The sequence below is a fragment of the Pseudaeromonas sp. HNCC25DJ180 genome (assembly GCF_055413345.1).
In genome coordinates this window covers 1-40,477 of sequence record NZ_JBVAYF010000022.1, presented here as the reverse complement: position 1 = coordinate 40,477, position 40,477 = coordinate 1, and the positions used below count along the sequence as shown (strand labels likewise).

39 protein-coding genes are annotated in these 40,477 nt (G+C 57.9%); 18 read left to right on the top strand and 21 right to left on the bottom strand.

Annotation, left to right across the window (positions count from 1 at the left end; genetic code table 11):
- Positions 1-304: 304 nt before the first annotated feature.
- The 3 genes from clpB to rluD form a co-directional block, all read right to left on the bottom strand.
- Entirely contained in the window at positions 305-2,875 is a 2,571-nt protein-coding gene (clpB, locus tag ACZYTD_RS16675) for an ATP-dependent chaperone ClpB (RefSeq protein WP_463893762.1), read from the bottom strand.
- Between the two features lie 100 nt (positions 2,876-2,975).
- Positions 2,976-3,731 (bottom strand): peptidoglycan editing factor PgeF, encoded by a 756-nt coding sequence (gene pgeF, locus ACZYTD_RS16670; protein ID WP_463893760.1) that lies wholly within the window; start codon positions 3,729-3,731, stop codon positions 2,976-2,978.
- On the bottom strand, positions 3,722-4,702 hold the full coding sequence (gene rluD, locus ACZYTD_RS16665) for a 23S rRNA pseudouridine(1911/1915/1917) synthase RluD (protein ID WP_463893759.1): 981 nt from the start codon (positions 4,700-4,702) through the stop codon (positions 3,722-3,724). Before rluD ends, pgeF begins: the two co-directional genes overlap by 10 nt.
- Positions 4,703-4,804: 102 nt before the next feature.
- On the opposite strand from rluD, the gene ACZYTD_RS16660 reads away from it, so the two are divergent.
- Complete coding sequence (locus tag ACZYTD_RS16660; protein ID WP_463893758.1) at positions 4,805-5,563, top strand: outer membrane protein assembly factor BamD; 759 nt, start codon at positions 4,805-4,807, stop codon at positions 5,561-5,563.
- Between the two features lie 63 nt (positions 5,564-5,626).
- On the opposite strand, the gene gshA is transcribed toward ACZYTD_RS16660, so the two are convergent.
- From gshA to rnr, 9 genes are all read right to left on the bottom strand, one after another.
- Positions 5,627-7,204, bottom strand: a complete 1,578-nt coding sequence (gene gshA / locus ACZYTD_RS16655) for a glutamate--cysteine ligase (RefSeq protein WP_463893757.1) — start codon at positions 7,202-7,204, stop codon at positions 5,627-5,629.
- 33 nt (positions 7,205-7,237) lie between these two features.
- Positions 7,238-10,081, bottom strand: a complete 2,844-nt coding sequence (locus ACZYTD_RS16650) for a M16 family metallopeptidase (RefSeq protein WP_463893756.1) — start codon at positions 10,079-10,081, stop codon at positions 7,238-7,240.
- A gap of 22 nt (positions 10,082-10,103) precedes the next feature.
- The gene (locus ACZYTD_RS16645) at positions 10,104-10,532 is read right to left on the bottom strand and encodes a YqaA family protein (RefSeq protein WP_463893754.1); all 429 of its coding nucleotides are present in this window, start codon (positions 10,530-10,532) and stop codon (positions 10,104-10,106) included.
- 197 nt (positions 10,533-10,729) lie between these two features.
- On the bottom strand, positions 10,730-11,494 hold the full coding sequence (locus tag ACZYTD_RS16640) for a ferredoxin--NADP reductase (RefSeq protein WP_463893751.1): 765 nt from the start codon (positions 11,492-11,494) through the stop codon (positions 10,730-10,732).
- Between the two features lie 99 nt (positions 11,495-11,593).
- On the bottom strand, positions 11,594-12,046 hold the full coding sequence (gene rplI / locus ACZYTD_RS16635) for a 50S ribosomal protein L9 (RefSeq protein ID WP_463893750.1): 453 nt from the start codon (positions 12,044-12,046) through the stop codon (positions 11,594-11,596).
- 41 nt (positions 12,047-12,087) lie between these two features.
- On the bottom strand, positions 12,088-12,318 hold the full coding sequence (rpsR, locus tag ACZYTD_RS16630) for a 30S ribosomal protein S18 (protein ID WP_460882936.1): 231 nt from the start codon (positions 12,316-12,318) through the stop codon (positions 12,088-12,090).
- 30 nt (positions 12,319-12,348) lie between these two features.
- Positions 12,349-12,732, bottom strand: a complete 384-nt coding sequence (rpsF, locus tag ACZYTD_RS16625) for a 30S ribosomal protein S6 (RefSeq protein WP_463893747.1) — start codon at positions 12,730-12,732, stop codon at positions 12,349-12,351.
- A gap of 155 nt (positions 12,733-12,887) precedes the next feature.
- Positions 12,888-13,625: a 23S rRNA (guanosine(2251)-2'-O)-methyltransferase RlmB gene (rlmB, locus tag ACZYTD_RS16620; protein ID WP_463893746.1), complete on the bottom strand. Its 738-nt coding sequence runs from the start codon at positions 13,623-13,625 to the stop codon at positions 12,888-12,890.
- 161 nt (positions 13,626-13,786) lie between these two features.
- Entirely contained in the window at positions 13,787-16,237 is a 2,451-nt protein-coding gene (rnr, locus tag ACZYTD_RS16615; protein WP_463893745.1) for a ribonuclease R, read from the bottom strand.
- Positions 16,238-16,378: 141 nt separating this feature from the next.
- On the opposite strand from rnr, the gene ACZYTD_RS16610 reads away from it, so the two are divergent.
- On the top strand, positions 16,379-17,401 hold the full coding sequence (locus tag ACZYTD_RS16610) for a GGDEF domain-containing protein (RefSeq protein ID WP_463893743.1): 1,023 nt from the start codon (positions 16,379-16,381) through the stop codon (positions 17,399-17,401).
- A gap of 118 nt (positions 17,402-17,519) precedes the next feature.
- Here ACZYTD_RS16610 and oxyR read toward each other — a convergent pair whose 3' ends face one another.
- Positions 17,520-18,437 (bottom strand): DNA-binding transcriptional regulator OxyR, encoded by a 918-nt coding sequence (oxyR, locus tag ACZYTD_RS16605; protein ID WP_463893741.1) that lies wholly within the window; start codon positions 18,435-18,437, stop codon positions 17,520-17,522.
- A gap of 177 nt (positions 18,438-18,614) precedes the next feature.
- Between oxyR and ACZYTD_RS16600 the strand changes: the two genes are divergently transcribed.
- From ACZYTD_RS16600 to ACZYTD_RS16590, 3 genes are all read left to right on the top strand, one after another.
- The gene (locus tag ACZYTD_RS16600; RefSeq protein WP_463893738.1) at positions 18,615-19,349 is read left to right on the top strand and encodes a glutathione peroxidase; all 735 of its coding nucleotides are present in this window, start codon (positions 18,615-18,617) and stop codon (positions 19,347-19,349) included.
- Between the two features lie 170 nt (positions 19,350-19,519).
- A complete protein-coding gene (locus ACZYTD_RS16595; RefSeq protein ID WP_463893737.1) occupies positions 19,520-20,971 on the top strand; it encodes a dihydrolipoyl dehydrogenase in 1,452 nt (483 codons plus the stop codon).
- A gap of 64 nt (positions 20,972-21,035) precedes the next feature.
- Positions 21,036-21,272 (top strand): hypothetical protein, encoded by a 237-nt coding sequence (locus tag ACZYTD_RS16590; RefSeq protein ID WP_463893735.1) that lies wholly within the window; start codon positions 21,036-21,038, stop codon positions 21,270-21,272.
- A gap of 203 nt (positions 21,273-21,475) precedes the next feature.
- Here the strand turns inward: ACZYTD_RS16590 and ACZYTD_RS16585 are convergent, their stop codons facing one another.
- The 5 genes from ACZYTD_RS16585 to ACZYTD_RS16565 form a co-directional block, all read right to left on the bottom strand.
- Entirely contained in the window at positions 21,476-22,078 is a 603-nt protein-coding gene (locus ACZYTD_RS16585) for a hypothetical protein (RefSeq protein WP_463893733.1), read from the bottom strand.
- A 77-nt stretch (positions 22,079-22,155) separates the two neighbouring features.
- The gene (locus tag ACZYTD_RS16580; RefSeq protein WP_463893732.1) at positions 22,156-22,431 is read right to left on the bottom strand and encodes a hypothetical protein; all 276 of its coding nucleotides are present in this window, start codon (positions 22,429-22,431) and stop codon (positions 22,156-22,158) included.
- Between the two features lie 101 nt (positions 22,432-22,532).
- Positions 22,533-23,522 (bottom strand): DUF481 domain-containing protein, encoded by a 990-nt coding sequence (locus tag ACZYTD_RS16575; protein WP_463893730.1) that lies wholly within the window; start codon positions 23,520-23,522, stop codon positions 22,533-22,535.
- Positions 23,523-23,596: 74 nt separating this feature from the next.
- The gene (locus ACZYTD_RS16570) at positions 23,597-23,995 is read right to left on the bottom strand and encodes a protease inhibitor I42 family protein (RefSeq protein ID WP_463893728.1); all 399 of its coding nucleotides are present in this window, start codon (positions 23,993-23,995) and stop codon (positions 23,597-23,599) included.
- Positions 23,996-24,030: 35 nt separating this feature from the next.
- Positions 24,031-24,474, bottom strand: a complete 444-nt coding sequence (locus ACZYTD_RS16565; RefSeq protein ID WP_463893726.1) for a protease inhibitor I42 family protein — start codon at positions 24,472-24,474, stop codon at positions 24,031-24,033.
- Positions 24,475-24,756: 282 nt separating this feature from the next.
- Between ACZYTD_RS16565 and rdgB the strand changes: the two genes are divergently transcribed.
- The 3 genes from rdgB (at position 24,757) to ACZYTD_RS16550 (ending at position 27,317) form a co-directional block, all read left to right on the top strand.
- Complete coding sequence (gene rdgB, locus ACZYTD_RS16560; RefSeq protein WP_463893725.1) at positions 24,757-25,353, top strand: RdgB/HAM1 family non-canonical purine NTP pyrophosphatase; 597 nt, start codon at positions 24,757-24,759, stop codon at positions 25,351-25,353.
- Positions 25,354-25,369: 16 nt separating this feature from the next.
- Positions 25,370-26,506 (top strand): radical SAM family heme chaperone HemW, encoded by a 1,137-nt coding sequence (hemW, locus tag ACZYTD_RS16555; protein ID WP_463893723.1) that lies wholly within the window; start codon positions 25,370-25,372, stop codon positions 26,504-26,506.
- Between the two features lie 154 nt (positions 26,507-26,660).
- Positions 26,661-27,317: a peroxiredoxin-like family protein gene (locus ACZYTD_RS16550; RefSeq protein ID WP_463893721.1), complete on the top strand. Its 657-nt coding sequence runs from the start codon at positions 26,661-26,663 to the stop codon at positions 27,315-27,317.
- Positions 27,318-27,486: 169 nt separating this feature from the next.
- Here the strand turns inward: ACZYTD_RS16550 and ACZYTD_RS16545 are convergent, their stop codons facing one another.
- Both ACZYTD_RS16545 and trmB read right to left on the bottom strand, forming a co-directional pair.
- A complete protein-coding gene (locus ACZYTD_RS16545; protein ID WP_463893720.1) occupies positions 27,487-27,819 on the bottom strand; it encodes a 50S ribosome-binding protein YggL in 333 nt (110 codons plus the stop codon).
- A gap of 31 nt (positions 27,820-27,850) precedes the next feature.
- Positions 27,851-28,567: a tRNA (guanosine(46)-N7)-methyltransferase TrmB gene (gene trmB / locus ACZYTD_RS16540; protein ID WP_463893718.1), complete on the bottom strand. Its 717-nt coding sequence runs from the start codon at positions 28,565-28,567 to the stop codon at positions 27,851-27,853.
- A 253-nt stretch (positions 28,568-28,820) separates the two neighbouring features.
- Here trmB and mutY point away from each other — a divergent pair, with 253 nt between their 5' ends.
- From mutY to ACZYTD_RS16495, 9 genes are all read left to right on the top strand, one after another.
- Positions 28,821-29,939, top strand: coding sequence for an A/G-specific adenine glycosylase (gene mutY / locus ACZYTD_RS16535; RefSeq protein ID WP_463893716.1), 1,119 nt, complete (start codon positions 28,821-28,823; stop codon positions 29,937-29,939).
- A complete protein-coding gene (locus ACZYTD_RS16530; protein WP_463893714.1) occupies positions 29,936-30,211 on the top strand; it encodes an oxidative damage protection protein in 276 nt (91 codons plus the stop codon). The genes mutY and ACZYTD_RS16530 overlap by 4 nt, the downstream gene beginning before the upstream one ends.
- Positions 30,212-30,379: 168 nt before the next feature.
- Entirely contained in the window at positions 30,380-30,922 is a 543-nt protein-coding gene (locus ACZYTD_RS16525; RefSeq protein WP_463893711.1) for an STY0301 family protein, read from the top strand.
- A 218-nt stretch (positions 30,923-31,140) separates the two neighbouring features.
- Entirely contained in the window at positions 31,141-33,228 is a 2,088-nt protein-coding gene (gene cstA / locus ACZYTD_RS16520; protein WP_463893710.1) for a pyruvate/proton symporter CstA, read from the top strand.
- 53 nt (positions 33,229-33,281) lie between these two features.
- Entirely contained in the window at positions 33,282-33,479 is a 198-nt protein-coding gene (locus tag ACZYTD_RS16515) for a YbdD/YjiX family protein (protein ID WP_463893708.1), read from the top strand.
- A 19-nt stretch (positions 33,480-33,498) separates the two neighbouring features.
- Positions 33,499-34,515, top strand: a complete 1,017-nt coding sequence (locus tag ACZYTD_RS16510) for a CobW family GTP-binding protein (protein ID WP_463893705.1) — start codon at positions 33,499-33,501, stop codon at positions 34,513-34,515.
- 437 nt (positions 34,516-34,952) lie between these two features.
- Positions 34,953-35,465, top strand: a complete 513-nt coding sequence (locus ACZYTD_RS16505; RefSeq protein WP_463893703.1) for a PAAR domain-containing protein — start codon at positions 34,953-34,955, stop codon at positions 35,463-35,465.
- On the top strand, positions 35,462-36,316 hold the full coding sequence (locus ACZYTD_RS16500) for a DUF6402 family protein (protein WP_463893700.1): 855 nt from the start codon (positions 35,462-35,464) through the stop codon (positions 36,314-36,316). Before ACZYTD_RS16505 ends, ACZYTD_RS16500 begins: the two co-directional genes overlap by 4 nt.
- Entirely contained in the window at positions 36,313-36,660 is a 348-nt protein-coding gene (locus tag ACZYTD_RS16495; RefSeq protein WP_463893698.1) for a hypothetical protein, read from the top strand. Before ACZYTD_RS16500 ends, ACZYTD_RS16495 begins: the two co-directional genes overlap by 4 nt.
- 283 nt (positions 36,661-36,943) lie before the next feature.
- Here ACZYTD_RS16495 and putP read toward each other — a convergent pair whose 3' ends face one another.
- On the bottom strand, positions 36,944-38,461 hold the full coding sequence (putP, locus tag ACZYTD_RS16490) for a sodium/proline symporter PutP (RefSeq protein WP_463893696.1): 1,518 nt from the start codon (positions 38,459-38,461) through the stop codon (positions 36,944-36,946).
- Between the two features lie 409 nt (positions 38,462-38,870).
- On the opposite strand from putP, the gene aspA reads away from it, so the two are divergent.
- On the top strand, positions 38,871-40,292 hold the full coding sequence (gene aspA / locus ACZYTD_RS16485; RefSeq protein ID WP_463893694.1) for an aspartate ammonia-lyase: 1,422 nt from the start codon (positions 38,871-38,873) through the stop codon (positions 40,290-40,292).
- The last annotated feature ends 185 nt before the right edge of the window (positions 40,293-40,477 follow it).

The following is a 40,477-nucleotide window of genomic DNA, read 5'->3' as shown; positions in this document are numbered from 1 at the left end:
CTTCAGAGTCAAGCACATTTTACTGCACTCGCTCCGGGGCGTTTCGGCCCGGTTAACACCGCTTGCATCACCTCCGAAGAGTGCCTGCTTTGCCGTGTCAACGAGGCGGCATTATAGGGAGTTCGATTCGGCACGCAAGTGCCTAGCTAATAAATATAGGATAAAACTGCGCGTTCGCTTGTTTTGCCATCAAAGTGCAGTAAAAAACAACATATCAGCCTAGGCCTTCACCATTACACTCTCAATATCGAGGCGGTTTCCCGCCTCGTTTCTTCCTTTACCCTGTCGATTATGAGTGCGGTGGCTATTCGATGGCAAAACGCCCATCTTGCAACGTCAAAACCATAAGCTTACCTGGCAACACCTTGCCAGAGAGAATAGCTTGGGCCAGTGGGTTCTCCACCTCTTGCTGGATGGCGCGCTTAAGCGGGCGAGCACCAAACACCGGATCGAACCCGACCTCGGCCAAGTGGCCCAACAGGCTGTCGCGTAGCTCGACCTTATAGCCCATCCCATCCAGGCGTTTGAGCAGACTGTCCAACTGGATACGGGCAATCAACTCAATATGGCCACGTCCCAAAGGATGGAACACAACACTCTCATCGATACGATTGAGGAACTCGGGACGGAAACTGTGCGCAAGTACATCCATCAGCATCCGTTTCATCTCATCATAGCTGGCCTCGCCATGCTGCTCCTGGATGAGATCCGATCCCAGGTTGGAGGTCATGATCACCACTGAGTTGCGGAAATCCACTGTGCGCCCCTGACCATCGGTCAGACGACCGTCATCCAGCACCTGCAACAGGATGTTAAAGACATCCGGGTGGGCCTTCTCTACTTCATCCAGCAAGATGACAGAATAAGGTTTACGCCGCACAGCCTCGGTGAGATAGCCCCCCTCTTCATAGCCCACATAACCTGGAGGTGCCCCGACCAAACGCGCCACACTATGCTTTTCCATAAATTCAGACATATCGATGCGAACCATGGCGTCCTGAGTATCAAACAGATACTCGGCCAATGCCTTGCATAGCTCTGTCTTCCCCACCCCGGTTGGCCCCAGAAAGAGAAACGAACCGATTGGCCTCATTGGATCTGCGAGGCCAGCCCGGCTGCGACGGATGGCATTGGCGACGGCTTCCACGGCCTCATCTTGGCCTATCACCCGTTTGTGCAAGTGCTCCTCCATGCGCATCAGCTTCTCTTTCTCGCTCTCCAGCATGCGCGCCACCGGAATACCGGTCCAACGAGCGAGCACCTCGGCGATCTCGGCATCAGTCACCCGGTTGCGCAGCAACTTCTCATCATGCATCTCGGCCTGAGAAGCCAGATCCAGCTGCTTCTCCAACTCGGGGATGCGGCCATAACGCAGCTCGGACATGCGAGCCAAGTCCTGAGCACGACTGGCGACATCAAACTCCTGACGCGCCTTTTCCAATTCAGCCTTGATGTGCTGAGTCCCGGCCAAGGAGGCCTTCTCCGCCTTCCAGAGCTCCTCTAGCTCATTATACTCCCCCTCTTTTTCCCTAATTTCGCCGTTTATGAGCTGCAGTCGCTGGGCGCTGGCCGCATCCTGCTCTTTCATCAGAGCCTGCTGCTCCATTTTCAATTGGATGATGCGCCGTTCCAGACGATCCAGTTGCTCCGGCTTGGAATCCATCTGCAAGCGAATGCTGGCGGCCGCCTCATCAATCAGATCTATGGCCTTGTCTGGCAGTTGACGGCCTGAGATGTAGCGATGCGAGAGGGTGGCCGCCGCGACTATGGCCGGGTCGGTGATCTGCACATGATGATGCAGCTCGTAGCGCCCCTTGAGCCCCCGCAGTATGGCGATGGTGTCCTCCACGCTCGGCTCTTCGATCAGTACCTTCTGGAAACGACGCTCCAGTGCCGCATCCTTCTCTATATATTGTCGATACTCATCCAGCGTGGTGGCACCGACACAGTGGAGTTCACCCCGCGCCAAGGCTGGCTTGAGCATATTGCCCGCATCCATGGCGCCTTCGGCCTTGCCCGCGCCCACCATGGTATGTAGTTCATCGATAAAGAGGATGACATTCCCCTCCTCCTTGGCCAGCTCGTTGAGCACGGCCTTGAGCCGCTCCTCAAACTCGCCCCGATACTTAGCGCCCGCCAACAGGGAGCCCATATCCAGTGACAACACCCGTTTATTCTTCAGCCCCTCGGGCACTTCACCATTGATGATGCGCTGGGCTAGCCCCTCGGCGATGGCTGTCTTACCCACACCAGGTTCGCCAATGAGGACCGGGTTATTCTTGGTCCGGCGCTGTAGCACCTGTATGGTGCGGCGTATCTCTTCATCCCGACCTATGACAGGGTCCAGCTTGCCGCGTTCGGCACGCTCAGTCAGATCTATGGTGTACTTCTCCAATGCCTGCCGCTTCTCTTCGGCCTCGGCATCATCCACCTTGTTGCCTCCCCGCACCTGCTCGATAGCCTTCTCCAGGTTCTCTTTTTTGAGGCCGCTAGCGCGCAGCAGATCCCCCAGTTGCCCTCTATCGTCCAGACCCGCCAGCACAAACATCTCGGAGGAGATGAACTTGTCCTGCCGTTGCTGGGAGAGCTTGTCGCACATATTGAGGACGCGACCCAGCTGGGGGGAAAGTTGTACATCGCCATCCACGCCACTGACTTTCGGCAAGCGATCCAGCTCTTGGCTCAGGCGATTACGCAGCCCACTCACATCGGCCCCGGCCAGGGTCAACAGCGGGCGAATAGAGCCCCCCTGCTGGTCCAGAAGGGCCAGCATCAGGTGAATGGGTTCGATGAATTGGTGATCGCGGCCCAATGCCAACGACTGGGCATCAGAGATGGCGACCTGAAATTTACTGGTGAGACGATCCAAACGCATTTCGCTCTCCCTTCTTGCGTACGGCTTGCAACCAACCGATATGGCTGGCCGCCTTGCTATTGAAGATGGGGGTTATTGCGCCGTATTCAAGTCGGGGTGGTCAATTTTGCGGCATCAACCAGATAACACCGCTCATGCGGCCCGTCTGACCATCGCGGCGATAGGAGTAAAACTGCTCTTGATTGCGGTAAGTGCACTCATCACCACCATAGATTTGCGTTATTCCCAAGCGAGCCAAGCGCAGGCGCGCCAGCAAGAAGAGATCGGCTAGCCATTTCCCCGATACGGAGGAGGCAACAAAAGCCTGCTCGGCGGCAGCATCTTGCGCCAGAAATGCCGCACGCACCTCGCTGCCCACTTCAAACGCCGTGGGGCCGATAGCGGGCCCGAGCCAGACCAGGATCTCAGCAACGGGCACCTGCATAGCCGCCACCGTCTGCTCTATCACCCCGTCACACAAGCCGCGCCAACCGGCATGGGCCGTCGCGATGACACTGCCCGCCTGATCGCACAGCAGCAGAGGCAGGCAGTCGGCCGTCATCACGGTTAGGGGAACACCCTCCCGTTGCGTCACGGCCGCATCTGCAGTCGGCGGCACAGCTGGCTGAGCCTGTTCGGCGCTATCGATGCGATAGACATCCACCCCATGCACTTGCTCCAGCCAGATCGGTTCTTGTGGCAACTGCAATGAGGCAGTGAGCTGGCGCCGATTCTCGGCGACATGGGCCGGATCATCGGCCACATGGGCGCCGAGATTGAGCCCGGCATAGACACCGGTACTCACCCCATCCTGGCGATTAGTGAAGATGGCCCGCACCCGAGAGGGTGCGGGCCACTGGGGATGGATCAGACCCATACCAGATCATCCGGGTTGGCGACCGTATCGGCACGCAAAACCTCAATCAGATCCACCATGTCCTGAGGAATGGGCGAATGCCACTCCATCAGCTCACAGGTGACCGGATGGGCCAGGCGCAACATGGTGGCATGCAAAGCCTGGCGCTGAAAACCGCGTAGGGCCGCGGTAAATTCCGGCGTAGCATTGCGAATGGGGCGCGAACGACCGCCATAGGTTGGATCACCCAACAGCGGGTGTTTAATATAGGCCATATGCACCCGGATCTGGTGCGTACGCCCGGTTTCCAGACGCAGACGCAGACGGGTGTGCGCCCGGAATTTCTCCATCACGCGATAGTGGGTAACAGCAGGCTTACCAGTGGGAGTCACAGCCATATGGGTGCGCAAGTTGGCATGGCGACCTATGGGCTCATCTACCGTACCGCCTGCGGTCATATGGCCCACCGCTATGGCCTCATATTCCCGGGTGATGTCACGACGCTGCAGGGCATCCACCAGATGGGTCTGGGCGGGAATGGACTTGGCGATCACCATCAATCCTGTGGTGTCCTTATCCAGACGGTGCACAATCCCGGCACGCGGTACTTCGGCAATTTCCGGATAGCGATAGAGCAGGGCGTTGAGCACAGTCCCATCCGGGGTTCCCGCCCCAGGGTGCACCACCAGGCCAGCTGGTTTGTCGATCACCAGGATATGGTCATCTTCATAGACTATGTTGAGCGCTATGTCCTGAGCCTTCCAGCGTGTCTCTTCGGCCACTTCGGCCACTATCAAGACTTGTTGACCCGCCATTACCCGCTCACGGGGCACATTGACCACCTTGCCATCCAGGCTGACCTTGTCATCCAGAACCCACTCCTTGATCCGGGTTCTGGAGTAATCGGGAAACAGATCGGACAACGCCTGATCCAGACGTTTGCCATAGTGGCGGTCCTCAAATATCCCGGTTAATTCGATTGCTTGGCTCATGGATGTTCTCTAGTTTGGAAAGGCATTTGGCGCATTCTATCTTTTCTTTTGCCTGAGCTTAACGGATACTTCTGCAATTGTGCGAAACAGGATCCCATGTGCATGTTGAAGAAGTCTCACTTGCTGCTCCCTTTGACCCTTGTCCTGGCCTTGCTGGCCGGTTGTTCCTCCACAGACAAGGAGAAGGTCCCCGATGAGCCGCCGGAAAAATTGTTCCAACAGGCCCAGGAAAAACTCGATAGCGGTAACTACAACAAGGCGGTTGAGTTGCTGGAGGCCCTGGATTCCCGCTATCCATTCGGCCCCTACTCGGCCCAGGTGCAGCTGGATCTGATCTACGCCTATTACAAGGATGGGGATACGGCCCACGCCATCGCCAACATAGACCGCTTCCTGCGTCTAAACCCCACCCATAAAGACGTAGACTATGTCTATTACATGCGCGGCCTGACCAACATGCAGGCAGACTATAACTTCTTCCACCATACCTTTGGCATGGACAGGTCGGATCGTGACCCAAGCTATGCTCGCCAGGCATTCCGTGACTTCAAGGTAGTGCTCAACAACTACCCTCAGAGTCAATATGCGGCCGATTCACACGCCCGCATGGTGAGCCTCAAGGATCGCCTTGCCAAGTATGACCTCTCTGTTGCCGACTACTACTGGCGCCGGGGTGCCTGGATTGCCGCCGCCAATCGCGCCAAGGGCATAGTGGAAAACTTCAGTGATAGCCCCTCGACCGAGGCTGCTCTGGAGATCATGGTCAAATCCTACGACAAGCTGGAGATGAGCGATCTCTCCCGCAATGCCCGCAAGGTGCTGGCGGCGAACTACCCCGATAATGAGCTGCTGACTCGCTAAGCACCACCAGCCGCCAATAAAAACGCCAGCGCTATGCTGGCGTTTTTATTGGGTGCGACGAACTCAGTGTGACAGATAACTGCGCAGAAACTCATCGAAGCCCATATGATCCGTGGCCTCCAGCTCCCCCTGTTTCGCCAAAGAGGCATGGGCCTCATCGGCAAAATAGGCACCATCCCAGAAGGTGAGCTCCTCACCACGCAATTGCTGCCGATACTTCTCCGCTAACTCACGGCCATAGGCGCCATTATCCAGATCATGGCTGACCAGATGATCCAGCAACCGGGCTGACAGGGTCTGGCTCGGATCCAGCAGCTTCTCGCGCTGGGCCTGCAACGCTATCTGATACTGCACTCGGCCATAGGTGCGATCCAGCAATTGGGCCACCTGAGCCAACTCATCAAACAGCTGCTCCCCCCACTCCCGCAGCCCCAACTCGCCCTGCTCACTCTGCAGCTTGATGCCAGGACGACGCCCCTCCAGTACCACCTGAGTCAGGTTGTGCCGATTACGCCGGTTCTCCTCATCACTCAAAGGGGCCGAGGGTTTGAGCAGACACCAGACCAGGAAGAGATCCAGAAAACGTAGTTGCTGAATGTCGACACCGAGCGGCGTGAAGGGATTAAGGTCCAGCGTCCGTAACTCAATATACTCGATGCCACGGTGCTCCAGTGCCGTCAGCGTGCGCTCGCCGGCTCTGGGGCTGCGCTTGGGACGAATGGGCGCATAGAGCTCATTCTCCAGCTGCAACACATTGTCATTGAGCTGACGGTATTCCCCCTCCACCTTGACACCCAGTCGGCTAAACTCTTCGGCCTTGGTGCGCAAGGCGCGACGCACACTCATCAAATAGCTGTCCAAATTGTCATGGTTGATGCCCAAATTCGCCTGAGCACTGTTGGTGTAACCCAGATCGGAGAGGCGCAACGAGGTGGCATAGGGTAGATAGAGCGTCCCCTTGCCCAGCTTCTGGAATGGCAAGCCACTCTCGCGCCCTTGCAAGAATGAGCTGCACAAGGCAGGAGAGGCGCCAAACAGGTAGGGGATCAACCAACCGAAACGGTAGACATTGCGGATAAGGCCCATGTAGCCATCGGAGATAAAGCGCTTGCACTGGCAACGCACCCCTCGCACCTCTTGCCACTCACTCCAGAAACTATCGGGCATGGAGAAGTTATAATGCACACCGGCAATGACCTGCATCAGGCTGCCATACCTGTGGTGTAATCCCTGGCGATAGAGGGTCTTCATGCGCCCCAGATTCGAACTGCCGTACTGGGCCAGGTGGATGCTCTCCTCACCACCGATGAAGCAGGGCATGGACATAGGCCACAACCGCTCCTCCCCCAGATGCTGCACCGCGTAGCGATGAATATCCGCCAACTGGGAGAGCAGGGTATCCATGGAGTCGGACGCCGGGGTGATAAACTCCATCAGGCTCTCAGCATAGTCGGTGGTGATGCTAGGGTGAGTAAGCGCCGCACCCAGTACCGCAGGATGGGCCAGCTGAGAGAGCCGCCCCTCGGGTGTGATGCGCAAACTCTCCCGCTCTATGCCCCGACGAATACCCCGCACCGCACCGATGCGCTCCGGGGTGTTGAGCTGCTCCAGCATATCGGTCAGTGAGACCTCAGATTTCATACCTATCCTTAAGGCACTGCTCCAGTGCCGACATTAACCTTGGGTCGCCCCTGGTGCCATATAGCGATAAATAGGAAGGTGGAGCTCCTTGAGTGGTTTTTCAAGTCGCTTGGCATCACCTACCACCACTATGATCATCTGCTCCTGGTTCAACCAACGTAGCGCCTGCTGTTGTAGCTGTGGCTGACTCACCGCCTCCACCTTGGCCTGTTGGGCCAACACATAACCGGCACTCTGCTTGTTGATAGCCATATTGAGCAGGAAGTTGGCCTTCTGCCCCAGCGTTTCATAGGAGAGGGCATCCTGACGGGAGAAGGCCGACTTCAGGTAGGCCAGCTCCTTGCCATCCGGGCCACTGCGCCGATACTCCCCCATCACTCGCAGTAACTGGCGCAGGGCATCGACCGTTGCCTCGCCACGCACATCACTACTGCAAACAAAATCGCCGGTATCCCGATTGCCACTGAAACCGCAGCTGGCACCATAGGTGTAGCCCTTCTGCTCACGTAGCGTCTGATTCAGACGACTATTGAAGTTGCCGGCAAAGTTAAAATTCATCAGATTGGCCAGCAGATAATCGCCCATCGCATCATAAGGCAGAGCCCGGCGCCCCACCCGCAGCGTGGATTGCATCGCCCCGGGATAATCCACCAGATAAATACCGGGTTTAGCCTCCGGCTCACTCGGCTTGAGATTCGGCAGGTTCTTCGCCTCTCCCTTGCGTGCCGCTAGAAACGCCAACTGAGGCAGCAAGCTCTGCTGATCCATGTCCCCCACGGCCACCACCACACCCCCGGCCGGGAAGTAATAGCGCTGGTAGTACTCCTGCACCTGCTGCAACGTTAGACGTTCCAGCGTAGTCGCATACCCCTCGTCCGGCTGTGACAACGGAGAGGAGGCACCATAGATCTGGCGATAAAACGCATCCTCGGCCTGCTGCCCAGGCTCTTGCTCGCCTTGACGCAAGGACTGCAACATCTGGTTCTTGATGCGAGCAAAATCACTCTCGCGCAAGCCGGGAGTATCGAGCAGCTCCGCCACCAACTTCAGAGTCTGGGGCAGATTCTCGGCCAGGGCGCTGACCGTGATCAGGGTGTTATAGCTAGCGGCACTGATCGAGATGGAGGAACCCAATCGCTGCAACTCTTCACTCAACTGCTCGCCACTCAGGCGCTGTGTCCCCTGCCGCACCAGCATGGCCGTGAGGCTGGCCAATCCCGCCTCCTTAGGTGACTCCACCCGGCGCCCACCCGGTAGGGTAATCGTCAGGGTGACGGCCGGTATCTCGGTATTGCGGCTGCCCCACACCTTAATCTGATCGGTCAGCTTGCTCTGCCACAGAGGGGGCACGGCACGCACCAGGGCGGCACCACTGTGCGGCATCCGGCTGCGATCGAAGTTATCCACCAGGGTACGCAGGGCGGGAGCCGCCTCATGTTGGTAGGGCACCAGCTTCCGCTCACCCGGCTGATAATCGGGTTTGGCCACCTGCCACTGACGCTGCCCCTTGGGGATGACGCTGAGCCAGAGCGCGGGTTTATTGGCTATATGTTGTTGATAAGCTTGTAACACCTGCTCAGCCGTGACCTGGTTCAGCTGCTGCATACTGTGCACGCTGGAATTGGGATCACCAAACAGCACCTGACCTGATGCCAGTTGACCCACCTTATCCTCGACACTCTCGCGCCCCCAGACACTATTGGCCCGCACTATGCCTTTGATCCGAGCCAGATCGGCCGAGGTGATCCCCTGCTGGGCAAACTCGGCCAGCAAGCGCTGCACCTGCTCGGCCAGGGGCTTAAGAGAGGTGAGCTTCTGCGGATTGGGTTGCAGCATCAACTGCAAGTTACAGTTGAGCTCAGCACAATTAAACGAGGCACTCGCCTCCAGAGCCAGGCCAGGCTTAACCAATTGCTGATAGAAAATCGAGTTCTTCGACCCCGCCAGCTTGTCGGCGAAAATATCCAGCGCCGCCTCACTCTGGGAGCCAGGGACGACCGCCGTCGGATAGGTGACCAACAGCAGGGGTAGCTTGATGTTGTCCTCATAGGTCACATGCCGCGGCTTCTCTAGCGCCACGGGCTGCAGTGCCGGTTTGCTCACCTCGGGGCCTGCCGGAATGGGGACAAAGTAACGCTCCACCCAGGCCAGCGCCTGCTCGGGTTGGAAATCCCCCCCTATGGTCAGGGTCGCATTATTGGGGCCATACCAGCGCAGGAAGAAACGCTTGAGGTCATTCACATCGACCCGGTTGAGGTCGTCGATATAGCCAATGGGCTGCCAGGAGTAGGGATGGTCGCGGGGATAAAGCGATTCACCCAAGACCTCGCGCACCCGACCATAGGGTTGGTTATCCATGGTCTGGCCCCGCTCGTTCTTCACCGTATCACGCTGGATCTCGAACTTCTTCTGGCTCACCGCATCCAGCAGGAAGCCCATGCGATCCGCCTCCAGCCAAAGTACCTTCTCCAGCTCATTGGCTGGAACCGTCTGGAAATAACGAGTTACATCCTGACCGGTGGAGCCATTCAATGACCCACCCGCCTCCTCGATCAGCTTGAAGTGCTGTTGATCGGCCACATGCTTGGAGCCCTGGAACATCATGTGTTCGAAGAAGTGAGCAAAGCCGGTCATCCCCTGAACCTCGCGCGCCGACCCCACATGGTAGGTCACATTCACATGCACCAGAGGGTCGGAGTGATCCGGGCTCAGGATCAGGGTCAAGCCATTGGCCAGATGGTATTTTTGATAGGGAATGGCCAGAGAGCCGGGTTCAGCTTTTTGTTCAGCAACCAATTGTACGGCAGACGCCGCCAGAACAGGGGGCACCAGCAGGGAAAACAGGCAGGCACCCAAGGGGACGAGATAACGCTTCACAACCACCTCTCACAACCATCGCTCACCACAGCAAATCCGCTGTCATCGCGATCAATAGATAACGGGCAGCCTTGCCCATCAGGATAAAGAACAAAGAAAGCGACCAGGACCAGCGCAACCAGCCGGCCAGCAGACAGAGCGGATCCCCCACCACAGGCACCCAGGCCAGTAGCAGGGAGTAATAACCGTGTCGCTGCAACCAGGCCAGGGCCCGCTGCTGGGCAGGCTTGACGAGGGGAGTCAAGGGCCGGTAGCGAGCCAGCCAGTACCCCATGCTCCAACTCACCATAGAGCCCAGCGCATTGCCCAGCGTGGCCACCAATACCCACCAGGGCCACTGGTCTGGTGCCTTGAGTAGCAGCGCCCCCAAGGCCAACTCCGAACTGCCCGGCAGCAGAGTAGCCGAGGTAAAGGCGCTGACAAACAGAGCCCAGGCCGCCCAACTTAGCATGACAAGAGCCGCGAACCCCAGGTATGAGTCTGCGCTGACCAAACTGGCGCAATTTCGGCCCATCGCAAGATGGTCGGGTGACCCGAGGCCGTGATCTGAAGTTGCACTATTAGCGAACCCTACCAGGAGAGAACAAAAAATGATGCGCCGAGAATACTAGGCTAGAGGGGGCATGACCAGAGCCTTGACGGCCAGCCTTACCAGTAGTTTTCCATGCTCACTTGTCCAGGAGCCCGCCGCAGATGCTTGCTCAGACCCCGGCTCTGCAGGGCTTGCAGTGTCTCCTTGACCATGGCGGGATTGCCACACAGCATCACCTGACTGAACTCAGGCTGCAGAGATAGGCCGACTGCTTGCTCAAGACGCCCGTCCAGAATGGCCGCCGGGATGCGGCCCGCCAATCCCTCGGGCCAAGACTCGCGGGTGACGAAAGGAACATAGTGCAAGCGACCAGGCCAGCGCGCCATCAGCTCATGGATAAGCGGCTGATAACTCAGCTCCTCACCCAGACGTACCCCGTGCGCCAGCACCAGTTGCTCAAAGCGCTCCGCCACGGCGCCATCAGCCAGGAGGGAGAGAAAGGGGCCAATGGCCGTACCGGTCGCCAGCATCCAGAGATCCCGACCAGCAGGTAACTCATTCAGGGTGAGAAAGCCACTGGCCTGCCGGGCCACTTGAAGGGTATCACCCACCGTCAGGCGGTGCAGATGAGGCGTCAGGCGACCGCCTGGAATGAGAACCACATAAAACTCATGGAAGCCCGCATTGGGCGGGTTGACGAAGGAGTAGGCATGAGCCACACGCTCCACCCCAGATGGTGCCTCGGGGGCAGGTAACAGCAGAGCGAGACGGGTAAACTGACCCGCCTCATAGGGTGCCAGCTCAGCTTCTACCCGTAGCGAGAAGAGCTGTTGATTCCAGCGGATCACCTTAATGACTCGCCCTTCGACCCAATCCGTCATATCCCGCTCCAGATGTGAAACTCTCTCTTCACTCTAGCCGGAAAGCGGGCAATAAAAAACCCGCGACTAGCGCGGGTTTTTCGACCTGAAGCTCAGTAATTACTTAGAAGCAACTACGGCGATCTTCACAGAGGTCTTGACGTCAGCGTGTACTTGTACAGCGATGTCGTATTCGCCAGTGTAGCGCAGAGCGCCTTCTGGCATACGGATTTCGCTCTTAGAAACTGCAACGCCAGCGGCAGTGATGGCATCAGCCACGTCACGGGTACCGATGGAGCCGAACAGCTTGCCTTCGTCACCAGACTTGGACTCAATGGTCACATTTTCCAGGGCAGCGATCTGAGCAGCGCGAGCCTCGGCAGCAGCCAGAACACCAGCCAGCTTGGCTTCGAGTTCGGCGCGACGAGTTTCAAACACTTCCAGGTTTGCCTTGGTGGCCATAACAGCCTTGCCTTGCGGGATCAGGAAGTTACGAGCGAAACCGCTTTTCACTTCAACTGTGTCACCCAAACCGCCCAGACGAGCGATTTTATCGAGCAGAATTACTTGCATTACCTTTCCTCGGTTAATGTTGAGTTAGGCCAGGCGCCAAATCACTTATTGTGCAGATCAGTGTAAGGCAGCAGAGCCAGGTAACGGGCACGCTTGATGGCGCGGGCCAGTTGACGCTGATACTTAGCGCGGGTACCGGTGATGCGGCTCGGTACGATCTTGCCAGATTCAGTAACGTAGTTCTTCAGGGTCAGAGTATCTTTGTAATCGATCTCGGTGACGCCTTCAGCGGTGAAGCGGCAGAACTTGCGACGACGGAAATAACGTGCCATTTGCGGTTATCCTCTTAATAGTCTCTGGAATTACTCAGCGGCTTCAGCAACATCATCGGCTTCGATGCGATCATCGCGACGGCCTTGACGTTCTTCGCGGGCCTTGGCCATCGGAGAGGCTTCGGTCACAGCGTTCTTAGTACGCATGATCAGATTGCGGATAACTGCATCGTTGTAGCGGAAGTTAGACTCCAGCTCGTCGATCACAGCTTGCTCAGCTTCAACGTTCAGCAGAACGTAGTGTGCCTTGTGCAGCTTGTCGATTGGGTAAGCCAGTTGACGACGGCCCCAATCTTCCAGGCGGTGGATCTTGCCGCCAGACTTCTCGATGGCGCCAGTATAGCGCTCGATCATGCCAGCAACTTGTTCGCTCTGGTCCGGGTGAACCATGAAGACGATTTCGTAGTGACGCATGGATTGCTCCTTACGGTTTAGTAGCCCCCGTCTTGGCTCAGTCAGACCATCGAGGGCAAGGAACTTAAAAGTATGTTTTTGACTGACTTTTGAGGCGCGGAATTCTATGCGAGCCCAACCACGATTGCAATTAAAATTTAATCAAGGCAATCCACTCACCCTCGACGTTGACGCACCGCCTCGAACAGACAAACGCCAGTAGCCACAGAGACGTTCAGGCTGGAGACGCCACCGGCCATGGGAATGCTGATGAGTTCATCGCAATTCTCACGGGTCAGCCGGCGCATACCGGAGCCTTCAGCCCCCATCACCAGGGCTAGCGGGCCGGTCAGTTTGCTCTGATAGAGATCATGGTCCGCCTCACCCGCCGTGCCTACCACCCAAACGCCCCGCTCCTGCAGCTCACGCAGCGTGCGCGCCAGGTTGGTGACCTGAATGAAGGGGACAGTCTCGGCGGCGCCACAGGCCACCTTGCGCGCCGTGCCATTGAGGCTCACCGACTTGTCACGGGGCACTATCAGCGCATGGACTCCGGCGGCATCGGCATTACGCAGGCAGGCACCCAGGTTGTGGGGGTCGGTGACCCCATCCAGGATCAACAAGAAGGGCTGTTCGATCCCTTCCAGCAGCGCCCAGAGGTCCTGTTCGTCATACTTTTTACCTTCGCGAATGCGGGCTATGATCCCCTGGTGAATGGCCCCCTCGGCCTTGTCATCCAGGGTCTTGCGAGTCACCAACTGGATGCTGACTCCACACTGTTGCAACTGATTGAGCAGCGGCAGCAGGCGCTCATCATCCCGTCCCTTGAGTACCCAGGCCTCGAGAAAACGCTCCGGCTGACGCTCCAGCAAGGCACTCACCGCATGAATGCCGTAGATCAGTTCATTACTCACTTTCAGATCCTTGTTCTTCTGGAGGCCGACCAGCCTCCCCTTGGGGCGCTATTCTATCTCAGCGCACACCGATCTGCCTGTTATTCACCGGCACAAATACAAACGCCCCGCTGTAAGCCGGGGCGCTTGGGTTAACGACACATCAAACGCGGCTTATTGGCTTAGCGCTTCTTGGCCGTTTTACCAGCATCCGCCTTAGCGGCCTTAGCCTTGCTGCGGCGCCGTTTCTTGCCCGCCCCTTCCTTAGCAGCAGGAGCAGGCCCTTTGCCCTCTCCCTTGACGCCGCCTTTACCGCGCGCCGCTTTATCCTGGGAGTGTTGCTCGGCCTTGTGCTCCCGACGTCGGGCGGCTTTCTGCTTCTCGCCCTTGATCTCTTCCAGACGCAGGCTCTGCTTCTTGGCATCCTTCCCCTTGAAGTTGAAGGGCTCCTCAATCAGCTGGAAGTCGATCTTGCGATCGTCCAGATTGACCCCCATCACCTTGACCCGCACCTTGTCACCCAGGCGATGGACGCGACGGAAATTCTCGCCGATCAGGGTTTGGCGGGCGGCATCAAACTGATAGTAGTCATTGCCTAGGGTGCTGATGTGCACCAGACCATCTATGTGCAAGTCCGCCAAGCGCACGAACATGCCAAAGCCGGTCACCCCGGAGATAACCCCCTCCATCTCCTGACCCACATGATCCTGCATGTATTCGCACTTGAGCCAGTCGGCCACATCGCGGGTGGCATCATCGGCCCGGCGCTCAGTCATGGAGCACTGCAAGCCCATGGGCTGAATTTCGTCATAGAGATAGTTGTAGCCACCGGTCGGCGTCCACTTGTGCTTCGGATTACCCAGCTCCTTGGCCAACTGATACTTGATGGCCCGGTGCAGCAGCAGATCCGGATAGCGACGAATGGGCGAAGTGAAGTGGGCATACTGCTTCAAAGCCAAACCGAAGTGGCCCAGGTTGTCGGCACTGTACTGAGCCTGGGACATGGAGCGCAGCAGCATGGAGTTGATAAGCTCCACATCCGGCCGCTCCCGTACCAGCTCGGCCAGCTCGGCAAAGTCCTTGGACTCAGGCTCCAGACCCCCCTTGAGCTCCAGACCCAGTTCACCCAGGAACTGGCGGAAGGTTTCCAGCTTGAGTTCACCCGGCCGCTCGTGGATACGGAACAGGGTCTCGGCCTCGCACTTCTCGATGTAGCGGGCTGCCGCCACGTTCGCCTGGATCATGCACTCTTCGATGAGCTTGTGGGCATCGTTGCGCACCAGCGGAACTATGCGTTCAATCTTACGCTGAGCGTTGAAGATGAAGCGGGTTTCATCGCTCTCAAACTCCACCGCACCCCGTTCATGGCGCGCATGCTTCAAGGCCAGGTAGAGCTTGTGCAACTCCTCGATATGACCCACCAGCGGCTCATATTGCTGGCGCAGCTTGGGATCGCCCTCCAGGATCGCCGCCACCTTGGTGTAGGTGAAACGGGCATGCGAGTTCATCACCGCCTCGAAGAACTTGTAACCGGACATGCGACCCGTCTCGCTGATGGTCATCTCGCAGACCATGCAGAGGCGGTCCACCTGCGGGTTCAAGGAACAGAGGCCGTTGGAGAGCACCTCGGGCAACATGGGGACCACGTTTTCCGGGAAGTAGACAGAGTTGCCGCGGTTATGGGCCTCGGCATCCAGTGGTTTGCCATGACGCACATAGTAGGAGACATCGGCGATCGCCACCCACAGACGCCAGCCCCCGGAGCGTTTACGCTCACAGTAGACGGCATCATCGAAGTCACGGGCATCCTCGCCATCTATGGTCATCAGAGGCAACTGTCGCAGATCGACCCGCCCCTGCTTGGCGACTTCAGGCACCTCTTCGGTGAGCCCCTTGATCTCCTCCAGCACATCGGCTGGCCAGACATGGGGAATGCCATAGTTACGGATGGCCACTTCGATTTCGAGACCCGGATCCATGTGGTCGCCCAAGACTTCGAGCACCTCACCCACCGCATTCATGCGACCCGAGGGGCGCTGGGTAATGCGCACCACGACCATCTGGCTCTGACGCGCCCCTTTATTCATGCCCGGCGGGATCAGGATATCCTGGCCAAGGCGCGTATCATCTGGCACCACGAAGCCGACGTCGTTCTCGATGAAGTAGCGCCCCACCACATCCAGCTCCCGGGACTTGAGCAGGCGCACCAGGCGCGCCTCACGCCGGCCGCGCGGATCCAGCCCGGTGGGCTGCACCAGCACATAGTCACCATGCATCAGGCGATCCATCTCGCGAGGGGCCAGGAAGAGATCCTCCCCCCCCTCTTCAGGGCGCAGGAAACCGAAACCATCCTTATGGCCCAGCACGGTGCCCTTCACTAAATTCATCTTCTCTGGCAAGGCGTAGGCCTTGGCCCGAGTAAACACCAACTGACCATCGCGCTCCATGGCGCGCAGGCGGCGGCGCAGTGCCTCTTCCGGCTCTTCACCGGACAGGTTCAGCAAGGTCATCAATTCGTCACGGGATACCGGAGTGCGCTGTTTTTCGATCAGCGCCAGAATGGCTTCGCGGCTTGGGATGGGATTTTCATACTTCTCGGCTTCGCGTTCGCGAAAGGGATCCGGGATGGACATAGGCGGGCCTTATTCAAGGAATTTAGGAGTGTCCACAAAAGTATAACGAAAGGGCGAGCCAAATGGCATGGCCAGTTTCACAGCCTGCATTGGCAGTCTATGATAGGAGGAAGAGAATCGTCAGCCGCCGTGAGTGTCGACATGTCCAAAGAGAGTTTTATTCAGGCAAGCGCCTATTTGAAACAGGCCGTCCCCCTGATGATCAAATATCAAATTCCGACGACGCCGACCAACTATGCGCTCTGGTACACCTATGTGGCGCAAACCAACCCCCAGCTCAATGCGGCCGTCGACAGCACCATCAAGGAGTCCGGTCTCTGCAGCCCCCTCTCCAGCGAGTTGCTCTATCAGGAGCATGTGGCCGCCCAGACCGAGCGTGATGTGGAGACCATGAAGCAGAGCCTGGAAGCCATGGTCACCGAGCTCAACACCAATATGCGCGACACCTTGAGCGATACCGATGGTTTTAAGGTCATGCTGGAGAAGAGCTTCAGCAAACTGATGAAGTTCGAGGACGAGGGGCTCTCCATCGAAGAGACGGTGGCGCTGGTGCGCGAACTGGTCAAGAGCTCCCGTGACATCACCCAGACCACCCAGCTATTTCACAACCAGCTGAGCGATGCCGAAAAAGAGATAGCCGAGTTGAAACAGCATCTGGAGAAGAGTCGCGCGGAAGCCTTCCACGATGCCCTGACCGGTATGCTCAACCGCCGCGCCTTCGATCAGGAGTTGCGCCACCGACTGCAGACCCATAGTCAGTTCACCCTGATCATACTGGATGTGGATCGCTTCAAGAAAATCAACGATGAGTTTGGCCACATCTTCGGCGATCAGGTGCTCAAGGCCATAGCACGCCGGGTGACCGATGCCTGCAAGGCGGGGATCAAAGGCTTTCGCATCGGCGGTGAGGAGATGGCGGTGATACTGCCGCAGACGACCCTGCCGGTAGCCCGCCAGTTTGCCGAAGCCCTGCGCCGCGCCGTCGAGAAGATCACCGTCATGGAGAAAAAGAGCGGCCAGCGCCTCAATAGCCTCAGTGCCTCATTTGGCGTCGCCGAATACCTGACGGGAGATGGCTATGAGCAGATCATGCGCCGGGCCGATGACCAGCTCTACCGGGCCAAGGAGCTGGGGCGCAACCGCGTCATGCCCATGTCGCTCTAGTCACCAGATAGCGTAATAGTGGCTAACCTTCACCACGTTAACGCTTGGAATTGCGAGCAGTTTGCCGCGGCATGCCCCCACAACACCAAATAACAGGGGCAGTCATAAGCTGCCGGGATCAATTCACCTCATCCAACCCCTGGCGCATCACGCCCGCCATCTGCTCACTCACCCAAGCGGCCAATTGCTCATAGCGCGCCCGCAGGGGGGAGCCGGGGCGGTAGATGAGCCCGATGGCCCGATTCGGCTGAGGCTGATGACAGGGCAGGTAGCAGACCCCATCCCGACACCGTTCATTGGGTACCGCCAGTTGCGGTAACAGGGTGATGCCGGCGCCGGCTGCCACCATGTTGCGCAGTGTCTCCAGGCTGGTGGCGCGAAAGTGGCTGTCCTCCTTGGCGCCGGCGGCAAAACAGAAGCCCAGGGCTTGATCCCGCAGGCAGTGACCATCCTCGAGCATCAATAGTCGGTGCCCCGCCAACTCAGGCAACGCCACCGACTCCCGTTGCGACCACTCATGATCCATGGGCACGGCTAGGGCCATGGGCTCCACAAACAGCGGCAACTCCACGAAGGGCTCGCTCTCCTTGACCAGCGCCAGAATGGCACAGTCAAGCTGGCCACTCTCTAATTGAGCCACTATCTGGTGGGTCTGCGCCTCATGCAGATAGAACTCCAACTGGGGAAAGGCCTGACGCAGCCCGGGGACTATATGGGGCAAGAGGTAGGGAGCCACAGTGGGGATCAGCCCCAGATGCAGGGGGCCACTCATGGTCTGGCCATGGCTACCCGCCAGCTCGCGAAACAGCTGTGCTTCACTCAACACCCTTCTGGCCTGATCCACCAGTTGCAACCCAGCCTGGGTAAAGAGCACCTTGCGGCTGGTACGCTCGAGAAATTGCACCCCCAACTCCTCTTCCAGCTTCTTGAGCTGCCCGCTCAAGGTCGGCTGGCTGACAAAGCAGCGCTCCGCAGCCCGCCGAAAGTGCCGCTCCTCTGCCAACGCCAGCAGATATTCTAAATCTTTCAGGTTCATTAAGATGCAATTGATAGGTAATACCTATCAAAACAATAGCAGATAACAATTGGAACTATCAATCCAGCTGCATCATTATGAATCCATCGACGGGCCAGAGTGACACCGTCGCCAGCCTCAGGCTGCAGAGTGAATTAAACCCGTGATTGTTTGCACTACCACTTAAGGAGCTACACCATGTCCCAATCCTACGAAGGCAAGAAGGTTCCCAGCGTTACGTTCCATACCCGTCAGGCCGACCAGTGGGTCGATGTCACCACAGAAGAGCTGTTTGCCGGCCGGACTGTTGTGGTCTTCTCCCTGCCAGGTGCCTTTACGCCCACCTGCTCTTCCAGCCACCTGCCACGCTACAACGAGCTGCTGCCAGCATTCAAGAAGCTGGGGGTGGATGAGATCCTCTGCGTCTCGGTCAATGACACCTTTGTCATGAATGCCTGGAAAGAGGATCAGAAGGCAGAAAACATCACCTTCATTCCAGATGGCAACGGTGACTTCACCGCCGGCATGGGGCAGTTGGTCGAGAAGGAAGACCTGGGCTTTGGCAAGCGCTCCTGGCGCTACTCCATGCTGGTGAAGGATGGCGTAGTCGAGAAGATGTTCATCGAGCCGAACGAGCCAGGGGATCCCTTCAAGGTTTCCGATGCCGACACCATTCTCAAGTACCTGGATCCCGCCGCCAAGGTGCAAGAGTCCGTGGCCCTGTTCACCAAACCAGGCTGCCCCTTCTGCGCCAAGGCCAAGAAGCTGCTGGCTGACCGCGGCATCGCCTATGAAGAGCTGGTGCTGGGTAAAGATGCCACCACAGTCGGCTTGCGTGCCGTCACCGGTCGCACCAGTGTGCCGCAAGTCTATATCGGCGGTCAGCACATAGGTGGCAGCGACGAGCTGGAAGCCTACTTCGCCAAGCAGTAACAGTGAGTCACCCGGCGAGGCCGGGTGATCCTATCCCTCAGTGCCGTTTTGGTGGGCCCCCTGTTACCGGGACACCCACCTTTTTTCGGCCATCACTACCAGCCATCTGTCGCGGCTGAGTTGCCCAAGTCGGCTGCTAGTGATGAGCAACCCCCATTTAAGGAGTGAGCATGAACAGAATTGAAGTAGATGTTGCCGTGATAGGGGGGGGTACCGCAGGTTTGGGCGCCTACCGCGCCGCCAAGGCCCATAGTAAGAAGGTGGTGATGATTGAAGGGGGCCCTTACGGCACCACCTGTGCCCGCGTCGGCTGCATGCCCTCCAAGCTGCTGATCGCCGCCGCCGAGGCGGTACACCATATCAAACAGGCACCGGGCTTTGGCGTCCATCCGGAAGGGCACATCCGCATCGATGGCCAAGAGGTGATGGCCCGGGTCAAGCGCGAGCGGGATCGCTTCGTCGGCTTCGTCCTCGAAGGCGTTGACAGCATACCAGCCAGCGACAAGATCCACGGCTACGCCCGTTTTACCGGCCCGCATACCCTGGTAGTGGATGATCACACCGAGATCCATGCCGAACGCATCGTCATCGCCACCGGCTCGCGCCCCAGCTGGCCTGCGGCCTGGAATGAGCTGGGAGACCGACTCATCATCAACGACGATGTGTTTAACTGGGATGATTTGCCCAAGGCCGTGGCCGTATTCGGACCTGGGGTGATAGGGCTGGAGCTGGGCCAAGCCCTGCATCGGCTGGGGGTAGAGGTGCTGATGTTCGGCATGGGGGGACAAGTTGGCCCACTCACAGATGAGAAGGTACGCGACTACGCCGCCAAAACTGTCAACGAGGAGTTCTATCTGGATGCCGACGCCAAGGTGGAGCAGATGTTCCGCGATGGCGACCAGGTGCGCATCCATTACCTCGACAAGCAGGGGCAGCAGCAGGAAGCCAGCGTGGATTATGTGCTCGCCGCCACCGGTCGCCGCGCCAATGTGGACAAGCTCGATATTGAGAAAACCGGTGCAGAGCTCGACAACCGCGGCATACCAGTTGCCGACCGCTTCACCCTGCAGACCAGTGTGCCGCACCTCTTCATCGCCGGGGATGCCAGCAACCAGTTGCCGCTGTTGCATGAAGCGGCGGATCAGGGGCGCATCGCCGGAGATAACGCCGGCCGCTACCCGGATATCCGCGCCGGTCTGCGCCGTTCGACCATCGCCGTGGTCTTCACCGACCCGCAGATCGCCATGATCGGCAGTACCTTGCGGGAGCTGAACCAAACCTATACCCGCTGCGGCTGTTTCGAGATAGGTGAAGTCTCCTTCGAAGATCAGGGCCGCTCCCGGGTCATGCTGCGCAACAAGGGGATATTGCGGGTGTATGGCGAACACGGCACCGGCCGCTTCCTCGGCGCCGAGATGATAGGCCCCAGCGCCGAGCACATAGCTCACCTGTTGGCGTGGGCCCACCAGCAACAGATGACCATCAGCCAGATGCTGGACATGCCCTTCTACCACCCGGTGATCGAAGAGGGGCTGCGCACCGCATTGCGGGATCTCAACGCCAAGCTGCACCTGGGCCCGGAAATGGTCAAACGCTGCCTGGACTGCGGCCCCGGTGCCTAACCCGCCAAAGCAGAAGCGGTGCCATAACGGCACCGCTTTTTGGGTTTCCGCCACAGGAGCCCCCATGAAAATAGCATTACCCTGTTATCTGCTCGGCCTGGCCGTTGTCTGGTGTTCGGCATCCTGGGGCGAGAACCCGGCACCGACAGGGATGTATCAGGCAACCATAGCCGCAGATGGCGTGCAGCATGTCACTATGGATAGTGGGCGTTACTGTTTCAAACCCAACCATGTGATGGTCAAGGTACCGGTTGAATTATCAGTTAAGGCAGAGAGCGGATTGGCCCCCATAACCTGGTGATCCAGGCACCAGAAGCCGGAATCAAGATCGCGCAGAGTCTCTCCAGTGACGCCAAGCGTATCCGCTTCACGCCTAAGGCCGTAGGTAAATACCCCTTCTATTGCAGCAAGGGGCGGCCATTCTTTAAGAGCCACAGAGAGAAGGGAATGGAAGGCCTGCTTGAGGTAGGGAAATAATCCAGCGCATCACAGCAATCACTGGGCTTATTTGGGGCGCGGTACAGAACCTAACCTTGGCTGCTGAGACTTGGCCTCATCATATTGCGCACAGGCTTTATCCCGCTCGGCTTGGCGGGCGGGCTCCTTGCTGATCCAGGCCAGTACGGTCAACCGCCGACACTGGCGCTGCAGGCCTGCCAACTGCTCGGCTGGGCTACTAACCTCGGCCACGTCACCCTGCGCCCTACTCACAGTGGCAACGCTAGCTTTAACGCTGGCGATACTCTGCCGTTGGTCTGGAGTCGTAGGGACATAGTCGTGAGCCGCGGCACAATACATGGCGCGCTGACTGCCCTCCGGGCTGTTTTCACCAGCGGCCTGCTGACGGCTCAAGGCCTCACACTGTTGACGAAACAGCCCCCTGGCGGCCTGCTGGCAGCGGGATAAAGCGTGAGGATCGGCGATCTTGTCGGCACAGACGCTGACAGGATCGATGCGCCAGAGCTGATGGCTGAACTGGACAGCCTCGCCTTGGTAGCTCAGTTGCTGAGTGACCGGCTGGCTGTTCATGCCATCTGCCACCTGGGACTTAAGCTGCTCGGCCATAAAATCGACCACAGAGCCAAACAACAGTGCACTTAACCACATACACCCTCTCCTTAAGGCATCTGCCGTTAGTAGAACCTGAATGAGGAGCTGCAACAACAAATGGGTCAGCATCTATTTTAATGCCAGCGCACAATAGCCCCCAGCTCACTCAGCCGCCAATTCTCATCCGAGTAGTCCACATAACCAGGCAGGAGTTGGTAAGGCGCCACCAGACAAATATCGTTACAACAGGGCTCTATCAGATGATGTGAGCTCAGCCAACCCAAGCAGTTGATAATGTCACGCTCTGTAAACTCCAACATCAGCTGTTCACAGACCAGATCTTCTAAGGAGAGAGGGCCACATTGCTGTAACCAGCGAACCACGGTAAGCGTGCAGGCATCAAGTTTCATCCCTGACCTCCCAAGGTAGAGTAAGGACTCTACCAAATCCTACACGCGACGGACGAACCCGAACCAGTATGGTAAATGTACCAATATCGTAGCTATGCTGCTTACCAGCTATAACCCAGCCCCAAAAAATGCTTCCAATCCTGATGCGCATCCAGCTCGCCCTCCAACGCATCCAGCTCGGTAGAGACGGTCAGACGCATACTCTGGCTCAGGCTATAGCGCACACCCGCCTCGGCCGTGAGGGCATAATCCACCAGATCGAAGAAGGGATAGCTGTAATCTCCGTTGGTATAGAGCTCCAGCTTACTCTTATCGAAGTTACGACGATAATCCCAACTCACCCCCAGAATGCTAAACTCCATATCAGGCTGGCTGTGATACTGATAGCCGCGGCGACCCAGCAGGCTGCCCAGCTCGAAACGCCCCCGTTTGTCTTCATAGAAGCGGTAGCCTGGGCCGCTGCCATAGCGCCACTCCTGATAGAGATCCTCGATAAAGTCGTGCTGATATTTGCCTTCCCCACGCCAGAACCAGTGACTGCTCCAGAAGTAGTCCAGATCGTTGGTCAGGTCATACTCATAGTTGTTGAGCACCCCATCCTGCCGACTGTGATCCAATGAGCCCTTGATGCCATCCCGCCAGAAGCCCTTGGTCAGCTCATTGTCCGTCTTGAGGCGAATGTCGTTGGTGGCGCTCTCCTGGCGCTTGAGGTTTAGGCTCAAATCCAGATTGCCCTTCCAGGCCAGCTCCTTGCTAAATCGCTCCGGTTGGCTGATCTCCTTGATACTCTCTTTGCGCAGATAACGCTTGGTCGGGCCATGGCTTATCTCTACCAGGGTAACGCCAGGCCCCTCGTTGGCACTGGCCGTCAGATCCAGCTCCAGCAACAGGGGCTTATCCGATTCCAATTTGGCCACGTGCGACCAATCCAGCGTCAGCTCACCGGCATAGGGGGAGACAAAGTGCAGCTTTTCTTTATCCAGCGATTTGATCTGGCCGGTCAGGCGATCACCATTTTTCATCACCAACAGATCGGCATGAGCTTCCAGAGCCACCAGCCAGAGCAGAGAGAACCACAGACGCAACCACATGCCAAGTTCCTGTAATGAGCGCAGGGGAGATAAAGAGGAAGGAGCTCAAGCACAACCTGGTGCTCCCAGCGAGGCTAACGCACCGTCACCGGTATGACAAACTCCCGGGCCGCAGGCTGCAACTCCCAGGTTCGAGCATAGAGCAGATGCAACTGACCCGAGCCGGCGACCTTGGCCTTACAGCGCCACTGCACCTGACCGGGCGCGCCGGGACGCACCGCTTTCTTGGCCACCTTGACCGGATCGCCATGCAGCTCCACGCACTGCAACTGCGCCAAGTGGTCTGGCGCCCACTGCCAAGTGAAGCCGGTGGAGGGCGTTGCCGGTAGGGTCAATATAAACTCACTGCCCACGGTCAAGGCGAGTGGCTTACCCGCATCGGACTGGGCCAGTTGCAAGTGCGGAGGCTCAATGTCCTGCTCACAGCCGGTGATCAACCAGGCCAGTGCCAGCAGATAACCATAACGGGACATAGCAACCTCCATTCAATAATGACGCGGCTATCCGCTTAGGGCACGACGCGCAGATAGAGGGTATAAAAGTTGGCCGCATCGGCTACCTGGGCATGGGAACGGTAGGCCAGGGTCAACATGCCTCGTCCCTGCTCGGTGGCGGCAAACTGCAACCGCTGCATCTTGCACACGTTATTAGTAGCGCTGTCCGCCTCAATACGCTGGGCGGCAGGTTTGAGCAAGGAGCCCGGCGTACGCACCACCTCCCAGTTATAACCGGTACTCGGTTCACCGGGCAGAGCCAAATCCAGAGACTCCCCCACCTTTAGGGTCAGGGTATCGCCATTCTCGGCCATGGTGAGCTCTTTGGCATCGGCACGCATGACACCCGAGCTCAAGCCTGCTTCCGCCGTTGCTCGAGGCTCAGGCGCCTGTTGACACCCACATAGCAGCAACAAGCCCAGGGCAGATATCAGGGCAGACATTTTAACGGGCATCATCTTGTTTCCATCGTTCAGAGGGTACAACCAACAGACATGCTACTGTGCTGAAGATCAATTGTCATGAGCTCTGTCACCTAAGCCGCGAGTAAAGGCCCAGAGCCGCGCCAGAAAGGTCGGTCGGGCGCGGACCTCTGGCCGGAAGAACCTAGGCCACCGGGAAAAAAACCCGCGCTGGCTTTGGCTTTGGCCGGGTAGAAAGCTATCATGGCCGCCATTGATGACTGAGCCTGAATGCTGCCCGACAGCAGCAGGTGACAGGCTGCTGCCAAGGAGAGAAAAATGAATCGAATCGTGCTGGCCACGGGTAATAAAAAGAAGGTGGAAGAGCTCAATGCCATGCTGGATGGTATGGCGTTCAAGGTGATGCCCCAGAGCGACTTCCTAGTGGAGAGCGTACCGGAAACCGGCGCTACCTTTGTCGAAAATGCCATCATCAAGGCACGCCATGCCGCCCGCGTGACCGGCCTAGCCGCCATTGCCGATGACTCGGGGCTGGAAGTGGATGCCCTGCGCGGCGCCCCCGGTGTCTACTCTTCCCGTTTTGCCGGTGAAGATGCCAGTGATGAGGACAACCTGACCAAGCTGCTGGAAGAGCTGGCTTTCCTGCCGCCAATCCTGCGCACCGCCCGCTTCTGGTGTGTTCTGGTCTTCATGCGCCATGCCGATGATCCCACCCCCATCATCTGCCAAGCCAGCTGGGAAGGACAGATAGTGACCGAACCCAAGGGCGAGAATGGCTTTGGTTACGACCCTGTCTTCTTCGTGCCAGAGACCGGCTGCACCGCAGCTCAACTGCCCGCAGCCATCAAGAACCAGCAGAGCCATAGAGCCAAGGCGCTCAAACTGCTGATTGAACGCCTGCAGGAAATCTACTGAGGTGGCCAGCCAGGCCATGCTCCCGCCACTGGCGCTCTATATCCACATCCCCTGGTGTGTGCAGAAGTGTCCCTACTGTGACTTCAACTCCCATGCTTTGAAGCAGGAGGTTCCTGAAGCCCAGTACGTGGCGGCGCTACTGGAAGATCTCAGCTGTGACCTGCCGCTGGTGGCCGGACGCACTCTCAACTCCATCTTCATCGGTGGCGGCACCCCCAGCCTCTTCTCGGCCCAAGCCATAGGCCAACTGCTGCAGGGCGTGGCGGCTCGTATCCCCTTTACCCCGGATATCGAGATCACCATGGAAGCCAACCCAGGCACAATCGAGGCCGGGCGCTTCGCCGGGTTTCAGGCCGCCGGGGTCAACCGTATCAGCATAGGGGTGCAGAGCTTCGACCCCCAGCAGTTGCAAAAGCTCGGCCGCATCCACGACCCGGGGCAGGCTAAACGCGCCGCCGAGCAGGCCGCGGGGCTGAGCCTGCGCAGCTTCAACCTGGATCTGATGCATGGCCTGCCGGGTCAGAGCCTGGAGCAGGCGCTGGACGATCTGCGTCAGGCCATCGCCCTGGCGCCCCCCCACCTCTCCTGGTATCAGTTGACCATAGAGCCCAACACCGCCTTTGGTGCCCGCCCCCCTCGACTACCGGAAGATGAGACGCTGTGGGAGATCCAGGAGCAGGGCCACGCCCTGCTGCTCGCCGCCGGTTATCGCCAGTACGAGATCTCCGCCTACGCCAAGCCAGGCTTCGAGTGTCAGCACAATCTCAACTACTGGCGCTTCGGCGACTACCTGGGTATAGGCTGTGGTGCCCATGGCAAACTGACCCTGAGCAGTGGCGAGATCCGCCGCACCGTCAAGATCAAACATCCCAAGGGGTATCTGGATCCGGCACGCCCCTATCTGGATGAGAGCTGGCCCGTCACCACGGCAGATCTGCCCTTTGAGTTCTTCATGAATCGCTTTCGCCTGTTCGAGGCGGTGCCCAAACAGGAGTTCGTCGCGCGCACCGGCCTAGCGTTGGAGAGCGTGGCCCGCCTGATGACCAGGGCACAAGAGCGCGACTTGCTAACGGAGAGTGCAGATGAGTGGCAAGTGACCGAGCTAGGCCACCGCTACCTGAACGTGCTGTTGGAACTCTTCATGGAGGAGTAACCGCAGCCATAAGCCCACCGCGACACCCTTGATGCATCCAGCTTGCCTGATTTCGCGCGGTTCTGCTCTATACTGATATAAGTGGCAGTAATAATCCGGGTGCCGTCTGGACAACTTGGACAAACGGCACTGGATAAACAGAAGGAGTACGCCGATGAAACTGGCTTCTCAGCTGCAAGCAACCCGGGCCATCCGGGAAAAGCGTTATCCCCCCGATCTGGTGGCGGCGCAGAGTGAAGGCTTCCGCCTGATGAAACAGGCACACTTGGCCAAACAGGCCAAGGGCGTGGGCGAGCTGGCCCCCGACTTCGAACTGCCCGACCTCCAGGGGCACCTCTTCTCGCTGCAAGCCCAGCTGGCCCAAGGGGCTGTGGTACTCACCTTCTTCCCCGGCAGTTGGGGCCCCTATAGCGGCCTGCAACTGGACGCCCTGCAACAGATCCAGCCACGGCTACTAGAGCTAGGTGCCACCCTGATAGCGATCACCCCCCAGCAACACAGGCTGAACCTCATGCTGCAGCAACGCCATGGCCTCAGCTTCCCTCTGCTGCGTGATTTTGACAATCAAGTGGCCCGGCGATTCGGTGTGGCCGTGGAACTCCCCAGTGTGATGATTGACTACCTGGAGCAGCTGGGTATGGATGTGCCCGAATTCAATCAGACGCCCCATTGGGTACTGCCCATGCCCGCCACCTATGTGATAGCGCCCGATGGCCAGATCCGCTATGCCTTTGTAGATGAAGACTTCAGCCTGCGGGCCGAACCCAGCGATCTATTGAGCGCGCTGCAGCACCTGGGGTTGGTGCGTTAGCCAGTGGCGATAAGAGCGAGATGGAGTTAACCGGCGCCCAGGCGGAACCGGCTAAGGTGGATGAGAGTTTCCCCCTCCCCGTGAAAGGGCGATCTCGGCCAAAGGATAAAAGCAGAAGACCCCGCACTGGCGGGGTCTTCTGTTTTAGGGTTGGCACGCCGTGAGGCGCTTATTGCAACTCGCCATACCAGATGTCAAACAGGTTGGAGTGCTTGATGTTCTCCATGCCCTGTTGCTTCAACCATTCACAGCAAGCCTGGATCTCTTCCTCGCTGCACTGACCAATCTTCTGAGTACAGATGAGGCCTTCCCAAGCCAGGTGACCATTACCGGCGAAGGCCAGTTGACGAGGCTCGATCACTTCACTGATCAGGCGGTCGATCAGGCTGTCGATAGCCTCTTCACTGCTGCTGGCAGGAAAGTTCCAGCTCACCTCGAAGCCCAGCTCCTGAAACTCTTCAATGCGCAGTTTCTTGCGCAGACGACGACTACGTTGTGCCATTTGAACTCTCCTAATGGAAATGGGCGGAACTTTAGTTGGCGCGCTGGAATACCAGATCCCAGACACCATGGCCCAAACGATGACCTCTCTGTTCGAACTTGGTCAGCGGACGGGCATCAGGACGCGGCACATAATCGCCGAATGCTGAGGTATTGGTAAAGCCTTCGGCGACACTCATCACCTCCAGCATCTGTTCGGCATAATTCTGCCAGTCGGTGGCCATGTGGAACAGGCCCCCCAGCTTGAGTTTGGGGCGCAGCATCTGCACAAACGGCGCCTGCACTATGCGGCGCTTGTGGTGGCGCGACTTGTGCCAAGGATCCGGGAAGAAGAGTTGCAGGGTATCTATGCTCTGATCCGGGATCATCTGCTCCAGCACCTCTACCGCATCGTGGCAGAAAAGACGCAGGTTGGTGACACCCGCCTCTTCGGCAGAGGTAAGACAGGCGCCGACGCCCGGTCTGTGTACCTCGATACCGATAAAGTTTTTCTCCGGCGCCGCCTTGGCCATCTCCACCAGCGACGCGCCCATACCGAAGCCGATTTCCAGCACCACGGGCGCTTCACGACCAAACAGGGTAGCCAAATCCAGCATCTGACCGGAGAACTCGACGCCCATGACGGGCCACAGCTGGGTTAATGCCCGCTCCTGGCCCTTGGTCAAACGGCCTTCACGGCGCACAAAACTGCGGATACGGCGCATAAGCTGGCCGCCCTCTGTCATCTCAGGCTGATTACTCTCGGTCATCGGCTTCTCTCTGGGTCAAATGGGGAGTGCGAATTATGCAAAGATAGGTGGCGGGCGCAAGTAGGCAAGGGCGATTGCGGCAAATTAAACCACGTTACCCGCTCTGAACCCCCCATTCCCACACAGTTTCCGCGGTTTACAGCCTGCGGCCCATGTGATGCAATCGCCCCTCACCACTCTCCCGGACCATATTGACGCGCTACATCATGCGCCTGCAACGGCACCCAGGCTGCGGCGTGTAACAAGGAATCCTGTGAACCAGCCATTGTCACCCACTCACCCCGTGAGCACTCACTCACCTGGCTTCAGTGCCCGCCTGCTCACCTGGTATCACCAGGCGGGGCGCAAACATCTGCCCTGGCAGCAGGATAAGAGCCCCTACCGGGTCTGGGTGTCGGAGATCATGCTGCAGCAGACCCAGGTTGTCACTGTCATCCCCTATTATCAGCGTTTCATGGCCCGTTTTCCTGACCTGCTGAGCCTGGCCGAGGCCCCGCTGGATGAGGTGCTGCACCACTGGACCGGTCTTGGCTACTATGCCCGGGCGCGTAACCTGCATAAGGCCGCGCAAGTGGTACGGGATGAGCATGGCGGCCAGTTTCCGGTCACCTTCGAGCAGGTTGCCGCCCTGCCGGGCATTGGGCGCTCCACCGCCGGAGCCATACTCTCCCTGGCGCTGGGCCAGCATCACGCCATCCTGGATGGCAATGTGAAGCGGGTACTCACTCGCTGGTTGGCCGAGCCAGGTTGGCCTGGCGAAAAAAAGGTAGAAGAGCGGCTCTGGCGCTGGGCCGAGCAGCTGACCCCGCAGCAAGGCGTGAGCGAATACAACCAGGCCATGATGGACTTGGGCGCCTCGCTGTGCAGCCGCAGCAAACCCCAATGCCACCCCTGTCCACTGCAGGAGGATTGCCAGGCCGCGGCCAGCGGCCAGCCAACCACCTTCCCCCATCCCAAACCGCAGAAAAAAGCCCTGCCCCAGAAGAGTGTTTACTTACTGCTGCTGCAGCAAGCCGATGAACTCTGGCTGGAGCAGCGCCCGCCGCAAGGTATTTGGGGTGGACTCTACAGCTTCCCGGAGTTTGCCTCCCTGGAGGCTGCCGAAGCCTGGCTATTGAGCCAAGGGGCCCACGATTGCTCACTCACCCCTCTGGCCTCATTTCGCCACACCTTTAGCCACTATCATCTGGATATCACCCCCCTGCTGGCCCACTGCAGCCACCCCCTGCCACCACGCAGCATGGAGGGCGCCCGCCAACTCTGGTATAACCTGAAACAACCGGCCAACGTGGGGCTCTCCGCCGCCACGGTCAAGCTGTTAGCCACTTTCCCAACTGCAACTTCCGAACTGCAACATGAGAGGACTCCATGAGCCGCACCGTATTCTGTCAGCGTCTGAAAAAAGAAGCCCCCGGCATGCCCTTCCAACTCATTCCTGGGGAACTGGGCAAGCGCATCTTCGACAACATCTCCCAGGAAGCCTGGAGTGAGTGGCAGAAGAAGCAGACCATGCTGATCAACGAGAAGAAGCTCAATATGATGAACGCCGACCACCGCAGCCTGCTGCAGGCCGAGATGGAGAAGTATCTGTTTGAAGAGGGTGAAGTGCAGATCGACGGCTACGTCCCGCCCAGCCAGCCGTAATCCCGTAACTACCGCAACGGGACAGCCACCTGACTCATAAGATGGCTGTCCTTCGTCCCCTTTCCTTTCCAGGGGACACCCACTCTCGCCTTCTGACTCATAAAATGGCTGTCCCTTCTGTCTCGAGCCAATCCACCTCGTGATGGCTGTCGCAGGTAACCGCCTTTCATGGCGACTAAACCCGCCTATTTTTCGCACCGGAACTGTCGGCCAGAAGCAGGTTACGCTAGCCTACCAGGCACGGATAACCACGCCGCTCATTTTCCTCTGCCGGAGTTGCATATGCTGCTTGCCCTGACGACCCTGATCTCGAGCCTGACCTTTAGCTGCCCCCCTGCCATTACGACCCAGCAACAAGTCGCGGAGTCGGTGCCAGCAGGTTGGAAGGCCGTGGCCCGTGATAGCGGGGGAAACCCTGTCTCTTTGGTGCAGAATGCACTGGAACGCCTCTCCCTGTTTGATGGCGAACCCGGCGGGCTGGCTGATTTGAAACCGGATAACGGCGACAGCGAGCATGAAGCCGCTTACTGGAGCCAGCTTGATGGCTCCCAACTCTATCTGGTCTGCCACTATCGCGGGACCGAGGTCACGCTGCAGCAGCCACTTCCTGCCGCCATCGTCTCGTGCCAGGTGAAACAGCGCGACCCCTTCCATATCACCGGCCTTCGTTGCCAACAAACGGCCCCCCATTCCCAGACCCCAAACCGTTAGGCGACGCCTTGACTCGTTGCACACAACACCACTGCCGATTATCCCGAACCATGGGCTTTAGCTTTTATTGCCACGCCGCTCAAACTTCCCTGCTCTGTTACAAAAAAAAGACCGTAAATCAGTGAACTAGCGCATTTTGCGTCGGTTGAGGCCATATGGGGATTCCGCTAGGCTATTTCGGGATTTTTATTTCCATCAACCTTCAGGGAACTTCACTTATGGACAAGCTTGGAAAGCAGTTGGGCTGGGTGCTGATGGCACTGCTGGCATCCTGCGCCCTCGGCTACATAGCCCTCCATCGCGGCGAGCAGATCAACGCCCTCTGGATCGTGGTGGCCGCCGTCTGCGTCTATCTCATCGCCTATCGCTTCTACGGCCGTTTCATTGCCAGCCGGATCCTGGCGGTGGATGCCAGCCGCATGACACCGGCGGTACGGCATAACGACGGACTGGACTATGTACCGACCGACAAGAAGGTGCTGTTCGGCCACCACTTCGCCGCCATTGCCGGCGCTGGCCCGCTGGTTGGCCCTGTGCTGGCCGCCCAGATGGGCTATCTGCCCGGCATGCTGTGGCTGCTGGCCGGTGTGGTCTTTGCCGGTGCGGTTCAGGACTTCATGGTGCTCTTTATCTCCACCCGTCGCGATGGCCGCTCCCTGGGCGAGCTGATCAAGCTGGAGATGGGCAACCTGGCTGGCAACATTGCCCTGGTCGCCACCTTCATGATCATGGTGATCATCCTCGCCGTACTGGCGATGATAGTGGTCAAGGCGCTGACCCACAGCCCCTGGGGTACCTATACGGTGGCCTGTACCATTCCGCTGGCGCTCTTCATGGGGATCTACACCCGCTATCTGCGCCCCGGCCGCATCGGCGAGGTGTCGCTGATCGGGGTGATCTGCCTGATCTTCACCATCATCTCCGGTGGCTGGATCGCCAGCAATCCGGCCATTGCCCCCTACTTCGACTTCAGCGGCATACAGCTCACCGCCCTGCTGGCGGGCTACGGCTTCATTGCCGCCGTGCTGCCGGTCTGGCTGCTGCTGGCACCCCGTGACTACCTCTCCACCTTTCTCAAGATCGGCACCATAGTCGGGCTGGCCATCGGCATAGTGATCATGCGCCCCACCCTGCAGATGCCGGCACTGACTCCATTTATCGACGGCAGCGGCCCGGTATGGGGCGGCAACCTCTTCCCCTTCCTCTTCATCACCATAGCCTGCGGCGCCGTCTCCGGTTTCCACGCCCTGATCGCCTCCGGCACCACCCCCAAGATGCTGGCCAACGAGAACCAGGCCTGCTTCATCGGCTACGGCGGCATGTTGATGGAATCGTTTGTCGCCATCATGGCGCTGGTGGCCGCCTGCGTCATCAATCCGGGCGTCTACTTCGCCATGAACAGTCCGCTGGCCCTGCTGGCTCCGGCGGGCACAGTGGATGTGGTCGCCTCTGCCGCCCAGGTCGTGAGCAGTTGGGGCTTCCAGATCACCCCGGAAACCCTCAACGAGATCGCCCGCACTGTGGGTGAGCAAAGCATCATCTCCCGTGCCGGTGGTGCCCCGACTCTGGCGGTCGGCATGGCCTACATACTGCACAGTGCCCTGGGCGGTCTGATGGGCGTCGCCTTCTGGTACCACTTTGCCATCCTCTTCGAGGCCCTCTTCATCCTCACCGCCGTCGACGCCGGTACCCGCGCCGCCCGCTTCATGCTGCAGGATCTGCTGGGGAACCTGCTCCCGGCCCTGAAGAGAACCGACTCGCTACCGGCCAACCTGCTCGCCACCGCCCTGTGCGTCATGGCGTGGGGGTACTTCCTCTATCAGGGGGTGGTGGATCCGCTCGGGGGCATCAACACCCTCTGGCCGCTGTTCGGCATTGCCAACCAGATGCTGGCGGCGATCGCCCTGATGCTCTGTGCCGTGGTGCTGTTCAAGATGAAGCGTCAGGCCTATGCCTGGGTTGCCCTGGTGCCGACCGCCTGGCTGCTGATCTGCACCCTGACGGCCGGTTGGGAAAAGAGCTTCAGCAGCAATCCGAAGCTGGGCTTTCTGGCCATAGCCAACAAGTTCCAGGCCATGCTGGACAGCGGCAACATACCGGCGCAATACACTCGCTCGCAACTGAGCCAGTTGGTCTTCAACAACCGCCTGGATGCCGGCCTCACCCTCTTCTTCATGGGCGTGGTAGTGGTGCTGGCGTTCTTTGCCATCCAGACGGCGCGCCTCTCCTTGCGTAGCGCGCAACCCACCTCTGGCGAAGTGCGCTACCAGCCCATGTCGGCCCACGCCGACGAGATGGCGATGTAAAAACCGGACGGGCCCCGCCCTGTGCGGCGGTGCCCTCTTATCGAGGAGGCTCCATGTTCGATACCCTGGCCAAGGCGGGAAAATATCTGGGACAGGCCGCCAAGCTGATGGTTGGCGTCCCCGACTATGACAACTATGTGCAGCACATGCGGCTGACCCACCCGGAGCAAACCCCCATGAGCTACGAAGCCTTCTTTCGCGAGCGCCAGGAGGCCCGCTACGGCGGCAAGAGTGGCGGTCGCTGCTGCTGATTATTTACGGGAGTCCATCATGGATCAGGCTGTTGCGGTGACCCTGCTGACCGGTTTTCTCGGGTCTGGCAAGACCACACTGCTCAATCACTACCTGCGTCACCACGCCACGGAGCCGCTGGCCATAGTCGAAAACGAGCTGGGGGCCGCCAACATCGACGGCGCCCTGCTGGCCACAGGCGAACAGCTCAGTGTGGTGGAGCTCAGTAACGGCTGTGTCTGCTGCAGCGTCCGCGGCGAATTCAGCGCCGCCCTCACTGCGCTGCTGGCGCGACGCGCCCGTGGCGAGATCCACTTCCAGCGTCTGATCATCGAGACCACGGGAGTGGCCGACCCGGCCCCCATCATCCAGACCTTCTTCGTGGAGGAGACGCTGCGGGAGGCCCTGCGCCTCGATGCCGTCATCACCCTGGCGGATTGCCAGCATATAGCGCGTCAGCTTGATGAACATCCGGTCGCCGCCGCCCAGATCGCCTTTGCCGACCGCATCCTGCTGACCAAGTGCGACAGGGTCAGCGAGCAGGAGCGGGAGGCGGCCATGGCGCGCCTGCATCACATCAACCGCAAGGCGCAGATCTACGACATAGCCCAGGGCGTCTGTCCGCCCGGACTGTGGCTGGACCTGGATGCCTTTGCCCTGAGCGATGAACTGGAGTTGAGCCTAGGCGTGCAGCAGGTGCGAGAAGGCCGCCTGCACTTCAAGGCCTTTCGCCCCCTCGCCACGCCAGAACCCGCCAGACACGATCTGATAGCCGCGCACCTCTTCGAGGGGCCGTTACTAGATCTGAAGAAGATTGGCGCCTTTATGGAGCAGTGCATAGCGCAATATGGCAATGACATGCTGCGCTACAAGGGGGTACTGGCCATCGCTGGCGAGCCTCGACGCCTGATAGTACAGGGCGTACACAAGGTGGCCGGTTTCGACTACGGCTCTCCCTGGCAAGATGAACCGCCCCGCTCCCAGCTGGTCATCATTGGCCGCTATCTCCCCATAGCGGCACTTAACGAAGCCTTTGCCAATACCGCCAGTCAATAACCCCACCAGAAGAGACCAATAAAAAAGGACAGCCACCTGATTCATAAGATGGCTGTCCCTTTCGCTTTCTGAGATGGCTGTTCCCTCTGACTACTTGAGATGTCTGCCCCTTCGACTTATCGGGCAACCGAGGTTTTCAAACTTCGCCATGAGCCCTTAGTCTCGTTGGCCATCCAGATGGGATTTGCTGACTCATGCGTGTGGTGACGAGGTGACATTTAAACCGTTCACCCAGATCGGTCGGTCAATTCATCCTTAACATTGCTCAAAAAATGCCACGAACTGGCCCTAATTGCGTTGTTCACCCCTTAATAGGGCGTTAGACGATTCATTCAAATTAAAGTCCAGATTTCACTCAAACAGACAAAACTAACAGCTTGAATAACCAGTCAATCAGCATAGATTTCTGAACTCTTTCAAACTTATTTGGAGAACATATGCCCTTAGCTGCCAGAGTGGGTGATGCACATGCTTGCCCTAAGAAAGGTCATTCTGTAAATAGTATTACTTCCGGTTCTAATAATGTACTTATTAACAGTATTCCCGCTGCCCGCCTTGGTGATACGACTAGCTGTGGCGCTACAATTGTGGCTGGTAGTTCGACCGTTTTTATTAATGGCCTGCCTGCCGCATTGGTCGGGTCAGCAACTTCACATGGTGGTGTGCTCATCGGCGGTTCTAGTAATGTGCTGATTGGCGATATCTATACTCCACCATCACAATCAACAATATCTACTCCTCTCGTTACAAAGCCATTCAATCAGCATTTTCAGCTTACTGATCAATCTGGTAACCCCGCAAGGGGGTTCACCTATCTGATCCAAACACCTGAAGAGGATATTTCGGGTGATACGTGCGAACAAGGTAAAACGGTTATTTGCCATAGTAATACAATGCAACACATTACATTAGCTCACGCTTTTCAATCTGAAATAGGAGTTAAAAAATGACTTTGGCAACTGCGACTACAACACCTCGTAGTGATATGGATCCTGTCCAGGTAATTGTTGATCCTCTTCATTTAGATGAGCTCCCTGACATCATGGACGCAATGAATTGGCGTACCGCTGGAAAGTTGATGCGATACTGGTTTGACATGGAGGAAGCTTATGTGATGACTCCTGATGTTAGATCAGGAAAAGTTAGCTCTCTATCTTTACCATCCAACCGATATAATGACGATATAGTCAAAATAGAATGGTTACTATCTCAGCCGATGTGGCATGCAGCGACAATTGATATTCATAATTCATGGGTATCATCTAAAGGCATAGATAGACTCAGAATTTTATTAAAAAATGTTGGATGGACCATAGGGAAAAGAACCCCAACGCACTTAGGTTCTACCACTTATTCAGCTAGAGAATGCGATGCATTATCCCAGGTAAACAGAGTTGATGTGGGCAATAAACTTAACCGAGTTGATGGCTTATATGGTGGCATTGGTAATGGAACACTGAAAATAGCCGTTGTTGGTACTGCATTTAACCGCAACGGTCGTGATTTCTTTCGAGTTGAGAAAACGGGTTTATACCTTCGGGATAGTTATGATTTTGAAGGTGACAATGAACCACTCGGCATCTGGAGTAAACAAATGAATAGATGTTTAGGTAAATTAGATACTATCGCATATCTTTCGTCTCCACTGTTTTTCGCATTAAAAGGATATGTTCCCGTTTTCAATCGTGACTTTAGGCGCTGGCAAGAAGCACATAAGAACGATAAAAAGAAAGGTGGGGATTTTATAGTTTACTCTGATGTGAAGTGGCGAAATGAATCTGGGTGGGAAATTCCACTATGAATCGGCGACTCACATTGTACATCTTGACCGTGGCACTCTTTTTTATTTCATTTGTTCTTTTATCTCCATATCTAGCAAAAAAATATGGGAATCACCTTTTTTTAGATATAAGCCCAGATAGAAAATACAGAATAGAGACACTGAAAGTTTCCAGTTTTTATTTTGGTGACCTTAAAATGGATACTCCTGGATTTGTTAGAGCATACGACAAAAGTGGCAAATTATTTTATGAAAGTGAAATCTTTGATTTATATGATAACTGTCAGATTTCTTGGCCGGCCCCCGAGGTTGGATTACCCAAGATAATAGTAGGTATGGATGTATCAATTCCAGTTAATGACTAAAAAACCGTCTGATCAGGCAGCCAGGGGTTTCAAACTGCGCTATGGACCTTTGGCCACATTGGCCTGCAAGTCTACATGGAAGGATTAACGGCGTGTCGGCGTCCACTTGTCCCGCCAGCACACTGGCACCAACTCGTGGGATATTGCCATGGGGCACCCACTTACCCCAGAGATCGCTGTCCCCTCTGACTCAAGATGGCTGTCCCTTCCGCTTACAAAATGGCTGTCCCTTCTACTTTTTTATGCTTAAAAAAATCCCGGCGGTGGCCGGGATTTCAGAGGGTCAGGATTCGGTCACCGGCATACGCAGTGGCTCGGTGGGGGTGTCCAGCTCGTGCTGCATCTGGCGGAAGCGGTTATGCATGGCCACTGAGGGCGCCTTGTCCAGCAGGCTGAACAGCACAATCGCCAGGGTGGCGAAGCTAAAGCCCGGCACCATCTCGTAGAGACCAAACCAGGCGCCATTACGCCAGATGATGACGGTGATGGCTCCCATCAACATACCGGCCAGCGCGCCGTTGCGGGTCATGCGCGGCCACAGCAGTGACAGCAGCACCACGGGGCCGAAGGCCGAACCGAAACCGGCCCAGGCGTAGCCCACCAGACCCAGCACCTTACTGGTAGGATCCATGGCGATAACAATGGCGATCACCGCCACCACCAGCACCATGGTGCGTCCCACCCAGACCAGCTCGCTCTGGGAGGCGTTCGGGCGCACAAACACCTTGTAGAAGTCTTCGGTCAACGCCGAGGAGGAGACCAGCAGTTGGCAGGAGAGCGTGCTCATGATGGCCGCCAGAATGGCCGAGAGCAGAATACCGGCCACCCAGGGGTTGAACAGCAGATAGGAGAGCTCGATAAAGACGGTCTCGTGATTGCCCCGCACCGCGGTGGATTGCTCGGGGTGGGCGGCGAAGTAGGCAATACCGAAATAACCCACCGCCACGGCGCCACCCAGACAGAGGATCATCCAGATCATGCCGATACGGCGGGCCTTGGGAATGCCGCTGGCCGAGTTGATGGCCATGAAGCGCGCCAGAATATGGGGCTGGCCCATATAACCCAGACCCCAGGCCATCAGGGAGATGATGCCTATGGTGCTGGTGCCGTGGAACAGATCGCTGTACTTCATATCGATGGCATTGATGGCCGCCACCGTGGTATCCAGCCCGCCATTACTGAGGATCACTATGGTCGGCGTCAGCAGCAGGGCGAAGATCATCAGGGTCGCCTGCACCGTATCGGTCCAGCTCACCGCCAGAAAGCCACCGACAAACACATAGAGGATGGTGGCCGCCGCCCCCGCCCAGAGTGCCACATCGTAGCTCAGGCCAAAGCTCTGCTCGAACAGGCGCGCCCCGGCCACCATGCCCGAGGCACAGTAGATGGTGAAGAAGATCAGAATGATCAGTGCCGCACTCACCCGCAGAACACGGGAGCTATCCTCGAACCTGTGGGTCAGGAACTCGGGCAGGGTCAGGGCGTTGTTACAGATTTCGGTATAGACGCGCAAGCGCCCGGCTACGAAGAGCCAGTTAAACCAGGCGCCCAGGATCAGGCCAATGGCAATCCAGCTCTCGCTGATGCCCGAGGCAAACACGGCACCGGGCAGCCCCAGCAGCAACCAGCCACTCATGTCCGAGGCACCGGCGCTCATGGCCGTGACAAAGCTGCCCAGACTGCGCCCACCCAGAATGTAATCAGACAGGTTTCTGGTATAGCGCCAGGCGGCAAAACCAATCCCGATCATGGCCAGAATATAGATGACGAAGGTAATCGTCGTCGGAGTACTCATGTTCATTGGCATCCTCTCTTTGTTGCCAAGGGTTCGTACAGGGTAAAACGCCCCTGCTACGGCATAGGGTCGCAGATTCTACTCCATGAAAACCCCTTGATCGAGCAGGCTTTTTTTCCTATTTGGCAGAGGAATATATCGCCATGGCAGCACCAACTATGGGCATATGCCAAATATTGTGCCATTAACGTGCATTCGGCCAAGATCACAGAGCCATTCGCTGCCGAATAAAATACCGCGCACCACCAGAGGGCAACAGGACGACCCAAATGGCATAGTTTGAAGCAGATGATTCCCCTGCCCGGCCGATTAAGTTCGTTCACCATCAAACTGGAGATCCAGGGGTTATCACCTATCCCGGCCGCTGGCTGTGCCAAAATAAGCAAAGAGGCTACCACTTTACAGGAGCGGCACCATGTCAACGCCATCACGCGAAGAGGCCGATCTGCTGGGCACCATGACGCTGGATAACCGCCATTACTACGGCATCCATACCCAGCGGGCGCTGGATAACTTCCAGATCAGCCGCCAGCAGATGAACGATCTCCCCGCCTTTATCAGCGCCCTGGTGCTGACCAAGAAGGCCGCCGCCCAGGCCAACCGGGCGCTGGGCACCCTGGATCCCGACCGGGCCGGCATGATCATCGCCGCCTGTGATCTGATGCTGGAGAGCCGTCGCTGTTACGACCAGTTTCCCGTCGATCTGTTTCAAGGCGGCGCCGGCACCTCGGTCAATATGAACTGCAACGAGGTGATCGCCAATCTGGCGCTGGAGCTGGCGGGCCACCCCAAGGGCAGCTATCAGATCCTCCATCCCAACGATCACGTCAACCGCTGCCAGTCCACCAACGATGTCTATCCCACCGCCTTTCGCGTGGCGCTGTTCGAAAGCACCTTCGCTCTGCTGCGCGAGCTCAAGCAGGTGATCAAGGCGTTCGATGACAAGGCGGTGAGCTTCAAGGAGGTGCTGAAGATGGGGCGCACCCAGTTGCAAGATGCGGTGCCCATGACCCTGGGCCAGGAGTTTCACGCCTTTGCCGTCACCCTGCGCGAAGAGATCAAGAGCATCAGCCGCTGCCAGCAACTGCTGCTGGAGGTCAACCTGGGCGCCACCGCCATCGGCACCGGCATGAACACCCCGCCCGACTACTCCAGCCTGGCCATCCGCTATCTGGCCGAGCTGACCGGCCACAGCTTTGTGCCCGCCGAAGATCTTATCGAGGCCACCTCCGACTGCGGTGCCTACCTGATGCTGCACAGCGCCTACAAGCGGCTGGCCATGAAGCTCTCCAAGATCTGCAACGATCTGCGGCTGTTAAGCTCGGGCCCGCGCGCAGGTCTCGGCGAAATCAACCTGCCCAGACGGCAGGCGGGCTCCTCCATCATGCCCGCCAAGGTCAACCCCGTGATCCCGGAAGTGGTGAACCAGATCGCCTTCAAGGTGATGGGCAACGATGTGACCGTGACCATGGCCGCCGAGGCCGGCCAGTTGCAACTCAACGTGATGGAGCCTGTGATAGCCCAGTGCCTGTTCGAATCGCTGGAGCTGCTGACCAACGGCTGCCGCGCCCTGCGGGAGAAGTGCATCGAAGGGATCAGCGCCAACCAGGCCCAGTGCGAACACTATGTCTTCAGCTCCATCGGTCTGGTCACCTTTCTCACCCCCTATATCGGCCACCACGCCTGCGACGAGATCGGCAAAGCCTGCGCCCTCACCGGCCAAACGGTACGCGAAGCGGTACTGGAGCGCGGCCTGCTCACCGCCGCCCAACTGGACGAGATCTTCAGCGTCGAGAACCTGCGCAAACCCCGCTACCCGCTAAATAACCGCGCCTAATTATGCTACGGCGACGAGGTAGCACACGCTGACACGCCGTGAACCCATCCTTGGGCTCTCTCTTGTACATATCTTTGGTCGATTGGTGAGATAAATGCCGAAAAAAGCGTCGAACAGCTCCTCCCCCTGCCAAGGGGGAGGTTGGGAGGGGGTGGCTTTTGATGTTTCACAAGCTAAAAAGCAAA

Bases quoted from the DNA above. Each gene is read 5' to 3' on its own strand.
- rpsF (WP_463893747.1), bottom strand. From the start codon at position 12,732: ATGCGTCACTACGAAATCGTCTTCATGGTTCACCCGGACCAGAGCGAA.
- rluD (WP_463893759.1), bottom strand. From the start codon at position 4,702: ATGAGCCAAGCAATCGAATTAACCGGGATATTTGAGGACCGCCACTAT.
- ACZYTD_RS16660 (WP_463893758.1), top strand. From the start codon at position 4,805: ATGTTGAAGAAGTCTCACTTGCTGCTCCCTTTGACCCTTGTCCTGGCC.
- ACZYTD_RS16595 (WP_463893737.1), top strand. From the start codon at position 19,520: ATGAACAGAATTGAAGTAGATGTTGCCGTGATAGGGGGGGGTACCGCA.
- trmB (WP_463893718.1), bottom strand. From the start codon at position 28,567: ATGACCGAGAGTAATCAGCCTGAGATGACAGAGGGCGGCCAGCTTATG.
- ACZYTD_RS16510 (WP_463893705.1), top strand. From the start codon at position 33,499: ATGGATCAGGCTGTTGCGGTGACCCTGCTGACCGGTTTTCTCGGGTCT.
- ACZYTD_RS16500 (WP_463893700.1), top strand. From the start codon at position 35,462: ATGACTTTGGCAACTGCGACTACAACACCTCGTAGTGATATGGATCCT.
- ACZYTD_RS16565 (WP_463893726.1), bottom strand. From the start codon at position 24,474: ATGATGCCCGTTAAAATGTCTGCCCTGATATCTGCCCTGGGCTTGTTG.
- ACZYTD_RS16505 (WP_463893703.1), top strand. From the start codon at position 34,953: ATGCCCTTAGCTGCCAGAGTGGGTGATGCACATGCTTGCCCTAAGAAA.
- ACZYTD_RS16570 (WP_463893728.1), bottom strand. From the start codon at position 23,995: ATGTCCCGTTATGGTTATCTGCTGGCACTGGCCTGGTTGATCACCGGC.
- rnr (WP_463893745.1), bottom strand. From the start codon at position 16,237: ATGTCCATCCCGGATCCCTTTCGCGAACGCGAAGCCGAGAAGTATGAA.
- ACZYTD_RS16575 (WP_463893730.1), bottom strand. From the start codon at position 23,522: ATGTGGTTGCGTCTGTGGTTCTCTCTGCTCTGGCTGGTGGCTCTGGAA.
- pgeF (WP_463893760.1), bottom strand. From the start codon at position 3,731: ATGGGTCTGATCCATCCCCAGTGGCCCGCACCCTCTCGGGTGCGGGCC.
- rdgB (WP_463893725.1), top strand. From the start codon at position 24,757: ATGAATCGAATCGTGCTGGCCACGGGTAATAAAAAGAAGGTGGAAGAG.
- ACZYTD_RS16590 (WP_463893735.1), top strand. From the start codon at position 21,036: ATGAAAATAGCATTACCCTGTTATCTGCTCGGCCTGGCCGTTGTCTGG.
- ACZYTD_RS16550 (WP_463893721.1), top strand. From the start codon at position 26,661: ATGAAACTGGCTTCTCAGCTGCAAGCAACCCGGGCCATCCGGGAAAAG.
- ACZYTD_RS16530 (WP_463893714.1), top strand. From the start codon at position 29,936: ATGAGCCGCACCGTATTCTGTCAGCGTCTGAAAAAAGAAGCCCCCGGC.
- ACZYTD_RS16610 (WP_463893743.1), top strand. From the start codon at position 16,379: ATGTCCAAAGAGAGTTTTATTCAGGCAAGCGCCTATTTGAAACAGGCC.
- gshA (WP_463893757.1), bottom strand. From the start codon at position 7,204: ATGAAATCTGAGGTCTCACTGACCGATATGCTGGAGCAGCTCAACACC.
- clpB (WP_463893762.1), bottom strand. From the start codon at position 2,875: ATGCGTTTGGATCGTCTCACCAGTAAATTTCAGGTCGCCATCTCTGAT.
- ACZYTD_RS16525 (WP_463893711.1), top strand. From the start codon at position 30,380: ATGGCGACTAAACCCGCCTATTTTTCGCACCGGAACTGTCGGCCAGAA.
- cstA (WP_463893710.1), top strand. From the start codon at position 31,141: ATGGACAAGCTTGGAAAGCAGTTGGGCTGGGTGCTGATGGCACTGCTG.
- ACZYTD_RS16645 (WP_463893754.1), bottom strand. From the start codon at position 10,532: ATGCTAAGTTGGGCGGCCTGGGCTCTGTTTGTCAGCGCCTTTACCTCG.
- ACZYTD_RS16600 (WP_463893738.1), top strand. From the start codon at position 18,615: ATGTCCCAATCCTACGAAGGCAAGAAGGTTCCCAGCGTTACGTTCCAT.
- putP (WP_463893696.1), bottom strand. From the start codon at position 38,461: ATGAACATGAGTACTCCGACGACGATTACCTTCGTCATCTATATTCTG.
- rpsR (WP_460882936.1), bottom strand. From the start codon at position 12,318: ATGGCACGTTATTTCCGTCGTCGCAAGTTCTGCCGCTTCACCGCTGAA.
- ACZYTD_RS16585 (WP_463893733.1), bottom strand. From the start codon at position 22,078: ATGTGGTTAAGTGCACTGTTGTTTGGCTCTGTGGTCGATTTTATGGCC.
- ACZYTD_RS16580 (WP_463893732.1), bottom strand. From the start codon at position 22,431: ATGAAACTTGATGCCTGCACGCTTACCGTGGTTCGCTGGTTACAGCAA.
- hemW (WP_463893723.1), top strand. From the start codon at position 25,370: ATGCTCCCGCCACTGGCGCTCTATATCCACATCCCCTGGTGTGTGCAG.
- ACZYTD_RS16515 (WP_463893708.1), top strand. From the start codon at position 33,282: ATGTTCGATACCCTGGCCAAGGCGGGAAAATATCTGGGACAGGCCGCC.
- ACZYTD_RS16640 (WP_463893751.1), bottom strand. From the start codon at position 11,494: ATGACGGATTGGGTCGAAGGGCGAGTCATTAAGGTGATCCGCTGGAAT.
- ACZYTD_RS16545 (WP_463893720.1), bottom strand. From the start codon at position 27,819: ATGGCACAACGTAGTCGTCGTCTGCGCAAGAAACTGCGCATTGAAGAG.
- ACZYTD_RS16495 (WP_463893698.1), top strand. From the start codon at position 36,313: ATGAATCGGCGACTCACATTGTACATCTTGACCGTGGCACTCTTTTTT.
- aspA (WP_463893694.1), top strand. From the start codon at position 38,871: ATGTCAACGCCATCACGCGAAGAGGCCGATCTGCTGGGCACCATGACG.
- rplI (WP_463893750.1), bottom strand. From the start codon at position 12,046: ATGCAAGTAATTCTGCTCGATAAAATCGCTCGTCTGGGCGGTTTGGGT.
- oxyR (WP_463893741.1), bottom strand. From the start codon at position 18,437: ATGAACCTGAAAGATTTAGAATATCTGCTGGCGTTGGCAGAGGAGCGG.